This window comes from Streptomyces sp. SCSIO 75703, assembly GCF_036607905.1.
Classification (GTDB): Bacteria; Actinomycetota; Actinomycetes; order Streptomycetales; family Streptomycetaceae; genus Streptomyces.
In genome coordinates this window covers 5154457-5211541 of sequence record NZ_CP144555.1, presented here as the reverse complement: position 1 = coordinate 5211541, position 57085 = coordinate 5154457, and the positions used below count along the sequence as shown (strand labels likewise).

The following is a 57085-nucleotide window of genomic DNA, read 5'->3' as shown; positions in this document are numbered from 1 at the left end:
TCTACGGCTACCCGGGCGGGCTCCAGGTCCTGGTCCTGATCGGCGGCGCCCTCACCGCGCTGTTCGGCCTGGCGGCCCACGGCGTCAAGGGGCTCGGCTGGCTCGCCCCCGCGGGCGGTGACGCGGCGCTCAAGCTCACCTCCCTGGCCACCTTCGCCACCGCCTGGTACACCGTCCTCGCCATCAGCTTCCGGCTCGGCGGCGTGGTGAACCTGGAGCCGGGCGGCTACCTCGTCGCCGTCGTCACCCTGGCCGGGCTCCTCGGCGCCCTGGCGCTGCCCTTCGAGCGGCCCGAGCCCGACCCGATCGACCCCGAGGCGAGCGGCGGGGAACGCTTCCGGCACAACGCCGCGCACGGCTGGCACGTCGTCAAGGCGTCCTTCGCCGCCGGCGCCCCGCGCCCGCTGCGCCGGCTGCCCGCCTCGCTGGAGATCCTCGTCATCGTCGGCATCCTCGCCGTCTGCCTGCTGGTCTTCACGTACGGCATCGGCACCGAGTACGACGAGCTGTTCATCGGCTTCCTGATCACGGCCGGGTTCTGCTTCGCCGCGCTGCACAAGGCCGGTCTGATCGCCCACGCCACCCAGGTCACGGCGCGGCACCAGAACATCACCATCTGCGGCGCGTTCGTCGCCGCGGCCTGCTTCCCGTTCACCCAGACCGACGACCAGTACGCGACGATCGGCGTCTACATCCTGATCTTCGCCACCGTCGCCCTCGGCCTGAACATCGTCGTCGGCCTCGCCGGCCTGCTCGACCTCGGTTACGTCGCCTTCCTCGGCGTCGGCGCCTACGCCGCCGCCCTGGTCTCCGGCTCGCCCAGTTCCCCGTTCGACGTGCACTTCCCGTTCTGGGCCGCCGTGCTGGTCGGCGCCGCCGCCTCCCTGATCTTCGGCGTCCTCATCGGCGCCCCGACCCTGCGGCTGCGCGGCGACTACCTCGCCATCGTCACCCTGGGCTTCGGCGAGATCTTCCGGATCGCGGCCAACAACCTGGACGGCACCTCGGGTCCCGACCTCACCAACGGCTCCAACGGTGTCTCCTCCGTCCCCGACCTGGAGATCCTCGGCTTCGACCTGGGCGTCCACCACGTCGTCGGCGGGGTCACCATCGGCCGGTTCGCCAACTACTTCTTCCTGATGCTCCTCATCACGGCCGTCGTCGTCCTCGTCTTCCGGCGCAGTGGCGACTCCCGCATCGGCCGGGCGTGGGTGGCGATCCGGGAGGACGAGACGGCGGCGCTGGCCATGGGCATCCACGGCTTCCGGGTCAAGCTGATCGCGTTCGCGGTCGGCGCCACCCTGGCCGGTCTGGCGGGCACCGTGCAGGCGCACGTGACGTACACGGTCACGCCCGAGCAGTACCTCTTCGCCGGTGCGATCCCGCCGAACTCCGCGTTCCTGCTGGCCGCGGTCGTCCTCGGCGGCATGGGCACCATCGGCGGGCCCCTGATCGGCGCGGCGCTGCTCTTCCTGATCCCCAACAAGCTCCAGTTCCTCGGCAACTACCAGCTCTTCGCCTTCGGACTCGCGCTCGTCCTGCTGATGCGCTTCCGCCCGGAGGGCCTCGTCCCGAACCGGCGCCGCCAGCTCGAATTCCACGAAGAGGCGGCAGCGCCCGACGTCCTGAGCAAGACAGGGGCCTGACCACGATGACCACCGACACCACGACCACGGACACGGCGCCCGCGGCGCCCGGCTCCGGCACCCCGCTCCTCGACGCGCGCGGCGTCACCATGCGCTTCGGCGGCCTCACCGCCGTCAGCGGCGTCGACCTCACCGTGAACAGCGGGGAGATCGTCGGCCTGATCGGTCCCAACGGCGCCGGCAAGACCACGTTCTTCAACTGCCTGACGGGGCTGTACGTCCCGACCGAGGGCGAGGTCCGCTTCCGCGACAAGGTGCTGCCGCCCAAGTCGTTCAAGGTGACCGCGGCAGGCATCGCCCGCACCTTCCAGAACATCCGGCTGTTCGCCAACATGACGGTCCTGGAGAACGTCCTGGTGGGCCGGCACACCAGGACCAAGGAGGGCTTCTGGTCGGCCGTCCTGCGCGGGCCCGGTTTCCACCGGGCGGAGGCGACCTCCCGCGAACGCGCCATGGAACTCCTGGAGTTCGTGGGGCTCGCCCACAAGGCCGACCACCTCTCGCGGAACCTGCCCTACGGCGAGCAGCGCAAGCTGGAGATCGCCCGCGCGCTCGCCAGCGAGCCGGGGCTGCTGCTCCTGGACGAGCCGACGGCCGGGATGAACCCGCAGGAGACGCGGACCACCGAGGAACTGGTCTTCGCGATCCGCGACCGGGGCATCGCCGTCCTCGTCATCGAGCACGACATGCGCTTCATCTTCAACCTGTGCGACCGCGTCGCGGTCCTCGTGCAGGGACAGAAGCTGATCGAGGGCGACAGCGCCACCGTCCAGGGCGACGAGCGCGTCATCGCGGCCTACCTCGGCGAGCCGCTGGAGAACGACCCGGGCGCGGCGGAGGCCGCCGAGGTGGAGGCCGCGGAGGCGCAGGCCGCCGAGGCACAGGCCGAGAACCCGACCGACACCGCGGCCGGCAAGGAGAACGACCGATGACCGCACTGCTCGAGGTCGAGGACCTCCGCGTCGCCTACGGCAAGATCCAGGCCGTGAAGGGCATCTCCTTCACGGTCGACGCCGGCGAGGTGGTCACCCTGATCGGCACCAACGGCGCCGGCAAGACCACCACCCTGCGCACCCTGTCGGGGCTGCTCAAGCCGGTCGGCGGGCAGATCCGGTTCCGGGGCAGGTCGCTGAAGAAGATCCCGGCGCACGAGATCGTCTCGCTGGGGCTCGCCCACTCCCCCGAGGGGCGGCACATCTTCCCGCGCATGTCGATCGAGGACAACCTGCGGCTCGGCGCCTTCCTGCGCAACGACAAGGCGGGCATCGAGAAGGACATCCAGCGCGCCTACGGGCTCTTCCCGATCCTCGGGGAGCGCCGCAAGCAGGCGGCGGGCACCCTGTCGGGCGGTGAGCAGCAGATGCTCGCCATGGGCCGGGCCCTGATGTCCCAGCCGCAGCTCCTGATGCTGGACGAGCCCTCCATGGGCCTGTCGCCGATCATGATGCAGAAGATCATGGCGACGATCGCCGAGCTGAAGGAGCAGGGCACCACCATCCTGCTGGTCGAGCAGAACGCCCAGGCGGCGCTGTCGCTGGCGGACCAGGGGCACGTGATGGAGGTCGGCAACATCGTCCTGTCCGGGACGGGCCGGGACCTGCTGCACGACGAGTCCGTCCGCAAGGCGTACCTCGGCGAGGACTGAGCGCGCGGCGGGGACCGGGAGGGCCCGGCCCGGGAACCCTGCCCCGGTCCCGGCCCGGAACCCGGCCGCCAACTCCGCCTCGGGCCCGGCCCCGAGCGCGCCCGGCCCGGACGAGAGGCCCGCGCCCCCGTGACGGGGGCGCGGGCCTCGTGCGTACGCCGCCCCGCGCCCCGGCCGCGGGGACGTACGGGGGTGCGGGCGGCGGTCAGCCCTTGGCGGCCTTCTTCTCCTCGGCGTCCTGGATGACGGCCTCGGCCACCTGCTGCATGGACATCCGCCGGTCCATGGAGGTCTTCTGGATCCACCGGAAGGCGGCGGGCTCGGTCAGCCCGTACTCCGTCTGGAGCACCGACTTGGCGCGGTCGACCAGCTTGCGGGTCTCCAGCCGCTGGCTGAGGTCGGCGACCTCCTGCTCCAGCGCCTTCAGTTCGGTGAAGCGCGAGACGGCCATCTCGATGGCCGGGACGACGTCGCTCTTGCTGAACGGCTTGACGAGGTACGCCATCGCGCCGGCGTCGCGGGCCCGCTCGACCAGGTCGCGCTGGGAGAAGGCGGTCAGCATCAGCACCGGGGCGATGCTCTCCTCGGCGATCTTCTCGGCCGCGGAGATACCGTCCAGCTTGGGCATCTTCACGTCGAGGATCACGAGGTCCGGCCGGTGCTCCCGGGCGAGTTCCACCGCCTGCTCGCCGTCGCCCGCCTCGCCGACGACCGTGTACCCCTCTTCCTCCAGCATCTCTTTGAGGTCGAGCCGGATCAGGGCCTCGTCCTCGGCGATGACGACACGGGTCGTCAGGGGAGGCACGTGTGACGGGCCCTCTTCGGGCACGTCGGCGGGCTGGGGCGACTCGGGGGCGGTCACGTGGGCTCCTCATGGGGGGCAGGGGCACTGCTGACAAGAGCCTACCTAGCTCCTGTATGTTTGAGTCACCTAGGGGTTAGACTGCCCTTCGGTTCGAAGAGGCTCCGGTAGTCCAATCGGCAGAGACGATGCCCTCAAAAGGCATTCAGTGTGGGTTCGAGTCCCACCCGGGGCACTTGCCTTTGTTTCACGGGCGAGTCGGGGAATGCCGCAAGCGGATGTCCGCCTCCAGGACATCCGCTTTCCGTACTTCTGTCCTCCCCTCGCCACGCCCCGGGGACCCGCCGTCCGGCCCGCCCGGCTAGGGCCGCCCGTGCGCGGTGACGTCCTCGCCGATGCGGTGCACCCGGACCATGTTCGTGGTGCCCGAGACGCCGGGCGGGGAACCGGCGGTGATGACGACGACGTCGCCCTCGCCGCACCGGCCGTACCGCGTCAGCAACTCGTCCACCTGCTCGACCATCCCGTCGGTGGTGTCCGCGTGCGGACCGAGGAAGGTCTCCACGCCCCAGGTCAGGCTGAGCTGGGAACGGGTGGCCGGCTCCGGGGTGAAGGCGAGCAGCGGGATCGGCGAGCGGTAGCGCGACAGGCGCCGGGCCGTGTCGCCGGACTGGGTGAAGGCGACCAGGAACCGGGCGCCGAGGAAGTCGCCGGTCTCCGCCGCCGCGCGGGCCACCGCACCGCCCTGGGTGCGGGGCTTGTCGCGGCCGGTCAGCGGGGGCAGGCCCCGGCCGAGGAGGTCCTCCTCGGCCGCCTCGACGATGCGGGCCATGGTGCGCACGGCGTCGACGGCGTGCCGGCCGACGCTGGTCTCGCCGGAGAGCATCACCGCGTCCGTGCCGTCGATGACCGCGTTGGCGACGTCGGACGCCTCCGCGCGGGTGGGGCGGGGGTGGTCGATCATCGACTCCAGCATCTGGGTGGCGACGATGACCGGCTTGGCGTTGCGCCGGGCCAGGGCGACCGCGCGCTTCTGGACGATCGGCACCTGCTCCAGGGGCATCTCGACGCCGAGGTCGCCGCGGGCGACCATGACGCCGTCGAAGGCGGCGACGATCTCCTCGATGTTCTCGACGGCCTGCGGCTTCTCCACCTTGGCGATGACGGGGAGGCGGCGGCCCTCCTCGTCCATGATGCGGTGGACGTCCACGATGTCGCGTCCACTGCGCACGAAGGAGAGGGCCACGACGTCGAAGCCGTTGCGCAGGGCCCAGCGCAGGTCGTCCTCGTCCTTCTTGGACAGGGCGGGGACGGAGACGGCGACGCCCGGCAGGTTGAGGCCCTTGTGGTCGGAGACCACGCCGCCCTCGACGACCGTGGTGCGCACCCGGGGCCCGTCGACGGCGGTGACCTCCAGGCAGACCCGGCCGTCGTCGACGAGGATGCGTTCCCCGGGCGCCACGTCGGCGGCGAGCCCGGCGTAGGTGGTGCCGCACCGGTGGCGGTCGCCGGCCACGCCCTCCTCGACGGTGACCGTGAAGGTGTCGCCGCGCTCCAGCAGGACGGGGCCCTCGGCGAAATGACCGAGCCGGATCTTCGGTCCCTGGAGGTCGGCGAGGGTGCCGATGCTGCGCCCGCTCTCGTCGGCCGCCTTGCGGACCCGGCGGTAACGCTCCTCGTGCTCGGCGTGGGTGCCGTGGCTGAAATTGAACCGGGCGACATCCATTCCGGCCTCGACCAGATCCTTGATCTGATCGTACGAGTCGGTGGCGGGCCCCAGGGTGCAGACGATCTTTGCTCGGCGCATGGCCAGAGCCTATGCCGTACCGATCGGTAGCGAATTGGCCTCACATGACGACTCAACCACCGTCGGGTAAAAGCTTGTTGCCTGCTGTCAAGATGTGCGGCAGCGTGCTCCGATGAGCGATTTCCGGCCGTATTTCCTTTCGCACCGTCTTTCGCATCCCGCACGCATTCCCGACGTTTCCCCGTCCGCGTTCCCGTTCGCGTTCCCGTCGCTTTCCCGTCGCCTTCCCGGGCGGGTGCGCGGACCGCACCCGGGGCCGGCCCGCACCCCGCTTCACCCTCCGGCCGCCGGGGCGAAACCCGCCGGACTGTTGACATGCACCCTCCCCAAGGCGGAATCTACGCGCGTTGCCGGACGGGGGCCGTCCGGTGGTCCGTCCGTTCCGAGGGGAGCCAGCATGCCGTTGAACCGCCGGACGTTTCTGGAGAGGTCCGTCGTGACCGGGGCGGGGGTCGCACTGGCCGGCGCGGCGGCGCCGGTGGCCGCGGCGGGCGAGCGGGGCGGCGGGCCCCCGCACCCGAAGCGCTACGCGCTGACCGTGATGGGCACGACCGACCTGCACGGGCACGTCTTCAACTGGGACTACTTCAAGGACGCGGAGTACACCGACGCGGACGGCAACGCGCAGGGCCTGGCCCGGATCTCGACCCTGGTGAACCGGGTCCGCGAGGAACGCGGGCGGGCGAACACGCTGCTGCTGGACGCCGGCGACACCATCCAGGGCACACCGCTGACCTACTTCTACGCGAAGGTGGACCCGATCACCGCCGAGGGCGGCCCGGTGCACCCCATGGCGCGGGCGATGAACGCCATCGGATACGACGCGGTGGCGCTCGGCAACCACGAGTTCAACTACGGCATCGAGACGCTGCGCGCCTTCGAGCGGCAGTGCCGCTTCCCGCTGCTGGGCGCCAACGCGGTGGATGCCCGCACGCTGGAGCCCGCGTTCCCGCCGTACCTGATGAAGACGTTCCGCCCGCCGGCCGGGCCGCCGGTGAAGGTCGCGGTGCTGGGGCTGACCAACCCGGGCATCGCCATCTGGGACAAGGCGTACGTGCAGGGCCGGCTCGCCTTCCCCGGCCTGGAGGAGCAGGCCGCGCGGTGGGTGCCGAGGCTGCGTTCGATGGGCGCCGACGTGGTGGTCGTCTCCGCCCACTCCGGCTCCTCGGGCACCTCCTCCTACGGCGACCAGTTGCCGTACGTGGAGAACGCGGCGGCCGAGGTGGCCCGCCGGGTGCCGGGGATCGACGCGATCCTGGTCGGCCACGCCCACGAGGAGATCGCGGAACTGCGGGTCGTCAACGAGGAGACCGGCCGCTCCGTCGTCCTCTCGGAACCGCTGTGCTACGCCGAACGGCTCACCCTCTTCGACATCGCGCTGGTCCTCGACCGGGGCCGCTGGCACGTGGAGTCGGTGCGGGCCTCGCTGCGGGACTCCGCCGACGTCCCCGACGACCCGGCGATCACCCGGCTGCTGGCGGACGAGCACGCCCGCGTGGTGGCCTACGTCAACCAGGTCGTCGGCACCGCCACCGAGACGCTGACGACGGCCGAGGCCCGCTACAAGGACGCCCCGGTCATCGACCTGATCACCACGGTCCAGGAGGACGTGGTCCGGGAGGCGCTGGCGGGCACGGAGCACGCCTCGCTGCCGGTGCTGGCGCAGGCGTCGCCGTTCTCGCGCACCTCCGAGATCCCGGCCGGGGACGTGACGATCCGGGACCTGTCGGGCCTGTACGTGTACGACAACACGCTGGTCGCCAAGATCCTGACGGGCGCCCAACTCCGCGCCTACCTGGAGTTCTCGGCGGAGTACTACGTGCGGACGGCGCCCGGCGCCCCGGTGGACGTGGAGAAGCTGACCAACGCGAACGGACGCCCGGACTACAACTACGACTACGTCTCCGGGCTGACCTACGAGATCGACGTCGCCCGCCCGGCCGGCTCCCGGATCTCCGCGCTGCGCCACGCGGGCGCCCCGGTGGCAAACGACCAGCGGTTCGTGCTGGCGGTGAACAACTACCGGGCCAACGGCGGCGGCGCCTTCCCGCACGTGGCGTCGGCGCCCGAGGTGTGGTCGGAGTCGACGGAGATCCGCACCCGGATCGCGGAGTGGGTGACGGCGAAGGGGGTGCTCGACCCGCGGGACTTCGCCTCGGCGGACTGGATCCTGACCCGCGAGGGCACGCCGGTGTTCTGACCGGCCGGCGGCCCCGGCGCCGCCGGCCGGGGCCCCCGCCGGACCGGATCAGCGCCCGGCGGACTCCCGCACCCGCAGGGCGCGGGCCAGGTCGTCGAGCTGGTCGGCGAGCTTGCGCCGCAGGGCCGGGGTCGGGCCGCCCTCGTCGAGGCAGCGCCGGCCCAGTTCCAGGGTGCGGACGTCGACGGCGTGCACCGGGAACGCCCAGCGGCCGGCGGCCTCGGCGATGGCGGGTCCGCGCCGCTCGGCGACGGCGGGGGCCTCGGCGAAGTAGCGCTCCACGTAGCCGCGGACCAGGTCGGCCTGCTCGGGCTGCCAGAAACCCCGGGCAGTCGCGGTGAACAGGTAGTTGGACAGGCCGTCGGAGGCGAACATGGCCTCCCACGCCGCCGCCTTGGCCCCGGCGTCGGGCAGGGCGGCGCGGCAGCGGGCGGCGCCCTCCCGGCCGGTGGCGGACGGGTCGCGGTCCAGTTCCCGGGCGATGCCGGCCTCGTCGACGGCGCCCAGGACGGCGAGACGGCACAGGACGCGCCAGCGCAGCTCCGGGTCGAGTTCGGGTCCCCCGGGGACGGTGCCGTCGGCGAGCCAGGCGGCGAGGGCGTCCGGGTGGGCGGCGACGTCGATCGCGTGGCGCACGGCGATCAGGCGCAGCCCGGGGTGGTCGCCGTCCTCGGTACGGCGGACGAGGTCGCGGCACAGGTCGGCGAGGGTGGCGAGGGCGGCGGGCCGCCCGTCGGGGGTGACGTAGCGGTCGGCGACCTGGGACGCGGCGAAGGTGAGGACGCCGTCGACCAGGGCGAGGTCCGTCTCGTGCGGGAGGTGGGCGCGGGCGGTCTCCAGGTAGGCGCCGGCCGCCAGCTCGCCGTCGCGGACGGCGTCGCGCAGGGCGTTCCAGACGACGGCGCGGGTGAGCGGGTCGGGCAGGGCGGACAGGTGGGCGCCGATCGCGGCGGCGGACTCGGCGTCGAAGCGGACCTTGGCGTAGGCGAGGTCGCCGTCGTTGGGCACCAGCAGGGCGGGGCGCCTGCCCAGCGGCCGGGGCGCGTCCTGGGGGACGTCGAGGTGGACGCGTTCGCGCAGGGTCAGGCGGCCGTCGCCGGCCACGTCCCGGTCGTAGAGGCCGACGGCGACACGGTGGGGGCGGCTGCCGGCCCGGTCGAGGGTGAGGGAGCAGGTGCCGTTCTCGCCGGCGGCGAGGCGGGGCGTCAGCGTGTCCACGCCCGTGGTCCGCAGCCAGGCGTCGGCCCAGGCGTGGACGTCGCGGTCGGTGGCGGAGGCGAGGGAGTCGATGAAGTCGGCGAGGGTCGCGTTGGCGAACCGGTGCCGCTCGATGTGGGTGTTGATTCCGGCGAGGAAGTCCTTCTCGCCGAGCCAGGCGACGAGCTGGCGCAGTGCGGACGCGCCCTTGGCGTAGGAGATGCCGTCGAAGTTGAGGAGTGCGGAGGCGGTGTCCGGGACGTGCTCGGGGGCGACGGGGTGGGTGGAGGGACGCTGGTCGGCGTCGTATCCCCACGGCTTGCGGGAGACGCCGAAGTCGGTCCAGGTGCCGGTGAAACGGGTGGCCTCGGCGGTGGTCTGGTAGCCCATGTACTCGGCGAAGGACTCGTTGAGCCAGATGTCGTCCCACCAGCGCAGGGTGACGAGGTCGCCGAACCACATGTGGGCCATCTCGTGGGCGATGACCATGGCGCGGGTCTGGCGTTCGGTGTCGGTGACGGCGGAGCGGAAGACGAACTCGTCGCGGAAGGTGACCAGTCCGGGGTTCTCCATGGCGCCCGCGTTGAACTCGGGGACGAACGCCTGGTCGTAGGAGTCGAAGGGGTAGGGCTCGGCGAACTTCTCGTGGTAGCGGTCGAAGCAGGCGCGGGTGACGTCGAGGATCTCGTCGGCGTCGGCGTCCAGGTGGGGGGCGAGCGAACGGCGGCAGTGGATGCCGAAGGGCAGTCCGCGGTGCTCGGTGCGGACCGAGTGCCAGGGCCCGGCGGCGACGGCGACCAGGTAGGTGGAGATCGGCGGGGTGGTGGCGGCCGTCCAGCGGCCGTCGCCGGTGTGCTCGGTGACGCCGTTGGCGAGGACGGTCCAGCCCTCGGGGGCGGTGACGGCCAGGTCGAAGACGGCCTTGAGGTCGGGCTGGTCGAAGGCGGGGAAGACGCGCTGCACGTCGTCCAGGAAGAGCTGGGTGTAGACGTAGGTCTCGCCGTCGGTGGGGTCGGTGAAGCGGTGCATGCCCTCGCCGGTGCGCGAGTAGCGCATGGCCGCCTCGACGCGCAGTTCGTGGGTGCCGGGGGCGAGGCCGGTCAGCGGCAGCCGGCTGCCGTCGAGGGCGGCCGGGTCGAGGGGGTGTCCGTCGAGGGTGACGGAGCGCAGTTCGGCGGGCTTGACCTCGATGAAGGTGTCCGTACCGCTCCGGTCGCCGAGGACGGTGAACCGGACGGTGGTGCGGGAGTCGAAGGTCTCGTCCCCACCGGTGAGATCGAGGTCGATCGCGTAGTGGTGGACGTCGAGGAGCCGGGCACGGGTCTGCGCTTCGTCGCGCGTCAGTACGGACATGCCCGCCATGCTGCCCGATGCGGTGGGCGGGGCACAGGGGCGGCCCGGCAGGCGGGGCCGGCCCCGCCTGCTCCCGCCGGGCCGGCCGCCGCGCGGGGCGCCCGGCGCTCCCCGCCGCGCCCGGGGCGGGCGCGCGTGCCGGGCCGGGGGTCAGGGGGCGGCGGGGGTGGTCCCGGTGCCGCCGGTCTCCGCGATGCGCTCGTGGTGCCGGATCACCTCGGCGATGATGAAGGTGAGGAACTTCTCCGCGAAGGCCGGGTCGAGTTCGGCGTCCTCGGCGAGGGCGCGCAGCCGGGCGATCTGGCGGGCCTCGCGGGCCGGGTCGGCGGGCGGCAGCCGGTGGCGGGCCTTGAGGTGGCCGACCTGCTGGGTGCGGGAGAAGCGCTCGGCGAGCAGGTGGACGACGGCCGCGTCGATGTTGTCGATGCTCTTGCGCAGGCGGGCCAGTTCCTCGCGGACCGCGGGGTCGACGGTGTCGTCGCCGGTGGGGCTGGTGGTCATGGGCGATCACCCTACGGGCGCCGGCCGCGGCGCCGCACACCGTCTCAGGCGCTGGGCGGCGCCCGGTGCGCCGCTCGTACAGTGGAGTCAGGGTCGAGCTGCTTGGGGGGCGGGCATGGCGAACGGCGGACCGGTCGAGCACGGGTTCCCGCACCTGGAGGCGGTACGGGCCGCCCTGACCGCGCTGTACCGGCGGCTGTCCCCGGACACCGTGCGGACGTTCTCGGCCAGCGTGGCCCCGGCCGACGTGGCCTTCTGCGACACCGACGACCTGTACCTGGGGGCGCAGCGGGTCGCGGGCGAGCTGGTGCGGCACTACCGGCTGCCCGACGCGCGGCTGATCGTCTCCTTCCGGGAGATGACCCACGCGGCCAACGTGGAACTGGCGGCGGGCCCCGAGTACTTCGTCGAGCTGAACGACCGCTTCCGCACGCACCGCCGGGACATCGGCGCGGCGCTGGCGCACGAGGTGGCCCACGTGTACCTGCACCGGCTCGACCTGTCCTTCGCCGGCACGCGGGACAACGAGATCCTCACGGACACGGTGGCGGCGTACCTGGGCGCGGGGTGGCTGCTGCTGGACGCGTTCCGGCAGGACGCGACCTCGTCGCAGAAGCTGGGGTACCTGACGCCGGAGGAGTTCGGCTACGTCCTGGCCAAGCGGGCCGCGGTCTTCGGGGAGGACCCGGGGGTGTGGTTCACCAGCCCGCAGGCGTACTCGGCGTACGTCCGGGGGCGGGACCGGGCCGTTCGGGAGGAGCGGCAGCCGCCGCTGACGGCGGCCGGCTGGACGGGCCGGCACCGGTACGCGCGCGACCGCCGGCAGGCCCGGGACGGGTACGGGGCCGGGCTCGCCGGGGACGCGCCGTACTCCTTCACGGCGCCGGGCGAGGGGCCGCTGCGGGTGGCGTTCCCCTGCCCGACCTGCCACCAGCGGCTCCGGGTGCCGGTGCGCGGCCGGGTGCGGGCCCGGTGCGGCCTGTGCGGGACGGTCCTGGAGTGCGACACGTAGCGGGGCGCGCCGGGGCGGGCGCCGCGGGGCGCGCCGGGGCGGGCGTGTCCCCCGCCGTCGTGCGGGGCCGGGCAGTGCCGGGCGTGTCGCGGCGGCCCCGGCTCTCCGTCCCGGGCGTGTCACCTGCCATCGTCGTGCGGGCCTCCCCCATCCCGGGCGTGTCACCACCCCCGCCGTGCGGGGCCTCCCCCACCCCGGGCGTGTCGCCGCCCTCCGCGCTGCCGCCCCATGCGATCCCGCCGCGCCCCGGGCGTGTCCCCCGCCGTCGTGCGGGGCGTCGCCGCCCCGGGCGGGTCGCGTCGTCCGCGGACCCCGCCGCTCGGCACGACCACCGATGTTCGCTATTTTGTTCGCCGCCGCACCCACCGGCTCACCGTCCGTCCCGCACCCGAGGAGCCGGCTCGTGGATTCCGAGTCCACCGTCCCCACCTGCTACCGCCACTCCGCGGTGGAGTGCCGGGTGCGCTGCGTGCGCTGCGACCGCTCCGTCTGCCCGGACTGCATGCGCGAGGCGGCCGTGGGACACCAGTGCCCGGACTGTGCGCGGGAAGGCGCGCGGCCGGTGCGCCAGGCTCGCACCCTGGTCGGCGGGCGCGTGTCGACGACGCCCGTGGTGACGTACGCGCTGATCGGCCTCAACCTGCTCGCCTACCTGGGCGAACTGGTGCGCCCGGGGATCGTGGACCGGTTCGCGCTGGTCGGCGCGCGGCTGGCAGGGCCGGACGGCGGCTGGTACGTCTACCGGGACCCCTTCCCGGAGGGTTTCCGGGCCGAGGGCGTCGTCACGGGCGAGTGGGAGCGGATGCTCACCGGGCCCTTCCTCCACCTGCCGCCCGCCGAGGGCGTGTTCGGCCTGCTCCACATCGCCATGAACATGGCCGCGCTGTGGCAGCTCGGGCGGGCCGTGGAGCCGATGCTCGGCCGGATCCGGCACGCGGTGCTCTACCTGCTCTCGGCGCTCGGCGGCTCCGTCCTCGTCCTGCTCCTCGACAACCCGGGGCAGGCCACGGTCGGCGCCTCGGGCGCGGTCTTCGGCCTCGCGGCCGCGTACTACGTCCTGGCCCGCCGCATCGGCGCCGACATGCGTCCGGTCAACCGCTTCATGGGCCTGTTGCTGCTGTGGCTGGTGGTGTCCGCCGGGATGACCTCCTGGCAGGGCCACCTCGGCGGGCTGCTGGCGGGCGGCGCGGTGGCGGCGGCGTACGCCCACGCGCCGCGGGACGGCCGCCGCACGGCCGTGCAGGCGGGGGCGTGCGTGGGACTGCTGCTCCTGCTGGCGGCGGCGTCGGCGATCAAGGTGTCCGTACTGACGGGTGGAGGTATCCCCCAGTGAAACGTGCCGGTGTGCTGCTCCTCGCGGCCCTCCCCGTGGTCGCCACGGGCGTCTACTTCGTGCTGCCGTCCGACGGCGCGAACGCGCCCGTGATGCCGCCCCCGGTCGCCGCGCAGTCGGCGCGCGCGGAGGCCAAGGACCGGGCGGAGCGGGAGCGGGAGGCGGACGACGCGGTGATCGCCGCCCTGCCGCCGGGGCTGGCCGCGCCGGACAAGAAGGAACTGGCGCAGAAGCTGGTGGCGAGCGCCGAGAACTCGACCACCGACTGGCGCACCTCGTACGGGAACATCGAGGACCACGGCGACGGCCAGGGCTACACGGCGGGCATCATCGGCTTCTGCACGGGCACCCACGACCTGCTCAACCTGGTGGAGCGCTACACCCGTTCCCACCCGGACAACGGGCTGGCCGCCTACCTGCCCGCCCTGCGCGAGGTCGACGGCACCGACTCGCACGAGGGCCTGGACCCCGGCTTCACCGAGGCGTGGCGGGCCGAGTCGGAGCTGCCGGAGTTCCGCGAGGCGCAGGAGTACGAGCGCGACCACGTGTACTTCGATCCGTCGGTGCGGCTGGCCAAGCTGGACGGCCTCGGCACGCTCGGCCAGTTCGTCTACTTCGACGCGATGGTCTTCCACGGCCCGGACCCCGACCCGAACGGTTTCTACGACCTGCGCGAGCGGGCCAGGAGGAAGGCGAGGACGCCCGCCGAGGGCGGTTCGGAGAAGACCTACCTGGACGCCTTCCTGGACGTCCGCCGCCAGGCGATGCGGGACAAGCGTCCGGGCGGCGACACGACCCGCGTCGACACCGCCCAGCGCCGCTTCCTGGCGGCGGGCAACCTCGGCCTGGACACGCCGCTGGAGTGGCGGGTGTACGGGGACCCCTACCGGGTGCCGTGAGCGCCGTGACGGCGCCCGCCCCAGGTCCGGTCGGGGACGGGGGCGGACACCGTCTGTGTTCCGTACGCCGTTGTACGGGACGCATCGGCGGCGGTCGAGCCGACCGCCGGCGCGCGCGGGCTCAGACGGCCAGCGCGCGGTCCGTGGGGCGGATCGGGGCCGGCAGGTCGCTGGCCCCGGTCAGGAAGCGGTCCGCGGCACGGGCCGCGGAACGGCCCTCCGCGATCGCCCAGACGATGAGCGACTGGCCGCGGCCGGCGTCACCGGCGACGAACACACCCGGCACACCCGTCTGGAAGTCGGCGTCCCGGGCGATGTTACCCCGTGCGTCCAGCTCCAGTCCGAACTGTTCGACCAGACCGTTCTCCCGGTCGGTGCCGGTGAATCCGAGGGCGAGCGTGACGAGCTGGGCCGGGATCTTCCGCTCGGTGCCCGGCTTCGGCGCGAAGCCGCCGCCGTCCCGCTCGGCCTCGGTCAGGTGCAGCCACTGGACGTTGCCGTCCTCGTCGCCCTCGAAGCGGGTGGTGGCGACGGCGTAGACCCGCTCGCCGCCCTCCTCGTGGGCCGAGGTGACCTTGTAGAGCAACGGGAAGGTCGGCCACGGCTGGGTGAGCGGGTCCCGCTCCCGGCCGGGCCGGGGCATGATCTCCAGTTGGGTGACGGAGGCGGCGCCCTGGCGGTGGGCGGTGCCCACGCAGTCGGCGCCCGTGTCGCCGCCGCCGATGACGACGACGTGCTTGCCCTCGGCGGTGACCGGCGGGGTGACGTGGTCGCCCTCCTGCACCTTGTTGGCCGGCAGCAGGTACTCCATCGCCTGGTGGACGCCCCGCAGTTCGCGGCCGGGCAGCGGCAGCTCGCGCGGGGTGGTGGCGCCGACCGCGAGGACGACGGCGTCGTGGCGCTTGCGCAGGCCGGCGGCGCTCAGGTCGCGGCCGACCTCGATCCCGGTGCGGAAGCGGGTGCCCTCGGCCCGCATCTGCTCGATACGGCGGTTGATGTGCCGCTTCTCCATCTTGAACTCCGGGATGCCGTAGCGCAGCAGGCCGCCGACGCGGTCGGCGCGCTCGTAGACGGCGACCGTGTGGCCGGCCCGGGTGAGCTGCTGGGCGGCGGCGAGCCCGGCGGGGCCCGAGCCGACCACCGCGACGGTCTTGCCGGAGAGCCGTTCGGGGACGCGCGGGGCGATGGCGCCGCTCTCCCAGGCCCGGTCGGCGATGGAGACCTCGACGTTCTTGATGGTGACCGGCGCCCGGCCGATGCCGAGCACGCACGCCGACTCGCAGGGGGCCGGGCAGAGCCGGCCGGTGAACTCGGGGAAGTTGTTGGTGGCGTGCAGCCGCTCGGAGGCCGCCGCCCAGTCCCCGCGCCAGACGTAGTCGTTCCACTCGGGGATGAGGTTCCCGAGCGGGCAGCCCTGGTGGCAGAACGGGATGCCGCAGTCCATGCACCGGCCCGCCTGCCGGCCGACGACCGGCAGCAGGGCGCCGGGCACGGGGACCTCGTTCCAGTCGCCGAGGCGTTCCTCGACCGGACGGGACGCGGCCGTCTCGCGGCCGTGGTGGAGAAAGCCCTTCGGGTCAGCCATGGACCGCCGCCTCCATCATCTTCTCGGTGATCTCGGTCTCGGGGAGACCGGCCCGCTCGGCGGCGTCCTTGGCGGCGAGCACTGCCTTGTACGTGGTGGGGATGATCTTGCTGAAGCGTTCCGCGGCGGCCGGCCAGTCGGCGAGCAGCCGCGCCGCGACCGTGGAGCCGGTCTCCTCGGCGTGGCGGCGCACCACCTCGTGCAGCCACCGCCGGTCGGCGTCGTCGAGCGGTTCGACGGCGCCCCGGTTGCCGGGGTTGACGTCGGCGGGGTCGAGGTCGACGACGTAGGCGGTGCCGCCGGACATGCCGGCCGCGAAGTTGCGCCCGGTCTCGCCGAGGACGACCGCGTGGCCGCCCGTCATGTACTCGCAGCCGTGGTCGCCGACGCCCTCGGAGACGACCAGGGCGCCGGAGTTGCGGACGCAGAAGCGTTCGCCGGTCCGGCCGCGCAGGAACATCTCGCCGCCGGTGGCGCCGTAGCCGAGGGTGTTGCCGGCGATGACGCTGTACTCGGCGAGGTGGTCGGCGCCGCGGTCCGGGCGGACCACGATCCGGCCGCCGGACAGGCCCTTGCCGACGTAGTCGTTGGCGTCCCCCTCCAGGCGCAGCGTGATGCCGCGCGGCAGGAAGGCGCCGAAGGACTGGCCGGCCGAGCCGGTGAAGGTGAGGTCGACGGTGTCGTCGGGCAGTCCGGCGCCGCCGAAGCGGCGGGTGACCTCGTGGCCGAGCATGGTGCCGACGGTGCGGTGGACGTTGCGGATGGCGACCCGGGCGCGGACCGGGGCCGCCTCGGCGGCGGTGGGCGCGGAGAGGGCGTCGGCGGCGAGCCGGATCAGCTCGTTGTCGAGGGCCTTCTCCAGCCCGTGGTCCTGTCCGGTCACCTGGTGGCGGACGGCGCCCGCGGGCAGGTCGGGCACGTGCAGCAGCGGCGCGAGGTCCAGTCCGCGGGCCTTCCAGTGGTCGACGGCGCGGGTGACGTCGAGGACCTCGGCGTGGCCGACGGCCTCCCGGACGGAGCGGAACCCGAGCCCGGCGAGGAGTTCGCGGACCTCCTCGGCGACGAACCGGAAGAAGTTCTCCACGTACTCGGCCTGTCCGGAGAACCGCTCCCTGAGGACCGGGTTCTGGGTGGCGATGCCGACCGGGCAGGTGTCCAGGTGGCAGACGCGCATCATGACGCAGCCGGAGACGACCAGCGGCGCGGTGGCGAAGCCGAACTCCTCGGCGCCGAGCAGCGCGGCGACGACCACGTCCCGGCCGGTCTTGAGCTGGCCGTCGGTCTGCACGACGATGCGGTCGCGCAGGCCGTTGAGGAGGAGGGTCTGCTGCGTCTCGGCGAGGCCCAGCTCCCAGGGGCCGCCCGCGTGCTTGAGCGAGGTGAGCGGGGAGGCCCCGGTGCCGCCGTCGTGGCCGGAGACCAGCACCACGTCGGCGTGGGCCTTGGAGACGCCGGCGGCGACGGTGCCGACGCCGACCTCGGAGACCAGCTTCACGTGGACACGCGCGGCCGGGTTGGCGTTCTTCAGGTCGTGGATGAGCTGGGCCAGGTCCTCGATGGAGTAGATGTCGTGGTGCGGGGGCGGCGAGATGAGGCCGACGCCGGGCGTGCTGTGCCGGGTCCTCGCCACCCAGGGGTACACCTTGGGGCCGGGGAGCTGGCCGCCCTCGCCGGGCTTGGCGCCCTGGGCCATCTTGATCTGGATGTCGTCGGCGTTGACCAGGTACTCGGAGGTGACGCCGAAGCGGCCGGAGGCGACCTGCTTGATCGCGGAGCGGCGGGCCGGGTCGTACAGGCGCTCCGGGTCCTCGCCGCCCTCCCCGGTGTTGGACTTGCCGCCCAGCCGGTTCATGGCCACGGCGAGCGTCTCGTGCGCCTCGCGGGAGATGGAGCCGTAGGACATGGCGCCGGTGGAGAAGCGCTGGACGATCTCGGAGACCGGCTCGACCTCGTCCAGCGGGACCGGCTCGCGTCCGGAGGCGAAGCCGAAGAGGCCGCGCAGCGTCATCAGGCGCTCGGACTGCTCGTCGACGCGCGCGGTGTACTGCTTGAAGACCTCGTAGCGGCCGGTGCGCGTGGAGTGCTGGAGGCGGAAGACCGTCTCCGGGTCGAAGAGGTGCGGTTCGCCCTCGCGCCGCCACTGGTACTCGCCGCCGATCTCCAGCGTGCGGTGGGCGGGGGCGATGCCGGAGGCCGGGTACGCCTTGGCGTGGCGGGCGGCGACCTCCGCGGCGATCACGTCGATGCCCACGCCGCCGATCTTGGTGGCGGTGCCGTCGAAGTACGCGGCGACGAAGTCCCGGTCCAGGCCGACGGCCTCGAAGACCTGGGCGCCGCGGTAGGAGGCGACGGTGGAGATGCCCATCTTGGACATCACCTTCAGGACGCCCTTGCCGAGGGCGCGGATGAGGTTGCGGATGGCCGGCTCGGGGTCGGTGTCCCGCAGGAAGGTCCCGGCCCGGACCAGGTCCTCGACGGACTCCATGGCCAGGTACGGGTTGACGGCGGCGGCGCCGTAGCCGATGAGCAGCGCGACGTGGTGGACCTCGCGGACGTCGCCGGCCTCGACCAGCAGGCCCACCTGGGTGCGCCGGCGGGTGCGGATGAGGTGGTGGTGGACGGCGGCGGTGAGCAGCAGCGAGGGGATCGGGGCGTGCTCGGCGTCGGAGTGCCGGTCGGAGAGGACGATCAGGCGGGCGCCGTTGCCGATGGCGGCGTCGGCCTCGGCGCAGATCTCCTCGATCCGGGCGGCGAGCGCGTCGCCGCCGCCGTGCACCCGGTAGAGCCCGGAGAGGGTGGCGGCCTTGAAGCCGGCCATGTCGCCGTCGGCGTTGATGTGGATGAGCTTGGCCAGCTCGTCGTTGTCGATCACCGGGAAGGGCAGGACGACGCTGCGGCAGGAGGCGGCCGTGGGCTCCAGCAGGTTGCCCTGGGGGCCGAGGGAGCTGCGCAGCGAGGTGACCAGTTCCTCGCGGATGGCGTCCAGCGGCGGGTTGGTGACCTGTGCGAAGAGCTGGGTGAAGTAGTCGAAGAGCAGCCGCGGGCGCGCGGACAGCACCGCGATGGGCGTGTCGGTGCCCATGGAGCCGATGGGCTCGGCGCCGGTGGCGGCCATCGGGGCGAGGAGGACGCGCAGTTCCTCCTCCGTGTAGCCGAAGGTCTGCTGGCGGCGGGTGACCGAGGCGTGGGTGTGGACGACGTGCTCGCGCTCGGGCAGGTCGCCGAGGTCGATCTCGCCGGCCCGGAGCCACTCGGCGTAGGGCTGCTCGGCGGCGAGGCGCGCCTTGATCTCGTCGTCCTCGACGATGCGGTGCTCGGCGGTGTCGACGAGGAACATGCGGCCGGGCTGGAGGCGGCCCTTGCGGACGACGCGGGCGGGGTCGATGTCGAGGACGCCGACCTCGGAGCCGAGGACGACGAGGCCGTCGTCGGTGACCCAGTAGCGGCCGGGGCGCAGCCCGTTGCGGTCGAGGACGGCACCGGCCTGGACGCCGTCGGTGAAAGTGACGCAGGCGGGGCCGTCCCAGGGCTCCATCATCGTGGAGTGGTACTGGTAGAAGGCCCGCCGGGCCGGGTCCATGGCGTCGTGGTTCTCCCACGCCTCCGGGATCATCATCAGCACGGCGTGCGGCAGCGGCCGGCCGCCCAGGTGCAGCAGTTCGAGGACCTCGTCGAAGGAGGCGGAGTCGGAGGCGTCCGGGGTGCAGACCGGGAAGATCCGCTCCAGGCGGTCGGCGGGGCCGAAGAGGGCGGAGGCGAGCTGGGACTCACGGGCGCGCATCCAGTTGCGGTTGCCCCGGACCGTGTTGATCTCGCCGTTGTGGGCGACGAACCGGTACGGGTGGGCGAGCGGCCAGGACGGGAACGTGTTGGTGGAGAACCGGGAGTGGACCAGGGCGATCGCGCTGGCGAAGCGGCGGTCGGAGAGGTCCGGGAAGAACGGTTCGAGCTGGCCGGTGGTGAGCATGCCCTTGTAGACCACGGTCCGCGCGGACAGCGAGGGGAAGTAGACGCCGGCCTCGCGTTCGGCGCGCTTGCGCAGGACGAAGGCCCGGCGGTCCAGGACGATGCCCGCGCTGGTGCCGTCGGCGACGAAGAGCTGGCGGAGGACGGGCAGGGTGGAGCGGGCGGCGGCGCCGAGGAGCTGCGGGGCGACGGGCACGTCACGCCAGCCGAGGACGGTCAGGCCCTCCTCCGCCGCGATCGCCTCGATCCGCGCGACGGCGTCCGCGGTGTCCCCCTCGGGCAGGAAGGCGGTGCCGACGGCGTACTGCCCGGCGCCGGGCAGGGGGAAGCCGGTCACCTCGCGGAAGAAGGCGTCCGGGACCTGGCAGAGGATGCCCGCGCCGTCGCCCGAGTCGGGCTCGGAGCCGGTCGCGCCGCGGTGCTCCAGGTTGCGCAGGACGGTGAGGGCCTGCTCGACGAGGGTGTGGGAGGGCTCGCCGGTGAGGGTGGCGACGAACCCGACGCCGCAGGCGTCGTGCTCGTAGGAGGGGTCGTACAGGCCCCGGGGGGCGGGGCGGGGGTCCGTGGACGGCCGGCGGCGGCCCTCCTCGGGATGCTGGCACGGCTGACGCGGCATACGCATCGGCTCTCCCGTCGTCGTCATGTGGCAGGTGGGGTGCCGAGGGACGACGCTGGCCCTCTGCTGAGGTCGGAAAAGGGGGTGCAGATTACATGATGAAACGCTTCTCGGGCATCGGGGCACCCGGTTCCACCATGCGGATGACGGGGCCGCGGCACGGGGGCCGTGCCCGGGGGCGGAAGCCCTGGGAGGCCGGGAGTGCGCATCGATGCCCCTCGGCCCGGAGCGAAGCGGGCGCCGTCGCCCGCCTCGCGGTCACGCGGCAGGCATCGTCGTCCGCAGCGCGTACGGCTCATGCCCGGACCGCCCCCGCCCGAAACCGGCGGATGACGCCCATCTGAGCGGCGGAACGCTCCGGGGCGGGCACCGGACCTGCCGGCACCCGCCCCGGGAGGGACCGCGCGATCAGCCGACGGCGGTCCCGAACAGGCTGCCCAGCGCGTACGTCACCCCGGCCGCGGCGCCGCCCAGCAGGAGCTGGCGCAGTCCGCTGTACCACCAGGTGCGCGCGGTCACCCTGGCCACCACCGCGCCGCACAGGAAGAGCCCGGCCAGCGCGGTCAGCACCGCGGGCCACAGCGAGGCGGCGCCGAGCAGGTAGGGCAGGACGGGCAGCAGGGCGCCCAGCGCGAAGGAGCCGAACGAGGAGACGGCCGCCACCGTCGGCGAGGGCAGGTCGCCGGGGGCGACGCCCAGCTCCTCGCGGGCGTGGATCTCCAGGGCCTGCTCCGGGTCGCGGGACATCTGCCGGGCGACCTCGCTCGCCAGCTCGGGTTCGACGCCGCGGGAGACGTAGAGGGCGGCCAGCTCCGCCTCCTCGTCCTTCGGGTGCTTGCGCAGCTCGCGGCGCTCGACGGCCAGCTCGGCCTCGACCAGCTCACGCTGGGAGGCGACGGAGGTGTACTCGCCGGCGGCCATCGAGAAGGCGCCGGCGGCCAGGCCCGCCAGCCCGGTGAGGATGACGACCTGCCGGTCCAGGGCGCCGCCCGCGACACCGGTCATCAGGGCGAGGTTGGACACCAGGCCGTCCATCGCGCCGAAGACGGCGGGGCGCAGCCAGCCGCCGTTGACGTCGCGGTGGGTGTGGTTGTCGCGGTGGGCCTCGTGCAGCGCCGCCTCGTTGTCGATGATCGCCATCTCCGCTCCCCCAAGTTAGACACATTCCATATTTCGACATCTCCCAATCTACGTGTCTTCGCGTGGCCCTGCCAGCAAGGAAAGGCTGGGCTTACCTGCGGTTTCACCGTTCTCACACCGGCCTGTGCGCCGCGCCACACGCCGGACGGCGGCCCCCGGCGGGCCCCGGACCGCCGGCGCACCGGGGCGGCACGATGCACGAACACGACAACGCCCGAGGGCGCCCGGAGTCTTCCGGGCGCCCTCGGGCGTGGTGCGGTGCGGCCGTCGGGCCGGTCGGTCAGCCCTTCTTCGCCGGGCCGGCCCCGTTCTTCTCCGGGGCCCGCTCCGCGGCCTTCGCGGCCTTCGCGGTCTTCGTCGCCTTCGCGGCCTTCCCGCCGGACGCGGCGTCCTCGGCGTCCTCGGCGTCCTCGGCGGCCTCGGCGGCCTCGGCGGCCTTCCCGTCCGCGTCGTCGCCGGACCCCTCGCCGAGCGCCTCCGCGCCAGGCTCGACCACGGCCTCCCGGCCGGGGCGCGTCCGCGCGGAGACCACCATGTAGGCCACGGCGAGCAGGAAGACCAGGAGCGCCGTCCAGTTGTTCAGCCGCAGGCCCAGCAGGTGGTGGGCGTCGTCGACGCGCATGTACTCGATCCAGAAGCGGCCCGCGCAGTACGCGGCGACGTACAGCGCGAAGGCCCGGCCGTGGCCCAGCCGGAAGCGGCGGTCCGCCCAGACGACCAGCAGGGCGACGCCCACGCACCACAGCGACTCGTACAGGAACGTCGGGTGGTAGGTGCCCGGCGTCCGGCCGTCGGCGGAGGAGGTGATCTCCACCGCCCAGGGCAGGTCGGTGGCGCGGCCGTACAGCTCCTGGTTGAACCAGTTGCCCCAGCGTCCGACGGCCTGGGCGAGGGCGATGCCCGGGGCGACGGCGTCGGCGTAGGCGGGCATGGGGATGCCGCGGCGCCGGGCGCCGATCCAGGCACCCAGCGCCCCGAGCGCGATCGCGCCCCAGATGCCGAGGCCGCCCTCCCACACCTTGAAGGCGTCCACCCAGTCACGGCCCTCACCGAAGTAGAGCTGGTAGTCCGTGATCACGTGGTAGAGCCGTCCGCCGACCAGGCCGAAGGGAACGGCCCAGATCGCGATGTCGGCGACCGTGCCGGCCCGCCCGCCACGGGCGACCCAGCGCTTGTTGCCGAGCCAGACGGCGAGGAAGACGCCGATGATGATGCAGAAGGCGTAGCCGCGCAGCGGGACGGGACCGAGGTACAGCACCCCGCGCGACGGGCTGGGAATGAAGGCAAGTTCCATGGCAGGGTCGACGCTACCGTGTCGGACGGGGACCGTGCCGGGCAGCCCGGCTACGGGTCCGTAACGGGCCGGTGTCCCGCGTCCGGGCGGTGGCGGGCCCGCCCGCGTCCCCTACCGGTCGGCGTCCAGCACCATCTGCTTCAGCTTGGCCGGGGTCATGGAGCGGTCCTGGTAGATGTTCTCCCCATTCAGCAGGACGGTGGGGGTGCCGCTGAAGCCGCCGTTCTGGAAGGCCTTGTTGGACTTGCCCACCCAGCCGTTGTGCGTGCCGTCCTTGACGCAGCTCCGGAACCCGGGCGTGTCGAGCCCGTCCACCGTGCCCGCGAGCTTGATCAGCGTGCCGGTGTCGGCGAAGGCGTCGTCCGTCTCCGGAGGCTGGTTGTCGAAGAGCACGTCGTGGTACTGCGGGAACTTGCCCGCGTCCTGGGCGCAGGCCGCCGCGTTGGCCGACTCGCGGGAGCCGGTGCCGCCCATGTTGCCGTCGATGATCGTCGCCAGGTGGTACTCGACCTTGAGCTTCCCGGCCCCGGTCAGCTCCTGGATCGTGGAACGGTACGCCTGCTCGAAGCCCTGGCAGGCCGGACAGCGGAAGTCCTCCCAGACGGTGAGCGTCGACGGCGCGCTCTCGGGCCCGGCCGGGAGGGCGAGACTGTCCTTGCCCAGCGCCCCCGAGGGCGCCACCACCGGGCCGGCCGACGCGCTCCCGTCGCCCTTGCCCACGTTCGCGGCGACCACGCCGACCGCGGCGGCGAGGCCGAGGACGCCGACGACGGTCGCGCCGACGATCAGGCCGCGGCGGCGCTTGTCCCGGGACTTCTGCTTCTCGCGCTCGGCCGCCAGTCGCTGGCGGGCGGTGCGCTTTCCGTCTTGGTTCTTCTCGCTCACACCCCGCAGAACGAACCGGGGAGGCGCCCAGCGCCTCCCCGGCCCCAGGTCCACCCGTAAGAGGGACCCGTCCGACAGGTGAGCGTCAGCCCCGTGCGCGGACGCCCTTCGCCAGTTCGCCGGCGAGCGCGCGCACGTCCCGCACGCCGGTGGCGGCGTCCGGGGCGTCGAGCATCCGCTTGACGAACGCCGAGCCGACGATGACGCCGTCGGCGAAGCGGGCGACCTCGGCGGCCTGCTCGGCGTCGGAGACGCCGAGGCCGACGCAGACCGGCAGGTCGGTGGTGGCGCGGGTGCGCCGGACCAGGTCCTCGGCCTCGGAGCCGACGGACTCGCGGGTGCCGGTGACGCCCATGAGGGAGGCGGCGTAGACGAAGCCGCTGCCCACCGCGGTGATCTCGGCGAGCCGCGCGTCCCGGCTGCTGGGCGCGACCACGAAGACCGTGGCCAGCCCGTGCTTGCCGGCGTGCTCCCTCCAGTGCGCCGACTCCTGGACCGGCAGGTCGGGCAGGATGCACCCGGCACCGCCGGCCTCGGCCAGCTCGGCGGCGAAGCGCTCGACACCGTAGCGGTCGACCGGGTTCCAGTACGTCATGACGAGGATCGGCTTGCCCGTGGCCCGGTGGACCTCGCGGACCGTGCGCAGCACGTCCGCGATCCGCACCCCGCCGCGCAGGGCGATGTCGTCGGCGGTCTGGATGACCGGCCCGTCCAGCACCGGGTCGCTGTGCGGGAGGCCGACCTCGACGACGTCGGCGCCGCCCTCCAGCACGGCCTTCATCGCCTCGATACCGCCGTCCACGGTCGGGAACCCGGCCGGGAGGTAGGCGACGAGGGCGGAGCGGCCCTCCGCGCGGGCCCCGGCGAGGGTCTCCTCCAGCAGTCGCACGTTGCCGCTCACTTGGCGTCCCCCTCGATCTCGGCGGTGCCGCCGGCCTCGTCGGCGGCGACCTCGGCGTCGGTGTCGTACAGCCCGAAGTAGCGGGCGGCGGTGTCCATGTCCTTGTCGCCGCGGCCGGAGAGGTTGACCACGATCAGCCCGTCCGGGCCCAGTTCGCGGCCGACCTCCAGGGCGCCGGCCAGCGCGTGGGCGCTCTCGATGGCCGGGATGACGCCCTCGGTGCGCGAGAGCAGGCGCAGGGCCTGCATCGCCGCGTCGTCGGTGACCGCGCGGTACTCGCCGCGGCCGGTGTCCTTGAGGTAGGAGTGCTCGGGGCCGATGCCGGGGTAGTCCAGGCCGGCCGAGATCGAGTAGGGCTCGGTGATCTGGCCCTCCTCGTCCTGGAGCACGTAGGAGCGCGAGCCGTGCAGGATGCCGGGCTCGCCCGCGGTCAGGGTGGCCGCGTGCTCGCCGCTGTCCAGGCCGTGCCCGGCCGGCTCGCAGCCGATCAGGCGCACCGAGGCGTCGGGGAGGAAGGCGTGGAAGAGGCCGATGGCGTTGGAGCCGCCGCCCACGCAGGCGATCGCGGCGTCCGGGAGGCGGCCGGCCCGCTCCAGGATCTGGCGCCGGGCCTCGACGCCGATGACGCGGTGGAAGTCGCGGACCATGCCCGGGAAGGGGTGGGGTCCGGCGACGGTGCCGAAGAGGTAGTGGGTGCGGTCGACGTTGGCGACCCAGTCGCGGAACGCCTCGTTGATGGCGTCCTTGAGGGTGCGGCTGCCGGACTTCACGGCGACGACCTCGGCGCCGAGCATCCGCATCCGGGCCACGTTCAGCGCCTGCCGCCGGGTGTCGACCTCGCCCATGTAGATGGTGCAGTCGAGGCCGAAGAGGGCGCAGGCGGTGGCGGTGGCGACGCCGTGCTGGCCGGCGCCGGTCTCGGCGATGACCCGGGTCTTGCCCATGCGCTTGGTCAGCAGGGCCTGGCCGAGCACATTGTTGATCTTGTGGGAGCCGGTGTGGTTCAGGTCCTCGCGCTTGAGGAAGATCCGGGCGCCGCCCGCGTGCCCGGCGAACCGGGGCACCTCGGTCAGGGCGCTGGGCCGGCCGGTGTAGTGGGCCAGCAGGTCGTCGAGTTCGCGGGCGAACTCGGGGTCGGCCTTGGCCTTGTCGTAGGCGACGGCGACCTCGTCCACGGCGGCGACGAGCGCCTCCGGGATGAACTTGCCGCCGAACGCGCCGAAGTACCCCTCGGCGCTGGGCACCTGGCCCTCGGGGTCGGGAATGAAGAACTCGCTGGGCATGCGGAAACCTCACGGTGTGGGTGGTGTGCGCTGATCGCCGTGGGGCGTGGGGTGTGGACCGGCCGCGGGCCGCGGCCGGCCGTCGCGCGGTTCCCCGCGCCCCGGGGTCCGTCGGATCATGCCCCGGCCGCGCTCCGGCAGCCGGGTGCGCCGCGCGGCGCCCGGGTACCGGCGCGTCGGCGCCGGCCCCGCGCCGCACGGCGGGGGCCGCCGGACCGGATCAGCCGCGGCGGAATGCCGCGGCGGGCTCGGGCCCGATCGGGACGGAGGACCTCACTGGGGGCGCTGCCATCGCCGCCCGTTGACCTGGCCGGGCTCGGCTCCGATGGCGTAGCGCACCCGGCGGCCGTGGACGCGGCGCGCGGGGGCCCGGCAGCCGCGCGGGCGGCAGCCCCGGGCCAGGTGCGCGTACGCGTCCCCGGCCACCGGGGTGATCGGGAGCGCCGTCGGGGCCGGGCCCATCGCCGGTCAGCCCCGTCCGTGCCGCAGCGCGGGGTGCTCGCCGGCGGCCACCAGGTCGGAGACGGCGGTCTTCGGGTCGCGCCCGGTGACGAGGGACTCGCCGACCAGGACGGCGTCGGCGCCCTCGTTGGCGTAGGCGATGAGGTCGTGCGGGCCGCGGACGCCGGACTCGGCGACCTTGACGATGCCCGCCGGGATCTCGGGGGCGACGCGCTCGAAGGTGCCGCGGTCGACCGTGAGGGTCTTCAGGTTGCGCGCGTTGACGCCGATCACCTTGGCGCCGGCGGCGACCGCGCGCTCGACCTCCTCCTCGTCGTGGACCTCGACGAGGGGGGTGAGGCCGATGGACTCGGCCCGCTCCACCAGCGACTCCAGGGCCGGCTGGTCGAGGGCGGCGACGATCAGCAGCACCAGGTCGGCGCCGTGCGCGCGGGCCTCCCAGAGCTGGTACGAGGTGACGACGAAGTCCTTGCGCAGGACCGGGACGTCCACGCGGGCCCGGACGGCGTCCAGGTCGGCCAGCGAGCCGCCGAAGCGGCGCTCCTCGGTGAGGACGGAGATGACGGAGGCGCCGCCCGCCTCGTAGTCGGCGGCGAGGGCGGCCGGGTCGGCGATGGCGGCCAGCGCGCCCTTGGACGGGCTGGAGCGCTTGACCTCGCAGATGACCTTGACCGCGTCGCCGCGCAGGGCGCTCACCCCGTCCAGGGCGGGGCGTGCCGTGGCCGCGCGCTCCTTGAGCTCGTCGAGGCTGACGCGCGCCTGCCGCTCCGCGAGGTCGGCACGGACTCCGTCGATGATCTCGTCGAGCACACTCACGCGAGCGGCCCCCTTTCAGACGGCGGAAACCTTGGGTCCCTGTGATGGTATCCGCAGCCGGGCCGAGGACCGGCATCCGGTCCTCGCCGGTCCCACTACCTGGACATTCCTCCGGTGATCAAGGCAGGAGCCAGCCACCGAAGGACAGGTTCCGGACAACGCCGAAGACCAGCAGCAACGTGCCCAGGGCCCACAGGTGCGCCGTGCCGAGCGCGAGGCGGAAGGGGCGTCCGCGCACCGTGCGGACCACCCAGACGGTCCACAGCACGGCGAAGCCGGCGTAGGCGAGGACGGCGAGCGCGTTGGCGTGCAGGGCGGCCGGGAGGTCGCCGTGGACGACGGCGTGGGCGCTGCGCAGCCCGCCGCATCCGGGGCAGTAGACGCCGGTGACGCGGAGCAGGGGGCAGACGGGGTAGTGGCCGGGTTCGTTGGGGTCGACGGCGCCCACGTAGGCGAAGGCCCCGGCGACGGCGGCCAGCACCCCGGCCGGTACGGCCAGCCGGGCGAGCAGGCCGCGCGGGCCGGTGCCCGGGGCGTGGCCCGGCGGGTTCGGGTGGTCCGGGGGGCCGGGGGGAAGGGCGTGGCCCGGCGGGCCCGGCGGGTGGCCGGGACGCGGCGGCGCCGCGGCCCCGGGGTGCGGCGGGGCGACGGTCGGGTGCTGCGCCGGCGTGCGGCTCTCGGCGTCCACGCCCGCATTCTGCCCGGCGCCCTCCCCGGGCGCACCCGAGGGGCGTCCGTCCGCGCGGGGCGGGGGCGCGCACAGGCGAGGGGCGGTCCCGGCGCCGTGACGGCCGGTCCGCCCCTTCGGGTCGCGCGGCCCGCCCGCGCGGGGGGATCAGCCCTTGGCGCCGGCCGTCTCGGGGGTGCGGTTGGCCGGGTGGTCGTGCTTCGGCTGGCCGAGGCCCATCATCCGCATGATGCCGCCCACGACGGCGCCGAGGAGCACGATGCCGATGCTGATCCAGAAGCCCACCGGCTCGGCCATCACCATGAACATGCCCGCGACGCAGAAACCGATGAAGGCGATGATGACACCGGTCCAGGCGGCCGGGGTGTGACCGTGGCTGCTGCCCGCCATTGCTTGCTCCTCGTTGCTGTGTACGTGTCTGAGCAGGATGCTCGTACCCATTGTCCCGCACGGGCGCACGCGCCGTGAGCGGGGGTGCTCCTCCGCGCGCCCCGGTCCGCCCCGGGCCCGCCGGGCACGCCGGTGGCCCGCCGGTGCCCCGCCCCGGCGCGGGCGTTGGGGCGGGACCGGCGTGCGGGGCGTGTGCGCGGGCGCGGCGCGGCGTACGGGGTCTCAGGCGCCGGTCGGGTCCTCGCCCCGGTCGAGCGCCTTCCACAGGTCCTCGGGGCGGTCCGGGTCGACGCGCGGGACGGCGCGCCGGGGCCGGGCGGCGCCGCCGCGCTCGTAGCGGCCGGACATGGCGGGCCACAGCCGGCCGAAGCGCAGCGCGAGCAGTCCGGCGAGGAGCAGCAGGGTCCCGCCGACGGCGGCGGCGTAGGGCCAGGCCGTGTGGGTGAGCGCGTCGACGGTCGCGGAGGTGTCGCCGGCGGCCCGTGCGGCCTTCTCGTCGAGCGCGGAGGCGTCGAAGGCGCCGGACAGGGCCGCGGCGACGGTGCCGGCGCCGGAGAGCGCGAGCAGCGTGGCGACGGCGAGGCGGCCCGCGCGGCGCACGGCGAAGACGGCGACGAGGGCGGCGAGGCCCACGACGGCGAGGGCGGCGGGGACGCCCGTGACGTCGCTGCCCTTGGCGGTGAGGGGGAAGGCGCCGCCGGCCACGGTGGCGGTGCCCTCCGACCACGTCTGCCGGGTGGCGAGCAGGGCGACGGCCGCGCCGAGCGCGCCGCTCAGCAGGGCGGCGGCGAGGCTCCGGCGCCCGCTGCGGGCGGGGGCGGCGGCGGGGGCGGGGGAAGGGGGTACGGCAGTCACGTACTCCACTATCACCCGGACCCCGGGCGCGATGGCACCCGGGGTTCCGTGCGGCGGGCGTGAGAAAGCTCCCTACCGGCCGAGCCGGTTGGCCGTGTGCACCGCCCGGAGCACCGCGGCGGCCTTGTTGCGGCACTCGGTGTCCTCGGCGACCGGGTCGGAGTCGGCGACCACGCCGGCGCCCGCCTGGACGTAGGCGGTGCCGTCGCGCAGCAGGGCGGTGCGGATGGCGATGGCCGTGTCGGAGTCCCCGGCGAAGTCGAGGTAGCCGACGCAGCCGCCGTACAGGCCGCGCCGGGCGGGTTCGAGTTCGTCGATGATCTGCAGGGCGCGCGGCTTGGGGGCCCCGGAGAGGGTGCCGGCCGGGAAGCAGGCGGTGAGGACGTCGAAGGCGGTCCGGCCCTCGGCCACCCGGCCGGTGACGGTGGAGACGATGTGCATGACGTGCGAGTACCGCTCGACGGACATGAAGTCGACGACCTCGACCGAGCCGGGTTCGCAGACCCGCCCCAGGTCGTTGCGGCCCAGGTCGACGAGCATCAGGTGCTCGGCGCGCTCCTTGGGGTCGGCGAGGAGTTCGTCGGCCAGGGCCTGGTCCTCCCGCGGGGTGGCGCCGCGGTGCCGGGTGCCGGCGATGGGGTGGACCAGCGCCCGGCCGTCCTCGACCTTGACCAGGGCCTCGGGCGAGGAGCCGACGACGTCGAAGCCGTCGAAGCGGAACAGGTACATGTACGGGGACGGGTTGGTGGCGCGCAGCACCCGGTAGACGTCGAGGGCGCTCGCCGTGCACGGGGTCTCGAACCGCTGGGAGGGGACGACCTGGAACGCCTCTCCGGCGCGGATGCGCTCCTTGATGTCCTCGACGGCCGCCTGGAAGTCGGCGCCGCCCCAGCGGGCGGTGTACTCGGGCAGTTCGGAGGGCGGCAGCGCGGCCGGGGGCTGGGCGACGGCGCGGGTGAGGTCGGCCTCCATCGCGTCCAGGCGGGCCACGGCGTCGGCGTACGCCTCGTCGACGCCGGTGGACAGGTCGTTGTGGTTGATCGCGTTGGCGATCAGCAGGACCGAGCCCTCCCAGTGGTCCATGACGGCGAGGTCGCTGGTGAGCAGCATGGTCAGCTCGGGCAGCCGCAGGTCGTCCCGCTCCCCCGGGCCGACCTTCTCCAGCCGGCGCACGATGTCGTAGCCGAGGTAGCCGACCATGCCGCCGGTGAAGGGCGGCAGGCCGAGGTCGTGGGCGAGGTCGCGCGGGGTGTGCAGGGTCTCCACGGTGGCCCGCAGGGCGGCGAGCGGGTCGCCGCCGGTGGGGACGCCGACGGGCGGGGTGCCCTGCCAGTGGGCCTGTCCGCCGCGTTCGGTGAGGGTGGCGGCGCTGCGGACGCCCACGAAGGAGTACCGGGACCAGGACCGCCCGTTCTCGGCGGATTCGAGGAGGAAGGTGCCGGGGCGTTCGGCGGCGAGCTTGCGGTAGAGCGCGACCGGCGTGTCGCCGTCGGCGAGGAGCTTGCGGGTGACCGGGACGACCCGGCGGTCGCCGGCGAGCTTGCGGAAGGTGTCGAGGTCCATGGCGGCCGACCCTACTGATCCGCGGCGGCGGGACCGGCGTGCGTGCCGCCGTCCGGCCGGGCGTCGAGGAGGACGTCGGCGTCGAAGCAGGTGCGGGCGCCGGTGTGGCAGGCGGCGCCGACCTGGTCGACCCGGACCAGGACGGTGTCCGCGTCGCAGTCGAGGGCGACGGACTTGACCCACTGGACGTGCCCGGAGGTGTCGCCCTTGACCCAGTACTCCCCGCGGCTGCGCGACCAGTAGGTGCAGCGGCCCGTGGTCAGCGTGCGGTGCAGGGCCTCGTCGTCCATCCAGCCGAGCATGAGCACCTCGCCGGTGTCGTACTGCTGGGCGATGGCGGGCAGGAGGCCGTCGGGGCCGCGCTTGAGGCGCGCGGCGATCTCCGGGGCGAGCGGGCTGGGCCGCCGGGGGAAGCTGCTGGTCATGGGGCCATTGTGCCGCGCCCGTCCCGCGCGCCCCGGCGCCGTCCACTGGGCGGACCCGGGCGGCGGTCGTAGGCTGGGCGCATGTCGACTTTCGCCAAGCGTGAACGACTTCTGCTGGCCGACCTGTTGGAGACGGCGGGCCCGGACGCCCCGACGCTGTGCGAGGGCTGGCGGACGCGGGATCTCGCCGTGCACGTGGTGGTGCGCGAGCGGCGGCCCGACGCGGCGGGCGGTGCCCTGGTCAAGCCGCTGGCCGCCCGGCTGGACCGGGTGAGCGAGGAGTACCGGGCGCGGCCGTACGCGGAGCTGATCCGGCTGGTCCGCAGCGGTCCGCCGCGGTTCTCGCCGTTCTCGCTCAAGCAGGTCGACGAGGCGGCGAACACGGTGGAGTTCTACGTCCACGCCGAGGACGTGCGCCGGGCCCAGCCGCAGTGGTCGCCGCGCGAGCTGGACCCCGTCTTCCAGGACGCGCTGTGGTCGCGGCTGGAGAAGGTGGCGCGGCTGATGGGCCGCGGCATCCCGACCGGGCTGGTGCTGCGCCGCCCCAACGGCCAGACGGCCGTCGCCCACCGCGGCACGCCGGTGGTGACGGCGACCGGCGAGCCGTCGGAGCTGCTGCTCTTCTCCTCCGGACGGCAGAGCGCGGCGACGGTGGAGCTGGCGGGCGACGAGGACGCGATCGCCCGGCTGCGGGAGTCGAGGCGGCTCGGCATCTGACGGGCGCCGCCGCGGCGGTACGGCCGGGCGTACGGGTCCGTCACCCGGCCGGGCGGCCCGTACGGCGTGCCCGGGTCCCCGCGGGCGCCCGCCCCGGCGCTCGGGAGGGCGGCCCGCGCCCGGCGACGGGCCGCGCGCTCTCGGCCACCGGCCCCGGCCCGCCCTACCCCGGCAGTTCGGCCCGTCGCAGGGCCGGGGCGCACAGGACGACGACGCCGCCGAGCCCGCAGACCGCGGCGCTGACGGCGAAGACCGGGCCGGTGCCCCACAGGCCGATGGCGGCGGCGGACAGCGGCATGCCCAGCGGGGCGACGCCCAGGCTGACAAGGCCGCCGACCGCGGTGACGCGGCCCAGGTAGGCCGGGTCCGACTGGGTCTGGAGCAGGGCCCCGCACAGCGCGCCGCTGAGCCCGGCGAGCAGCCCGACCAGGAGCGCGACGCCGACGGCGACGGGCAGGCCGGGCGCGTGCGCCAGCGCCCCGATGGCGGCGGCGCCCGGGATGATCGCGCCCGCGACGGCGTACCCGGCGCGCGGCACGCGCCCCCGGACGGCCAGCAGCAGGGCGGCGGCGCCCGCTCCCGCCCCGAAGCCGCCCAGCACCCAGCCCATGCCGGAGGCGCCCCAGCCGCGTTCGTCGGCGAGGAGGGCGAGCCCCACGTTCAGCGGGCCGGCGAAGCCGAGGTCGCCGAGGGCGATGGCCAGCATGAGCGGTCCGAGGACGCGGTGCCGGCGGACGTAGACCAGTCCGGCCCGCAGGTCCCGCCAGGCGGTGCCGCCCGGCCCGGCACCGGCGTCGGCACCGGCGTCGGCGTCGGCGTCGGGCGGCGGCAGGGGGCGCATCCGTACGGAGACCAGCAGCGGGACGGAGAGCGCGATCAGCAGTCCGGCGCAGGCGAAGGCCGCCGCCGCGCCGCCGGCCGCCACGGCGAGGCCGCCGAGCGGGGCACCGACGACCGAGGCGATGCGGACGGCGAGACCGCGCATCCCCTGGACGCGGGCGAGCTGGTCCTTGCCGGTGATACGGGGCGGCAGGGCGCCGACGGCGGGCAGGAAGAGCGCGTCCACCGTGCCGAAGACGACCGCGAGCAGGGCGAGCGCCCACAGCCCGGGGTCGGCCGCCCACAGCAGCGCGGCGACGGTGAGGACGGCCACGCAGCGCACCGCGTCGCTGCCGATGACGACCCGGCGCGGTCCCAGCCGGTCGACGATCACCCCGCCGCCGAGCATGAGCAGCGCCCGGGGCGCCGCGCCCACCGCCATGACCAGTCCGGCCTGGGCCGGGCTGCCGTGGCGCACGGCGGCCCAGGCCAGGGCCAGGAAGAAGACGGTGTCGCCCAGCATGGAGGCGGTGTAGGCGGCGACCCAGCGCAGGACGTTGGCGTCGCGGTGGGCGGGCCGGGCGGCGGGGGCCGCCGGGGCGGTCAGCGTGTCCGGCACGGACGCGGTCCTCTCAGACACGGGACGGGTGCGCGTACGGGGCGCACCCGTACGGGCACGGAGCGGGCCCCGGCCGGTTCCGCGGCCGGGGCCCGTGGTGCGGGCGGGGGGAGGTCCTAGCGGACCGGGTGGCCCGCCTCGCGCAGGGCTTCCTTGACCTGGCCGATGCGCAGGTCGCCGAAGTGGAAGACGGAGGCGGCGAGGACCGCGTCCGCGCCCGCGGCGACGGCCGGCGGGAAGTCGGCGAGCCTGCCGGCGCCGCCGGAGGCGATGACCGGGACGGAGACGTGCTCGCGCACGGCCGCGATCATCTCCAGGTCGTAGCCGTCCTTGGTGCCGTCGGCGTCCATCGAGTTGAGCAGGATCTCGCCGGCGCCCAGTTCGGCGGCGCGGTGCGCCCACTCCACCGCGTCGATGCCGGTGCCGCGGCGGCCGCCGTGGGTGGTCACCTCGAAGGTGCCCGCCTCGGTGCGCCGGGCGTCGACCGACAGGACGAGGACCTGCCGGCCGAAACGTTCGGCGATCTCGCGGATCAGGTCGGGGCGGCCGATGGCGGCCGTGTTGACGCCCACCTTGTCCGCGCCGGAGCGCAGCAGCCGGTCGACGTCGTCGGCGGTGCGCACGCCGCCGCCGACGGTGAGCGGGATGAAGACCTGCTCGGCGGTGCGGCGCACCACGTCGTAGGTGGTCTCGCGGTCGCCGGAGGAGGCGGTGATGTCCAGGAAGGTCAGCTCGTCGGCGCCCTCGGCGTCGTAGACCTTCGCCATCTCGACCGGGTCGCCCGCGTCGCGCAGGTTCCGGAAGTTGACCCCCTTGACGACCCGGCCGTTGTCGACGTCCAGGCAGGGGATGACTCGGACCGCCAGGGTCATGGGTTCACGGCTCCTCTGAATGCTTCGACTTCCACCGACACCAGGATCCGCGAGTCGACGAAGCCCTCCACGACCAGCAGGGTCGTGGCCGGGCGCACGGAGTCGAACAGCTCCTTGTGGGCGCGGCCCACCTCGTCGACGTCGCGGGCGTGTGCCAGGTACAGGCGGGTGCGGATCACGGCGTCGATGCCGAGTCCGAACCCGCCGATCGCCTCGACCGCGGTGGTGAAGGCCACCTTGGTCTGCTCGTACGGGTCGCCCTCGCCGTAGAGCACGGCGCCCCGGAAGGCCGTGGTGCCGGCCACCAGGACGCGGTCGCCCGCCGCGACGGCACGCGCGAAACCGAAGGACTCCTCCCAGGGGCTTCCGCCCTGCACGCGCCGTACGGCCTCGGACGTCATCGGGACACAGCCTCCAGGGCCTCTTCCAGGGTGAACGCCTTCGCGTACAGGGCCTTCCCGACGATGGCGCCCTCGACACCCAGGGGGACGAGTGCGGCGATGGCACGCAGGTCGTCGAGGGAGGAGACGCCGCCGGAGGCGACGACGGGGCGGTCGGTGGCCGCGCAGACGTTCCTCAGCAGTTCCAGGTTGGGGCCCTGGAGGGTGCCGTCCTTGGCGATGTCGGTGACGACGTAGCGGGCGCAGCCCTCCTTGTCGAGGCGCTCCAGCGTCTCGTAGAGGTCGCCGCCGTCGCGGGTCCAGCCGCGTCCGCGCAGGGTGGTGCCTCGGACGTCGAGGCCGACGGCGATCCGGTCGCCGTGCTCGGCGATGATCCGGGCCACCCATTCGGGGGTCTCCAGGGCGGCGGTGCCGAGGTTGACGCGGGTGCAGCCGGTGGCGAGGGCGGCGGCGAGGGTGTCGTCGTCGCGGATGCCGCCGGACAGTTCGACCTTGATGTCCATCGCCCCGGCGACCTCGGCGATCAGCTCACGGTTGTCGCCGGTGCCGAAGGCGGCGTCCAGGTCGACGAGGTGCAGCCACTCGGCGCCGGAGCGCTGCCAGGCCAGGGCCGCGTCCAGCGGGGAGCCGTACGAGGTCTCGGTGCCGGACTCGCCGTGCACGAGGCGGACGGCCTGGCCGTCGCGGACGTCGACGGCGGGGAGGAGTTCGAGCGTGCTCATCTCTACAGGGTCTCGATCCAGTTGGTGAGGAGCTGGGCTCCGGCGTCGCCGGACTTCTCGGGGTGGAACTGGGTGGCCCACAGGGCGCCGTTCTCCACGGCGGCGACGAAGGGCTCGCCGTGGGTGGTCCAGGCGACCCGCGGGGCGGCGAAGGCGGGGTTGTGCGTCTCCAGCGTCCAGTCGTGGACGGCGTAGGAGTGCACGAAGTAGAAGCGGGCACCGGCGTCCACGCCGGCGAAGAGCCGGGAGCCGGCGGGCGCCTCGACCGTGTTCCAGCCCATGTGGGGCACCACGCCGGCGCGCAGCGGTCCGACCGTGCCGGGCCACTCGTCCAGGCCCTCGGTCTCCTCGCCGTGCTCGATGCCGCGGGCGAACAGCACCTGCATGCCGACGCAGATGCCGAGGACCGGGCGTCCCCCGGCCAGCCGGCGGTCGACGACCCAGTCGCCGCGCGCCTCCTTCAGCCCGCGCATGCAGGCGGCGAAGGCGCCGACGCCGGGGACGAGGAGCCCGTCGGCGTTCATGGCCGCGTCGAAGTCACGGGTGATCTCGACGTCGGCGCCCGCGCGGGCGAGGGCGCGCTCGGCGGAGCGGACGTTGCCGAAGCCGTAGTCGAAGACGACCACCCTCTTCGCCGTCCTCGCGGTGCCCGCGCGGGGCGCGGGCGTCGCGGCGGTGCTCAATTCCACACCTCCAGGCGCAGCGCGCCGGCGAACAGGCACATCCCGGCGCCGATGGACAGCAGCACGATGAGCCCCTTGGGCATCTTCTGCCGGGCGAAGGAGATGACCCCGCCGAGGAAGAAGAGGCCCACGACGATCAGGGCGGTGGACGAACCGTTCATGGCTTACAGGGCGCCCTTCGTGGACGGGATGATGCCCTCCGCGCGCGGGTCCCGCTCGCACGCGTAGCGCAGGGCCCGCGCCAGCGCCTTGAACTGGCATTCCACGATGTGGTGCGCGTTGCGCCCGTAGGGCACGTGCACGTGCAGCGCGATCTGCGCCTGGGCGACGAAGGACTCCAGGATGTGCCGGGTCATCGTGGTGTCGTACTCGCCGATCATCGGCGCCATCTTCTCGGGCTCGGTGTGCACGAGGTAGGGGCGGCCGGACAGGTCGACGGTGACCTGGGCGAGCGACTCGTCCAGGGGGACGGTGCAGTTGCCGAAGCGGTAGATGCCCGCCTTGTCGCCGAGGGCCTGCCGGAAGGCGCCGCCCAGCGCGAGGGCGGTGTCCTCGATGGTGTGGTGGGAGTCGATGTGCAGGTCGCCCTCGGTCTTGACGGTCAGGTCGAAGAGCCCGTGGCGGCCGATCTGGTCCAGCATGTGGTCGTAGAAGCCCACGCCGGTGGAGATCTCCGTGCGGCCGGTGCCGTCGAGGTCGATCTCGACGAGGACCGAGGTCTCCTTGGTGGTGCGTTCGATTCTTCCGGTGCGACCCTCGCGAGTCATGCGCTCTGCTCCTTCTTCAGTTCACGGACCGCGTCGAGGAACGCGTCGTTCTCCTGCGGGGTGCCGGCGGTCACCCGCAGCCACCCCGGTACGCCGTTGTCCCGGACCAGGACGCCCCGGTCGAGGATCTTCCGCCAGACGCCGTGCGCGTCGTCGAACCTGCCGAACTGGACGAAGTTCGCGTCGGACTCCGTCACCTCGTAGCCGAGGGCGCGCAGTTCGGTGACGAGCCGGTCCCGTTCGGTCTTGAGCCGCTCGACGTACCGCAGCAGGGTGCCGGTGTGCTCCAGGGCGGCCAGCGCGGTCGCCTGGGTCACGGCCGACAGGTGGTACGGCAACCGTACGAGCTGGACGGCGTCGACGACCGCGGGGTGCGCGGCGAGGTAGCCGAGCCGCAGGCCCGCGGCGCCGAACGCCTTCGACATGGTGCGGGAGACGACCAGGTGGGGCCGTCCCTCCAGCAGTGGCAGCAGCGAGCCGCCGTGGCTGAACTCCACGTACGCCTCGTCGACGACCACCATGGACGGCCCGGCGGCCTGCGCGGCCTCGTACAGGGCGAGGACGGTCTCGGCCGGGACCGAGTTGCCGGTCGGGTTGTTGGGCGTGGTGACGAAGACGACGTCCGGGCGGTGCTCGGCGATCGCGCGCTCGGCGGCGGGCACGTCGATGGTGAAGTCCTCGCGGCGCGGGCCGGAGATCCAGCCCGTGCCGGTGCCGCGGGCGATCAGCGCGTGCATGGAGTACGAGGGCTCGAAGCCGATCGCGGTGCGCCCCGGGCCGCCGAAGGTCTGGAGCAGTTGCTGGATGACCTCGTTGGAGCCGTTGGCCGCCCAGACCTCGGCGAGGCCGACCCGGTGGCCGGTGGTCTCGGTGAGGTAGGCGGCGAGCCGGGTGCGCAGCTCGACCGCGTCCCGGTCGGGGTAGCGGTTGAGGCCGCGGGCGGCCTCCCGGACCCGCTCGGTGATCCGCTCGACCAGTTCCTCGGGGAGCGGGTAGGGGTTCTCGTTGGTGTTCAGCCGTACGGGCACGTCCAGTTGGGGTGCGCCGTAGGGGGACTTGCCCCGCAGCTCCGCGCGGACGGGGAGGGTGTCCCAGGGGGTCGGGGGTGTGGTGCCGGTCACGTGCCGTCGGGTACCTTCCACTCGAACCGTGCCTTGACCGCCGCGCCGTGCGCGGGCAGGTCCTCCGCCTCCGCCAGGGTCACCACGTGGTGGGCGACCTCGGCGAGCGCGTCCTTCGTGTAGTCGACGACGTGGATGCCGCGCAGGAAGGACTGGACGGAGAGCCCGGAGGAGTGGCAGGCGCACCCTCCGGTGGGCAGGACGTGGTTGGAGCCGGCCGCGTAGTCGCCGAGGGAGACCGGGGACCAGGGGCCGACGAAGATCGCGCCGGCGTTGCGGACCCGGTCGGCGACCGCGGCGGCGTCGGCGGTCTGGACCTCCAGGTGTTCGGCGCCGTAGGCGTCGACCACGCGCAGGCCCTCCTCCACCCCGTCGACCAGGACGATCGCGGACTGGCGGCCGGCCAGCGCCGGGCGGATGCGGTCCTCGACGTGCTTGGTGGCCTCGACCTGCGGGACCAGTTCCCTCTCGACCGCGTCGGCGAGCCGGGGGGAGTCGGTGACCAGGACGGCCGCCGCGAGCGGGTCGTGCTCGGCCTGGCTGATCAGGTCGGAGGCCAGGTGCGCCGGGTCGGCGGTGTCGTCGGCGAGGATCGCGATCTCGGTGGGGCCGGCCTCGGCGTCGATGCCGATGCGGCCGGTGAAGTAGCGCTTGGCGGCGGCGACCCAGATGTTGCCGGGGCCGGTGACCATGTCGGCGGGCGGGCAGGACTCGGTGCCGTACGCGAACATGGCGACGGCGGTGGCGCCGCCGGCCGCGTACACCTCGTCGACGCCGAGCAGGGCGCAGGCGGCGAGGATGGTCGGGTGGGGCAGGCCGCCGAACTCCGCCTGGGGGGGCGAGGCGAGCGCGATCGACTCGACGCCGGCCTCCTGGGCGGGCACGGCGTTCATCACCACGGAGGACGGGTAGACCGACCGGCCGCCGGGGGCGTAGAGGCCGACCCGGCGCACCGGCACCCACTTCTCGGTGACCGTGCCGCCGGGCACGACCTGGGTGGTGCGGGTCTCGCGGCGCTGGGCGCGGTGGACGAGCCGGACGCGGCGGATCGACTCCTCCAGGGCCGCGCGGACGGCCGGGTCGAGGCCGTCGAGGGCGCGGGCGAGGGCCTCGGCGGGGACCCGGACCCGGTCCAGGGTGACACCGTCGAACCGCTCGGCGAAGTCGATCAGCGCCGCGTCGCCCCGATGATGCACGGCCTCGCAGATCGGGCGCACCTTCTCCAGGGCGGCCTCGACGTCGAAGTCGGCACGGGGCAGCAGGTCGCGCAGGGCGGGTCCCTCGGGCAGGGCGTCGCCGCGCAGATCGATTCGGGAGATCACGGAACCAATTCTCTCAGACCCGCGTCGCGGGCCGGTCCCGCGTATCAGTGGCTGATACGGAACGCCACCGCCGGTCGCGTTCCGTCGCCCGTGCGCGCGCGTCACGAAAGTCCGCCCTCACGTTGAGTGTTCGACCGGTCACGCAGCGGGCATGAACCGGGGAACGAGGGCACCGACTCGCCAGTAGCCGGGGAGGGAGTGACACGCCGTGACCCAGGGGACCGGCCTGCGCGCCGCGGACCTGCCGGACGACCTGACCGCCGCCGAGGCCGGCATGTGGGAGGCGTTCCGCAACGGCAGCGTGTACGACCTCAGCCACGGGGACGCGCTCGTCGACGATCCGCACGGGGGCCACCCGTGGGGGCCGGAGCGGACGGTGCGGGCCCGCGTGGTGTGCCGGCTGCTGCTCGACGGTCCGCCGGCGCTCGCGGGCCGCGTCTCCTCGCTGCAACTGGTGGGGGTGCGCATCGAGGACTCCTTCGACCTGGCCGGCGGCACGGTGGTGCCGTACGTGGAACTGCGCCGGTGCCGTTTCGAGCGGGAGGTGCTGCTGCCGGAGACCCGGTTCACGACGCTGCGGATGGTGGACTGCGCGGTGCCGCGGCTGGAGGCGGCCCGGCTGCACACCGAGGGCGACCTGCACCTGCCGCGCTGCCGCTTCCTGCGGGGCATCCGGCTGACCGACGCGCAGATAGGCACCGACCTGCTGCTCAGCCAGGCGGTGGTGTACCGGGACCGCGGCGGCCGGTCCATCGCCGCGGACGGGCTGACCGTCGGGCAGGACCTCCAGGCGGAGCTGCTGGAGTCGCACGGCGAGATGAGCCTGCGCAGCGCCCAGGTCGGCGTGTCGCTGAGCCTGCGCGGCGCGCGCCTGCTGAACCCGTACACGCGGCACGCGCTCAACGCGCCCCGGCTGACCGTGGAGCGCACGCTGTACCTCAGCCCGGCGGGCCTCGAGGGGCCGATGCTGCGGGGCACGACGCCCCCGCAGGGGACGCGGGTGCAGCGGTTCGAGTGCCGGGGCGGGGTGCGGCTGGACGACGGCCGGTTCGGCGACGCCGTCGACTTCGAGCAGGCACGTTTCTCCTTCGCCGACGACCAGGAGCTGTCGCTGCGCCGGGTGCAGACGCCGGAGCTGCGCTTCCTGGGCGAGCGTCCGGCGCGCGGGCGGGTGGTCCTGTCGGGGGCGCGGGTGGTCAACCTGATGGACCGCGCCGACAGCTGGCCCGGCCCCGGCCGGCTGCACATGGGCGGTTTCGCCTACGAGACGCTGGTGCCGCGCGGCCCGTTCCCGCTGGAGAAGCGGCTGCGCTGGGTGGGGGCGGCGACGGCCGAGTACCACCCGGAGCCGTACGAGCGGCTGGCCGCCGTGCTACGGGCGGGCGGGGAGGACGAGGACGCCCGGGAGGTGCTCCTCGCCAAGCACCGCCGGCGCCGCGAGACGCTGCCGCTCGCCGCCAAGCTGGTGGGGTACGCCCAGGACTGGACGGTCGCCTACGGATACCGGCCGGGCCGGGCGGCGGTGTGGATGGCGGTGCTGTGGGCGGCGGGCACGGTCGCCTTCTCCCGCGCCGAGCATCCGCCGATCAAGAGCGACGAGCACCCGGACTGGAACCCGGCCCTGTTCGCCCTGGACCTCCTGCTGCCGGTGATCGACCTGGGCCAGGTGGGCTTCTGGCAGTTGCGCGGCGGCTGGCAGTGGCTGGCGGCGGTCCTGATCCTCCTCGGCTGGGTCCTCGCCACCACCGTCACCGCCGGCGTCACCCGCCTCCTGCGCCGCAACTGACCGCGCTGCCGGTGCGGGGCGGCTGCCGCGACCGGCGCGGCGGCACGGCGCCCGCCTGGCCCGTGTGACCGTGGCCCCCGTGGCCCCCGTGGCCCCCGTGGCGGCCAGCGTGGCCGGTGGGCCAGTGGCCCGTGGCCCGTGCGGCCCACGCGGCCCGCACAGCCCGTGGGGTCATGTGGCTCGTGCGGGGCCCGTGCCACTCGCGTGGCCCACGTGGCCCATGCGACCCACGCGGCCCGTACAGCCCATGCCACCCGCGTGGCCCATATGCGACCCGCATGGCCCGTGCAGCCCATGCGACCCGCGCAGCCCGTGGGGCCACGCGGCTCGTGCGATCCACGTGGCTCGTGCGGCCCGTGCGGCCCGTGCCACTCGCGTGGCCCGCGCAGCCCGTGGGGTCGCGTGGCCGTGCGACCCGTGCGGCGGCATGCCCGGCCTTCGCGGCCCGCGCGGGGCAGCGGGACGGCCACCGGCCGGAGGCGCCGACGGGCCCGGCGCGGGGCTCGCGACCCCAGGCCCCCGGGACGGACCGGGGAGCGGACTGCCCGGCTCGCCCCGCGCGCCGTCCCGGACCCGCCCCGCGCCCCGCGCCGCCCGGACCCGCACGGCCCCGTAAGGGGACCGCGGCCGGCACGACCTTCCGGCGGGGCCGGCCGGCGTACCGGCCGTGTCGCGTGCGTTTCTCCGGCGCGGACCGGCCACGGGCCGGGCCCCCGCGGCCGGTGCCGACGACGTGTTCCTCGACGCCCCCGGCGACCGGCCGGGCCCCGCCCCGGTGGCCGCGGCGCGCGGCGCCCACGGGCCGGCGGCCGACCGGCCCGTACGCCACCTCGTTCCCCTGGGACCGGGAGACGGACGACCCCCTCGGCCGGTTCCCCAGGCACGGGCGAACCCGCGGGGAACGACGCCCGGCGGGCGGGTGACGACGGGTTCCGGACATCCCCGCGGGGGGCGCGGCGGTCGCGGCGGCCCCGGCGAGCATTAGGCTTCTGCGTCGTGACCACCGTCCGGCTCCCCCTCTTCCCCCTCAACTCGGTGCTCTTCCCGGGACTGGTGCTCCCGCTCAACATCTTCGAGGAGCGCTATCGCGCCATGATGCGCGAGCTGCTGAAGGCGCCCGAGGACGAGCGCCGGTTCGCCGTCGTGGCGATCCGCGACGGCCACGAGGTGGCCCCCAGCGCCCCCGGCATGCCCGATCCCACGGCCCGGCCCGAGCGCGGTCCGGCGGCCGGCTTCGGCGCCGACCCCGCCGACGCCTTCCACAAGGTCGGCTGCGTGGCGGACGCGGCGACCGTCCGCGAGCGGCCCGACGGCACCTTCGAGGTGCTGGCGACCGGGACCACCCGGGTGCGGCTGACCTCCGTGGACGCCTCCGGCGACTTCCTCACCGCCGCCCTGGAACCGCTGGCCGAGGACCCCGGGGACGAGTCGGGGGCGCTCGCCGAGGGCGTGCTGCGCTCCTTCCGGCAGTACCAGCGGCGGCTGGCGGGGGCGCGCGAGCGGACCCTGGCCACCAGCGGGGACCTCCCGGACGACCCGGGTGTGGTCTCGTACCTGGTGGCCGCCGCGATGATGCTCGACACGCCGACCAAGCAGCGGCTGCTCCAGGCGCCCGACACCGCGTCCCGGCTCCGCGACGAACTGCGGCTGCTGCGGTCCGAGACGGCGATCATCCGCCATCTGCCGTCGCTGCCCGCGGCGAACCTGACACACGGGCCGACCAGCCACAACTGAGGCGTCCCGGGCGACGGGCGTCCGGCGACGAGTACCACAAAGGGGGCCACACCGGATGGCGAGGAAGGCGAACAGGCGGCAGCAGGGCGGCACGCCCGCGACGGTCGCGCTCACGGCGGCCGGGGTGCCCGGCACCGTGCACTCCTACGACCACGACCCGGCCCACCCGTCCTTCGGGCAGGAGGCGGCCGAGGCGATGGGCGTCCCGCCGGAACAGGTTTTCAAGACGCTGATCGCCGACGTGGACGGGGCGCTGACGGTCGCCGTGGTACCGGTGGCGGGCCGGCTCGACCTGAAGGCGCTGGCCTCGGCGGTGGGCGGCAAGCGGGCGGCGATGGCCGACCCGGCGCTGGCCGAGCGCGCCACGGGGTACGTGCGGGGCGGCATCTCGCCGCTCGGGCAGCGCAAGCGGCTGCCGACGGTACTGGACTCCTCGGCGTCGGAGCACGAGACGATCCGCGTCTCGGCGGGCCGCCGGGGCCTGGAGATCGAACTGTCCCCGGCCGATCTGGCCCGGCTGACGGACGCGGTCCTCGCCCCGATCGGCCGGATGTGACCCGCGCGGCGGTGGCCGGGGCGGGGCCTACGCGGGCGGGCCGCCGTACGGGCCCTGCCCCGGGGCCTCGCCCAGGGTGGTCGGACCGGGCGGGAACGGTTCGGGGTCCCGGGGGCCGAAGAGACCGGTCAGCCCGAGGTGGACCAGGAGCGCGGCCAGCGGCCAGACCAGCAGGGCGCCCTTCGCGCGCAGCTTGAGCGGCGCCGCGAACGTCACTCCTTTGCCGGCCTGCCGGGCGTGCGCGATCAGGTCCTGGGTGGGCCCGAGCCAGACCCCGACCCGCCAGGCCAGCAGCGAGGCGAGCAGCCCGCCGACGCCCAGCGACACCACCAGCGGCACCCCGCCGCGCCGGCGCAGCAGGAAGACGACGGCCCCGCAGAGGGCCCCGAAGGCGAGCGCGAGCAGGATGAAGGTGGCGTCGATGCCGATGGCCTGCTCGCCCTCGGAGTCCTTGACGTAGACCACCCAGTTGCCGCCGGACTCGTCGCCGACCAGCGGCAGGGTCGGGGCCAGCCGCCACCACAGGACGCCGAGCAGCGCGCCGGAGAGCACCACGGCCACCCCGGCCACCACGGCCTGCCGTACTTCGGTCAGCATCCCTGGGCCGTCCTGTTCGCCGTCGGGGTCGTAGGCCGTGCCGGGCGCGGGGTCACCGGCCGGCGGCGGCACCGGTCCGTCCGGGTACGACGGGTGTCCGTTCGGAGGCTGCGGCGGCGGAGTCAGAGGCGCGGTCACCCGGACATGGTGCCAAACTCGCGGGTGCCGCGCGTCACCGGACGGCCGCCCGGCGGTACGCCCAGGTGGCGACCGCCAGCGAGAGCACGCCGACCATCCCGCACACGGCGAGGTCGCCGAGGACGTACGCCCAGTCGGGCCGCCCGGCGAAGGTGCGCGCGAACGCCTCCACGCCGTAGGTGGAGGGCAGCAGGTCGCGGGCGAACCGGACCGCCTCCGGCATCCGCTCGGCCGGCAGCACGCCCAGCAGCAGCGCCGCCGACATGCCGAGCTGGCCCAGCAGGGTGGCCAGTTCCGGCCGCGGCGCCAGCAGGCCGAGGGCCGCGCCCAGACCGGCGAGCGCGGCGCCCGCCAGCGGGATCACGGCGGCCAGCACCCACAGGTGGGTCAGCGGCAGCCCGAAGAGGAGGCAGCCGAAGACCGCGGTCACCACGGTCCCCGGCGCGGTGAAGGACGCGTACGCGCCCGCCGCGCCCAGCACCACGGCGGCCGGCGGCACCGGCAGGGTGGCGTAGTGGTCGAGCCCGCCGCTGGCCCGGAGCTGGCCGAAGTACTGGGCGAGCAGGTTGAGCGCGACGAAGGCGACGACCAGCACCGAGGAGCCGGCGACCACGGCCCGTGCCTCCTCGCCGCCGTCCACCACGCCGCGCATGAGGATCATGATGCCGACGGACTGGAAGGTGGCCACGAAGAGCAGCGGGATGCGGGCGACCCGGGCGCGCGAGAGCTGCGCCCGGTAGACGGCGGCCAGGGACGGCCACAGCCGGGCGCGGGGGCCCAGTTCGGCGGCGTCGTCGGCGCCCGGCTCGTCGGCGGCCAGGGCTCCGCCCGGCAGGACATCGGCGGGTACGACACTCACGTCGCGCTGCTCCCCTTCACCAGTCGTCTCACCCGTCGTCGCCGAGCCGGTCTCCGCGCCGGGCGCCGCCGGGCCGCTCTCCCCCGGCCCCCACCGGGCGGGGGCGCTTCCCCCGTCCGGTACGGACGCGGCGGGCCGGGGTCTCACCGCTCCCGTGTTCACGCCTTCACCAGCCCCTGGCGCGCGGCGCCGCCCAGCGCCAGGTAGACGTCCTCCAGGCTGGGCGTGGCGAGGGTGAAGTCGTCCAGGGCGGCGAAGGCGGCCCCGCCGGTGACGGTGGCGACGACCGCGCGGGCCTCCTCCGGGGCGAGCCGCAGCGTCCAGCGGCGGCCCGAGGCGGCGGCCCGGTCGCGCAGGGCGGCGACCTCGGGGACGTGCAGGGGGGCGCTCTCGCGCCACACCAGGTCGACGCGGACCTCGCCGGCGACCTTCTCCTTGAGCCCGGACGGCGTGTCGCAGGCGATCACGCGGCCCCGGTCGAGGACGGCGACGCGGTCGAGGACGGTCTCGGCCTCGATGACGTTGTGGGTGACGAGCAGGACGGTGGTGCCGTGCTCGGCGCGGCGGCGGTCGACGGCGGACCAGACGGCGCGGCGGGCGACGGGGTCCATGCCGGTGGTGGGTTCGTCCAGGACGAGGAGGGGCCGCTCGCCCACCAGGGCGGCGGCGAAGCAGGCGAGCCGGCGCTGTCCGCCGGAGAGTTTCTTCAGCGGGCGGCCGGCGAGCGGGGCGAGGCCCAGTTCGTCGAGGACGGCGTCGCGCTCGGCGCGGGCGGCGCGGGCGTCCAGTCCGCGCAGCCGTCCGGTGGTCTCGGCGGCGAGGGAGACGGTCAGCTCGTCCAGGGCGGTGGACTCCTGGCCGAGGTAGGCGAGGAGGCGGGAGGCGCGCTCGGGGTGGCGCACGATGTCGTGTCCGAGGATGCCCACCCGGCCGCGGTCGGGCCGCATCAGTCCGGTGAGCTGGCGGACGAGGGTGGACTTGCCGGCGCCGTTGGGCCCGAGCAGTCCGAAGATCTCACCGCGGTGGATGTCCAGGGAGACGTCGTCGGTGGCGCGGACCTCGGGGGCGGCGGGGACGCCGCGCCGGCCGCGTACCGCCGGATAGGTCTTGGCCAGTCCGCGCACCCGGCACACGGCAGCGCCGCCGGACCGGGGTGCCTGGGGGATGCGCGTACTCACAAGGGACGAGACTACGGGGTCGGCCGCCCCGGCCCGTCCTCGGGGCCGCCCGGACGGGTCGCGGGTCCCCGGGGGTCATTCGCCGGCGGGGGCGCGTTCGGTCGCCGTGCGCTGGTCGATCTCGCGCCAGAATCCGGCCCGGATGGCGTACCGGTCGTGCTCGTCGATCTGGTCGTCCTTGTGGGCGAGCAGGCCGAAGCGGGCCGCGTACCGCAGCAGTTCCCCGTCGACGCGGTGCGGGATGCGGGGGTACATGCCGGAGAGCCGCTGGAGGTGACTCTGGTCGCCGAGGCGTTCCACCCAGCGGCGGGCGAAGACCTGGCCGACCTCGTAGGGGTCGCCGCCGACGGTGGTGATGTCCTCCTCGCGGTCGGCCCAGCGCTGCTCGGCGGTGGTGAGCTGGGCGAGGGTCGGCATGGAGAGCGCCTCGGGCGGCTCGGCCGCGGGCCGGTCCACCCAGCCCTTGTCGGAGGACCAGCGCAGGGTGGCGGTCGGGGGGTGCGGGGCGGGGTGGCCGCCGGGGGCGCGCAGCGCGGCGAGGTCCTTGGGGGTGGGGACGCCCTTGGCGGGCGGTACGCGCTCCTCGGTGCCATTGCGCGCGGCGGCGGGGGCGGCCGGGTGGCGGCGTTCCCCGGCGGGGCGTTCGGTGGTGCCGGGGAGGGCGGACTCGGGCAGCGGCGCGGAGAGGATCGCGGCGATCTCGGGGCGGGGCGCCGGGGGCGGGGCGCAGACGCCGCCGAGTTCCTTGGGGCGGACGGCGCCGGTGATCCAGGCCCGGTCCAGGACGCGGCGTTCGTCGGCCTCGGCGACCAGGTCCTCGGACTGGTTGTAGTCGCCGTCGGCGGCCTGCACGGCCCACAGGTGGACGGCGACGCCGTGCTCTTTGGCGGCCATCATGCCCGGCAGCAGGTCGCCGTCGCCGGTGACCAGGACGATGTCGGAGCAGGCGCGGTTGCGGGCCAGCTCGGTCAGCTCGGCGTGCATGGCGGCGTCCACGCCCTTCTGCGCCCACCGTCCGTCACTGCGGGTGAGGGCGCCCAGCCGGACGGTGACCCGGGGCATGACGCGCAGCCGGCGGTGTTCGGGCTGCGGGACGCGGTCGGGGGCGCCGTCGAACCAGTAGATGCGCAGCAGCGGCTGCCGGGTGTCCGACTCGGCGCGCTCGCGCAGTCCCTGGACGAGGGCGGTGTGGTCGACGGTGATGCGGGAACGCGACGGCTCACCGGCGAGGAGACTGGCGGCGGCCCCCAGCAGATACCCGGCGTCCACCAGGACGATGCAGCGGTCCACGTGGTCCACCCTCTTTCCGGGAGGTTTGCTTCGGGCTTCCTTCGAGTCTGCCCGACCGTGCGGGGGTTAACGTGTCCGAACTCGATCTTCGGCGTGGCGTGTGCGCACCGCACGGCCCGACCAGCCCTGTCACGCACGGTAATTGTCCAACATGCGCTTCTTGTCAGGTTATGTGAATCTGGTCGCGGCCCTGGCCCCTAGATCCCCCTCAGGAGGCAGATCACCATGGCCAAGAACAAGAATCGTGATCGTAAGCAGCCCCGGACCGAACGCGGCGCGCCGCAGGACCGGCCGGCCGGCCGAGAGGCGGACGAGCACACGCCGCAGGTGACCCCCGGCGACATGGACTCCCGCAAGCGGCAGAAGCGCTTCGGGCACAACTGATCACCGCGTCACGGACGGTGACCGTCCGAAGACGCCCGAAGGGGCGCGCCCGGATGCCGGGCGCGCCCCTTCGCGTCGGCGCGGCTCAGCCGGCCAGGCAGGACGGGCCGAGCAGCACCTTGAGGTCGCCGAAGAGGGCTGGGTCCGGCTTCACCCGGTGCCGGTCCAGGCGCAGCACGGTGGTCTTGGTCGGGCCCTGGAGCCTGATCCGGACCTCGCTGTCGCCCTTGTGGTGGGTGAGGATCTCGCCGAGCCGGCTGACCATGGGCGGGGTGACCCGGGTGGCGGGGATGGTGAGGACCACGGGGGCGTTGGTGCCGGCGTTCGACAGGTCGGGGACCTGGAGTTCCATGGCGACCAGCCGGGGCACGTCCTCGCGCTTGTCGAGGCGGCCCTTGACGAAGACCACGGCGTCCTCGACGAGTTGGGTGGAGACCAACTGGTAGGTGGCCGGGAAGAACATGCACTCGATGGCGCCGGCGAGGTCCTCGACGGTGGCGATGGCCCAGGCGTTGCCCTGCTTGGTCATCTTGCGCTGGAGCCCGGAGATGATGCCGCCGATGGTGACGACCGCGCCGTCGCCGAAGTCGCCGCCGGTGAGCTGGGAGATGCCCGCGTCGGCCTTGTCGGCGAGCACGTGCTCCAGCCCGAAGAGCGGGTGGTTGGAGACGTAGAGGCCGAGCATCTCGCGCTCCTGGGCGAGGAGGTAGGTCTTCTCCCACTCGTCGTCGGCGAAGACGACGTCCAGCCCGAAGCCCGGTTCGTCGCCCTGCTCGTCGCCCATGCCGCCGAAGAGGTCGAACTGCCCCTCGGCCTCCTTGCGCTTGACCGCGACCACGTTGTCGATCATCGGCTCGTACTGCGCGGTGAGGCCCTTGCGGGTGTGCCCCAGGGTGTCGAAGGCGCCGGCCTTGATCAGCGACTCGGTGGTCCGCTTGTTGCAGACCACGGCGTCGACCTTGTCCAGGTAGTCCGGGAAGGAGGAGTACTTCCCCTTGGCCTTGCGGCAGCGGATGATCGACTCGACCACGTTGGTGCCGACGTTGCGCACGGCGGAGAGGCCGAAGAGGATCACGTCGTCGCCCTGGGCGGCGAAGTTGGACTCGGACTCGTTGACGTTGGGCGGCAGCACCCGGATGCCCATGTGCCGGCACTCGTTGAGGTAGACCGCCGACTTGTCCTTGTCGTCCTTGACCGAGGTGAGCAGCGCGGCCATGTACTCGGCCGGGTGGTTGGCCTTCAGGTAGGCGGTCCAGTAGGAGACCAGTCCGTACGCGGCCGAGTGCGCCTTGTTGAACGCGTATCCGGCGAACGGGACCAGCACGTCCCAGAGCCCCTGGATGGCTCCGTCGCTGTACCCGTTCTTGCGGGCGCCGGCCTGGAAGATGACGAAGTTCTTCTCCAGTTCCTCCGGCTTCTTCTTGCCCATCACGCGGCGGAGGATGTCGGCCTCGCCGAGCGAGTAGCCGGCGATGATCTGGGCGGCCTTCTGCACCTGCTCCTGGTAGACGATCAGGCCGTAGGTGACGTCCAGGACCTCCTTGAGCGGCTCCTCCAGCTCCGGGTGGATGGGCGTGATCTCCTGCTGGCCGTTCTTGCGCAGGGCGTAGTTGATGTGCGAGTTCATGCCCATCGGGCCCGGCCGGTACAGGGCGGAGACGGCGGAGATGTCCTCGAAGTTGTCGGGCTTCATCATGCGCAGCAGGGAGCGCATGGGGCCGCCGTCGAACTGGAAGACGCCGAGGGTGTCGCCGCGCTGGAGCAGTTCGAAGGTGGTCGGGTCGTCGAGCGGGAGGCTGAGGAGATCGATGTCGATCCCCTTGTTGGACTTCACCATCTTGACGGCGTCGTCCATGATCGTGAGGTTGCGCAGGCCGAGGAAGTCCATCTTCAGCAGGCCGAGCGACTCGCAGCTCGGGTAGTCCCACTGCGTGATGGTGACCTGGTCCGAGTGCCTGACCCAGACGGGGACGTGGTCGGTGATGGTCTCGCTGGACATGATGACGCCGGCGGCGTGCACGCCCATCTGCCGCACCAGGCCCTCGACACCCTTCGCGGTGTCGATGACCTTCTTCACGTCCGGTTCGTTCTCGTACATCGCCCGGACCTCGCCCGCCTCGGAGTAGCGGGGGTGCTCGGGGTTGGTGATGCCGTCGAGGTTGATGCCCTTGCCGAGGACGTCGGCGGGCATGGCCTTGGTGATGCGGTCGCCCATCGCGTACGGGTAGCCCAGCACGCGCGCGGAGTCCTTGATGGCGTTCTTGGCCTTGATGGTGCCGTAGGTGCCGATCATGGCGACCTTGTCGGCGCCGTACTTCTCGGTCACGTACCGGATCACCTCGACGCGCCTGCGCTCGTCGAAGTCGATGTCGACGTCGGGCATGGAGACGCGCTCGGGGTTGAGGAACCGCTCGAAGATCAGTCCGTGCGGGATGGGGTCGAGGTCGGTGATGCCCATCGCGTACGCCACGATCGAGCCGGCCGCGGAGCCGCGGCCGGGGCCGACGGCGATGCCCTGGTTCTTCGCCCACATGATGAAGTCGGCGACCACGAGGAAGTACCCCGGGAAGCCCATCTGGATGATGACGTCCATCTCGTACTCGGCCTGCTTCTGCCGGTCCTCGGGGACGCCGCCGGGGAAGCGGCGGGCCATCCCGCGGCGGACCTCCTCCTGGAACCAGGTGACCTCGGTGTGGCCGTCCGGGATGTCGAACTTCGGCATCAGGTCGCGCTTGTCGAACATGCCGGTGGTGTCGACCATCTCGGCGACCAGGCGCGTGTTGGCGCACCCCTCCTGCCAGGCGTCGGAGGAGTCGATGGCGTACATCTCGTCCGTGGACTTCAGGTAGTAGCCGGTGCCGTCGAACTTGAAGCGGTCCGGGTCGGAGAGGTTCTTGCCGGTCTGGATGCACAGCAGGGCGTCGTGGGCGGTCGCCTCGTGCGCGTAGGTGTAGTGCGAGTCGTTGGTGACCAGCGGCGGGATGCCGAGCTTCCTGCCGATCTCCAGGAGGCCGTCGCGGACCCGGTGCTCGATGTCGATGCCGTGGTCCATCAGCTCCAGGAAGTACCGGTCCTTGCCGAAGATGTCCTGGTAGTCGGAGGCCGCCTTCAGCGCCTCGTCGAAGTGGCCGAGGCGCAGCCGGGTCTGGATCTCGCCGGAGGGGCAGCCGGTGGAGGCGACGATCCCCTCGGACCACTGGGAGATGGTCTCCTTGTCCATCCGCGGCCACTTCTGCAGCCAGCCCTCGGCGTACGCGTCGGAGGAGAGGCGGAAGAGGTTGTGCAGTCCGGTGCGGTCCACCGCCCACATGGTCTTGTGGGTGTAACCGCCAGAGCCGGAGACGTCGTCGCGCTTCTGGTGCGGCTGGCCCCACTGGATCTTCCGCTTGTTGCGGCGCGACTCGGGCGCCACGTACGCCTCGATGCCGATGATCGGGGTGACCCCGGCCTTCTGCGCGGAGTGGAAGAAGTCGTACGCGCCGTGCAGGTTGCCGTGGTCGGACATGGCGATGTGCGTCATGCCCATCTCGTTGCACGCGTCGAACATGTCCTTCAGCCGCGCGGCACCGTCCAGCAGCGAGTACTGGGTGTGGACGTGCAGGTGCGTGAACGGCGCCTTGGACACGGGCGGCCTCCTGGGAGAACTGCGGGCGACGGGCTGCGGACAGTCCGGGGGGTCAGCGTCGAAGTCTATGCCGCGGGACCGACACCGCGGGGGCTGCCCCGCGCTCCTTCCCGCGGGGGATCACGGGCACTCCCGTTCCCCCTCGCACGTTGGTCCGCGTGAAGGCTCCGCTCCACCCGTCACGCACCACCCGCGTCAGGAGGCACCCGGCGATGTCGGCCCCGCAGCTCGACGACGAGCACCGCGGCGAGGAGATCCTCGCCGTCTTCGACACCGCCTTCGGCGAGCAGCTCGCCGCCGACCCCGCCGCGTTCCGGGTCACCTTCCGGAGGATGGCGGCCTCGGCCTTCGCGTTCCACCGGGGCGCGGCGTGCCTCTTCCACCACGACCTGGACCGGGAGGCCCCGCGCGGCACCGGCAGCGCCCACCACGCCCCCTACCTGGACGAGCGGACCTCCCGGGTGTGGATCCACGGCGATCTGCACGCGGGGAGCTTCGGCACCCGCATGGACGCCACCGGCCGCCTCGTCCTCGGCGTCAACGACTTCGACGAGGCGTACGTCGGCCCCTTCACCTGGGACCTCAAGCGCCTCGCGGCCTCCGTCGCGCTGATCGGGTACGCGAAGGCGCTCTCCGACGAGCAGATCTCCGGGCTGGTGCGGGGCTGCGCCGCCGCGTACCGGGCACGGATCCACGCGCTGGCCACCGGCGCCGCAAGCGACGAGGTCCCGCCCCTCACCCTGGACACCGCCGAGGGCCCGCTGCTGGACGTGCTGCGCGACGCCCGCTCGCTGACCCGGTCCGGGCTGCTGGACTCGATGACCGAGATCCGCGACTTCGAGCGCCGCTTCGCGCCCGGCGCCGGCTCGGTCGAGCTGGACGCGGCCACGCGGTACAAGGTGCTGGACGCCTTCGACGGGTACCTGGAGACGCTGCCGGAGTCCTCGCCGACCCGTCCGGACTCCTACCGGGTCAAGGACATCATGGGGCGCCGGGGCATCGGCATCGGCTCGGCCGGCCCGCCGTCGTACGACATCCTGCTGGAGGGCGCCAGCGACGCCCTGGAGAACGACGTCGTGATCCGCGTCAGGCAGGGCCGGACCCCGGCGGTCTCCCGGCACGTCACCGACCCGGCGATCCGCGACCGCTTCCGGCACGAGGGGCACCGCACGGTGATCTCCCAGCGGGCCCTCCAGGCGCACGCCGACCCGTGGCTGGGCTGGACCGAGCTGGACGGCGCGGGCCGGTTCGTCGCCGAGGTCTCGCCGTACGCCGTGGACCTGGACTGGGACGACATCGACGACCCGGAGGAGATCGCCGGGGTGGTCGCCGACCTGGGCCGGGCCACCGCCACCCTGCACGCGGCGGCCGACGACCGGTCCGGAAAGTCCCCAGTGCCCTTCTCCACCGAGCGGGCCATCGACGCGGCGATCGCGGCCGACGAGGAGGGCTTCGCCCCGCTCCTGGTCGACTTCGCCCACTCCTACGGGGCCCGCGCGCGGGCCGACCACCAGATCTTCGCCGGCCTCATCCGCAACGGCCGCATCCCCGGACTGTGACCGTGGCCCGCCTCACAGAAGTCACAGGAAGCCTTTAGGGGCCTCTTACCGGCCCGCATGACACACTCGGACCTCGATATGGACATTTCCGGGACCCCCCTCAGACTCGCGCGCGCGGCGCTGTTCACGGCACTCGTCGTGACGCTCGGCACCGCGTCGCACGTGCTGCTGTCCGGGGTCCCGCTGCCGGTGCGCACGGTGGCGGCGGTCACCGCCGCCGTGTTCGTCACGGCCTACGCGCTCGCCGGCCGCGAGCGCGGCTTCGGGCGGATCGCCGCCCTGCTGGTCCCGCTGGAGCTGGCCGCCGACACGGTCTTCACCACCGGTCAGCACCTGTGCTACGGACCGGTGGGCGGCCCCGTCGCCGGCCCGCTGCGCTCCGTCGGCCTCGACGTGCTGTGCGGCGACGGCACCGGTCTGGGGGCGCTCGGCGCCTCCCCGCTGACCCGGGTGACCGGGGCCGAGAGCGAGCGGCTCGCGGCCCTGCTCGCCCACGCCGACCCCGCCACCGCCTGGCTGCTGCTCGGCGCGCACGTCGGGGTCGGGCTGCTCGCGGCGGCCTGGCTGCGCCGGGGCGAGCGGGCGCTCGCCCAGTTGCTGCGCGCCGTGGCCGCCACCACCTTCCGGCCGCTGCTGGTCGCCGTGGCCGCCGTCGCCGTGCGGCAGACCCCGGCGCCCGGCCGCCCGGCCCCCGCGCCGGGGCTGCCGGCCCTCGCCCGCGAGCTGATCCGCACCCACTGCCTGGGACGGCGGGGTCCGCCGTGCTCGGTCGCCTTCGCGTGACCTTCCGAGCACCGCAGACCCCCTTTCGACCACCCCGCACACGCCCGTGTGCGCGTCCCCGGAGAGAACACCACCATGAGCAAGCGGAACAGTCAGTCGGCGAAGACGGCGGCGCGTGAGCGGCTGCGCCTGGAGCGCGAGCGCCAGGCCAAGCGCGACAAGGTCAAGCGCCAGATCGTCGTGGCCTGCTCCATCGTCGGCGTGCTGGCGATAGCCGGCGGCATCGGCTACGCGGTCGTGCAGGGCAACAAGCCCTCGGCGTGGGAGGCGGCGGCCGAGGCCAAGGTCGTGGCGCCCGCCAACACCTCGGGCAAGGACGGCACCACCGTCCTGCTCGGCGACTCCACCACGGACAACGTGGTCCACCTCTACGAGGACCCGCGCTGCCCGGCCTGCGCCTCCTTCGAGCAGGGCCTCGGCGAGACCGTCAACAAGGGCATGAAGGACGGCGACTACAAGCTCTCCTTCACCATCGGCACCTTCCTGGACAACAACCTCACCGGTGACGGGTCCAAGAACGCGCTCAGCGCGCTCGGCGCCGCCCTGAACGTGGGCCCCGACGCCTTCCTGGAGTACAAGGCCGCCCTGTTCTCCGAGAAGTACCACCCCTCGGAGTCGACCGACGAGTTCGCCAAGGACTCCTACCTGATCGAGGTGGCCGACACGGTCGATGCCCTCAAGGACAACAAGAAGTTCCAGGAGGACCTGGAGAAGGGCACCTACGACGCCTGGGCGATGCGGATGAGCAAGTCCTTCGACAACGCCGAGGGCGTCGAGTCGACCCCGACCGTCAAGATCAACGACAAGGTGATCGAGAACCCGGGCAGCGTCGAGGGATGGCAGGCCGCGCTCAAGGAGGCCGGCGTCACCAAGTGACCCCGGGCTGAGCCGGCCGGGCGGTGACGCCCCGGCCACTTCGCACCGGCGGGCGGGCGAACTTCCCCCTTTCGCCCGCCCGTTGGCGTACCCGTCAGTAATCTGATGGCCCGTGACCAGTCGACGCAGATCATCAGACCACATCGACCCCACGAACCCCACCGGTCCCAGCGACCCCACCGGTCGCGGGATCCCGAGCCGCCGCACCGTCGTCAAGGCCGCCGCGGCCGGCGCCGTCCTGGCGGCCCCCCTCGCCGCCGCCCTCCCGGCCGGCGCCGCCGGCCGGGCCCCCGCCTTCCTGCACGGCGTGGCCTCCGGCGACCCGCTGCCCGACGGCGTGCTGCTGTGGACCCGGGTGACCCCGGTCCCGGAGGCGCTGCCCGGATCGGGCGCCGGACCCGATACCGAGGTCGCCTGGACCGTCGCCGCGGACCGGGCGTTCACCCGGATCGTCGCCCGGGGGACGGTCACCGCGACCGCCTCCGGCGACCACACCGTCAAGGCCGACGTGCGCGGCCTGGCCCCCGCCACCGACTACTGGTACCGCTTCTCCGCCGGCGGCACCGACTCCCCCGCCGGCCGCACCCGCACCGCGCCCGCCGCCGACGCGAACGTCGCGGGGCTCCGCTTCGGCGTGGTCTCCTGCGCCAACTGGGAGGCCGGCTACTTCTCCGCCTACCGCCACCTCGCGGCCCGCGGCGACCTGGACGCCTGGCTCCACCTGGGCGACTACCTCTACGAGTACGGCACCGGCGACTACGGCACCCGCGGCACCGTCGTCCGCCCCCACACCCCCGCCCACGAGATCCTCACCCTCGCCGACTACCGCGCCCGGCACGCTCGCCACAAGACCGACCCCGACCTCCAGGCGCTGCACGCCGCGGCGCCGGTGGTGGCGATCTGGGACGACCACGAGTTCGCCAACGACACCTGGGCGGGCGGCGCGGAGAACCACACGGAGGGCGCAGAGGGCGCCTGGCCGGACCGGCAGGCCGCCGCCAAGCGGGCCTACTTCGAGTGGATGCCGGTCCGCCCGGCCCTCGCCGGCACCACCTACCGCCGGCTGCGCTTCGGCCGCCTCGCCGACCTCTCGCTGCTGGACCTGCGTTCCTTCCGCTCCCGGCAGGCCGCCTTCGGCGCCGGGGAGGTGGACGACCCGGACCGCACGCTGACCGGCCGGGCCCAACTGGACTGGCTCAAGGCGGGGCTGGCCTCCTCCGACACCGGCTGGCGGCTGGTCGGCAACTCGGTGATGATCTCGCCGTTCGCCATCGGCTCGCTGTCGGCGACCCTGCTGCGCCCGCTGGCCGAGCTGCTGGGCCTGCCCCGCGAGGGCCTCGCCGTCAACCCGGACCAGTGGGACGGCTACACCGCCGACCGGCGCGAACTGCTCGGCCACCTGCGTGCCCACGGCGTCCGCAACACCGTCTTCCTGACCGGCGACATCCACATGGCCTGGGCCAACGACGTGCCGTACGAGGCGGGCACCTACCCGCTCTCCGGCTCGGCCGCCACCGAGTTCGTCGTCACGTCGGTGACCTCGGACAACCTCGACGACATCCTCCGGGTCCGCGAGGGCACCGTGTCGGCCGTCGCGGCGCCGGCGATCCGGGCCGCGAACCGGCACGTCCACTGGGTCGACACCGACCGGCACGGCTACGGCGTGCTGGACCTCACCGCCGAGCGGGCCCAGATGGACTACTACGCGCTCTCCGACCGGACCGACCCGGCGGCGACGTCGTCCTGGGTGCGCTCCTACCGCACGCGCAGCGGCACGCAGAGGGTGGAGCGGGTGCACTCCCCCGTCTGACCGGCCCTACGCCCCTTCCGGCCCGCGGGTCACACGCGTCTGCTCAGGCTCGTCCGTCGCGTCCGTCCCGTCGCCGGGCTCCGCCAGCGAGTCGAGGAAGCCGAGCGCCACCCGCCAGGTGGCCTCGGCCGCCTCCTCGTCGTAGTCCGGCAGGCCGGGGTCGGTGTAGAGGTGGCCGGCGCCCGCGTAGCGGTACACCTCCACGTCGGCGCCGGCCCGGCCCATCCGCAGGTACCAGGCGCTGAGCCAGTCGTCCGTCTCGAAGGGGTCCGGCTCGGCCACGTGCAACTGCACCGGCAGGTCGTCCACCGAGGCGTTGGGCGCGATGTCCGAGGTGCCGTGCAGGAGCAGCAGGCCGCGCGCCTGGTGGTCGCCGAGGGCGAGGGTCTGGGCGATGGAGGCGCCGAGCGAGAACCCGGCGTACACCAGGCCCCGGTCCCCGTACGGGGCCGCCGCCAGCACGGCCCGCCGCAGCAGTTCCTCGCGGCCGATGCCCTCCTGGTGGGCCATGCCCTCCTCGACCGACTCGAAGGTGCGCCCCTCGAAGAGGTCCGGCGTCCAGACCCGGTGTCCGGCCGCGCGCAGCCGGCCGGCGGCCTCCCG

At 73.9% G+C, this 57085-nt stretch carries 49 protein-coding genes and 1 tRNA gene (2 of these 50 running past the window's edge); 17 read left to right on the top strand and 33 right to left on the bottom strand.

The genetic code is table 11. The features are described from left to right. The 3 genes in view from VM636_RS22880 to VM636_RS22870 are tightly spaced (at most 5 nt apart) and all read left to right on the top strand, a layout consistent with a single transcriptional unit that may run on beyond the window. Window positions 1-1646, top strand: the 3' portion of a protein-coding gene (locus tag VM636_RS22880; RefSeq protein ID WP_030417918.1) for a branched-chain amino acid ABC transporter permease. It extends 181 nt beyond the left edge of the window; only the last 1646 of its 1827 coding nucleotides appear in the window; its start codon lies off the left edge, out of view; its stop codon occupies window positions 1644-1646. Between the two features lie 5 nt (window positions 1647-1651). Next, on the top strand, window positions 1652-2578 hold the full coding sequence (locus VM636_RS22875) for an ABC transporter ATP-binding protein (RefSeq protein ID WP_030417917.1): 927 nt from the start codon (window positions 1652-1654) through the stop codon (window positions 2576-2578). After that, window positions 2575-3291 carry an ABC transporter ATP-binding protein gene (locus tag VM636_RS22870; RefSeq protein ID WP_030417916.1) on the top strand — a complete coding sequence of 239 codons (717 nt, stop codon included), beginning with the start codon at window positions 2575-2577 and terminating at the stop codon, window positions 3289-3291. The genes VM636_RS22875 and VM636_RS22870 overlap by 4 nt, the downstream gene beginning before the upstream one ends. Before the next feature lie 205 nt (window positions 3292-3496). On the opposite strand, the gene VM636_RS22865 is transcribed toward VM636_RS22870, so the two are convergent. After that, entirely contained in the window at window positions 3497-4153 is a 657-nt protein-coding gene (locus VM636_RS22865) for a response regulator (protein WP_030417915.1), read from the bottom strand. A 101-nt stretch (window positions 4154-4254) separates the two neighbouring features. Here VM636_RS22865 and VM636_RS22860 point away from each other — a divergent pair. Continuing rightward, a tRNA-Leu gene (locus VM636_RS22860) sits at window positions 4255-4328 on the top strand. A gap of 126 nt (window positions 4329-4454) precedes the next feature. Here the strand turns inward: VM636_RS22860 and pyk are convergent. After that, window positions 4455-5900, bottom strand: coding sequence for a pyruvate kinase (gene pyk / locus VM636_RS22855; RefSeq protein WP_338485511.1), 1446 nt, complete (start codon window positions 5898-5900; stop codon window positions 4455-4457). Window positions 5901-6297: 397 nt separating this feature from the next. Here pyk and VM636_RS22850 point away from each other — a divergent pair, with 397 nt between their 5' ends. After that, complete coding sequence (locus VM636_RS22850; protein ID WP_030417913.1) at window positions 6298-8100, top strand: 5'-nucleotidase C-terminal domain-containing protein; 1803 nt, start codon at window positions 6298-6300, stop codon at window positions 8098-8100. 48 nt (window positions 8101-8148) lie between these two features. Here VM636_RS22850 and pepN read toward each other — a convergent pair whose 3' ends face one another. Together pepN and VM636_RS22840 are read right to left on the bottom strand one after the other, a co-directional pair. Next, a complete protein-coding gene (gene pepN, locus VM636_RS22845; RefSeq protein ID WP_030417912.1) occupies window positions 8149-10659 on the bottom strand; it encodes an aminopeptidase N in 2511 nt (836 codons plus the stop codon). A gap of 141 nt (window positions 10660-10800) precedes the next feature. Continuing rightward, a complete protein-coding gene (locus tag VM636_RS22840) occupies window positions 10801-11151 on the bottom strand; it encodes a chorismate mutase (protein ID WP_030417911.1) in 351 nt (116 codons plus the stop codon). A gap of 115 nt (window positions 11152-11266) precedes the next feature. Here VM636_RS22840 and VM636_RS22835 point away from each other — a divergent pair, with 115 nt between their 5' ends. From VM636_RS22835 to VM636_RS22825, 3 genes are all read left to right on the top strand, one after another. Continuing rightward, window positions 11267-12163, top strand: coding sequence for a hypothetical protein (locus tag VM636_RS22835; protein WP_338485507.1), 897 nt, complete (start codon window positions 11267-11269; stop codon window positions 12161-12163). 403 nt (window positions 12164-12566) lie between these two features. Beyond that, window positions 12567-13496: a rhomboid family intramembrane serine protease gene (locus VM636_RS22830; protein ID WP_338485505.1), complete on the top strand. Its 930-nt coding sequence runs from the start codon at window positions 12567-12569 to the stop codon at window positions 13494-13496. Further along, on the top strand, window positions 13493-14395 hold the full coding sequence (locus tag VM636_RS22825; protein ID WP_030417908.1) for a chitosanase: 903 nt from the start codon (window positions 13493-13495) through the stop codon (window positions 14393-14395). Before VM636_RS22830 ends, VM636_RS22825 begins: the two co-directional genes overlap by 4 nt. Before the next feature lie 121 nt (window positions 14396-14516). Here the strand turns inward: VM636_RS22825 and VM636_RS22820 are convergent, their stop codons facing one another. From VM636_RS22820 to hisI, 14 genes are all read right to left on the bottom strand, one after another. Continuing rightward, on the bottom strand, window positions 14517-15980 hold the full coding sequence (locus tag VM636_RS22820) for a glutamate synthase subunit beta (protein WP_030417907.1): 1464 nt from the start codon (window positions 15978-15980) through the stop codon (window positions 14517-14519). Further along, a complete protein-coding gene (gltB, locus tag VM636_RS22815) occupies window positions 15973-20568 on the bottom strand; it encodes a glutamate synthase large subunit (protein ID WP_338485503.1) in 4596 nt (1531 codons plus the stop codon). Before gltB ends, VM636_RS22820 begins: the two co-directional genes overlap by 8 nt. A 402-nt stretch (window positions 20569-20970) precedes the next feature. Beyond that, window positions 20971-21702 carry a VIT1/CCC1 transporter family protein gene (locus VM636_RS22810; protein ID WP_030417905.1) on the bottom strand — a complete coding sequence of 244 codons (732 nt, stop codon included), beginning with the start codon at window positions 21700-21702 and terminating at the stop codon, window positions 20971-20973. Window positions 21703-21982: 280 nt separating this feature from the next. After that, window positions 21983-22996 carry a prolipoprotein diacylglyceryl transferase gene (gene lgt, locus VM636_RS22805; RefSeq protein WP_338485501.1) on the bottom strand — a complete coding sequence of 338 codons (1014 nt, stop codon included), beginning with the start codon at window positions 22994-22996 and terminating at the stop codon, window positions 21983-21985. 111 nt (window positions 22997-23107) lie between these two features. Further along, window positions 23108-23881 (bottom strand): thioredoxin domain-containing protein, encoded by a 774-nt coding sequence (locus tag VM636_RS22800; RefSeq protein WP_338485499.1) that lies wholly within the window; start codon window positions 23879-23881, stop codon window positions 23108-23110. Between the two features lie 85 nt (window positions 23882-23966). Continuing rightward, window positions 23967-24782, bottom strand: coding sequence for a tryptophan synthase subunit alpha (gene trpA, locus VM636_RS22795; RefSeq protein WP_030417902.1), 816 nt, complete (start codon window positions 24780-24782; stop codon window positions 23967-23969). After that, entirely contained in the window at window positions 24779-26065 is a 1287-nt protein-coding gene (gene trpB / locus VM636_RS22790; protein ID WP_030417901.1) for a tryptophan synthase subunit beta, read from the bottom strand. The genes trpA and trpB overlap by 4 nt, the downstream gene beginning before the upstream one ends. A gap of 273 nt (window positions 26066-26338) precedes the next feature. Next, window positions 26339-26527, bottom strand: coding sequence for a hypothetical protein (locus tag VM636_RS22785; protein ID WP_030417900.1), 189 nt, complete (start codon window positions 26525-26527; stop codon window positions 26339-26341). A 6-nt stretch (window positions 26528-26533) separates the two neighbouring features. Beyond that, window positions 26534-27343: an indole-3-glycerol phosphate synthase TrpC gene (gene trpC / locus VM636_RS22780; RefSeq protein ID WP_030417899.1), complete on the bottom strand. Its 810-nt coding sequence runs from the start codon at window positions 27341-27343 to the stop codon at window positions 26534-26536. Between the two features lie 118 nt (window positions 27344-27461). Continuing rightward, window positions 27462-27854 carry a DUF2752 domain-containing protein gene (locus VM636_RS22775; protein ID WP_338486429.1) on the bottom strand — a complete coding sequence of 131 codons (393 nt, stop codon included), beginning with the start codon at window positions 27852-27854 and terminating at the stop codon, window positions 27462-27464. A gap of 324 nt (window positions 27855-28178) precedes the next feature. Further along, the gene (locus VM636_RS22770) at window positions 28179-28421 is read right to left on the bottom strand and encodes an HGxxPAAW family protein (protein ID WP_030417897.1); all 243 of its coding nucleotides are present in this window, start codon (window positions 28419-28421) and stop codon (window positions 28179-28181) included. A gap of 222 nt (window positions 28422-28643) precedes the next feature. Continuing rightward, complete coding sequence (locus tag VM636_RS22765) at window positions 28644-29285, bottom strand: TIGR02234 family membrane protein (protein ID WP_030417896.1); 642 nt, start codon at window positions 29283-29285, stop codon at window positions 28644-28646. 63 nt (window positions 29286-29348) lie between these two features. Continuing rightward, on the bottom strand, window positions 29349-30839 hold the full coding sequence (locus VM636_RS22760) for an anthranilate synthase component I (RefSeq protein ID WP_030417895.1): 1491 nt from the start codon (window positions 30837-30839) through the stop codon (window positions 29349-29351). Window positions 30840-30850: 11 nt separating this feature from the next. Then, window positions 30851-31264 carry a phosphoribosyl-AMP cyclohydrolase gene (gene hisI, locus VM636_RS22755; protein ID WP_338485495.1) on the bottom strand — a complete coding sequence of 138 codons (414 nt, stop codon included), beginning with the start codon at window positions 31262-31264 and terminating at the stop codon, window positions 30851-30853. 81 nt (window positions 31265-31345) lie between these two features. On the opposite strand from hisI, the gene VM636_RS22750 reads away from it, so the two are divergent. Continuing rightward, on the top strand, window positions 31346-31981 hold the full coding sequence (locus VM636_RS22750; RefSeq protein WP_030417893.1) for a TIGR03085 family metal-binding protein: 636 nt from the start codon (window positions 31346-31348) through the stop codon (window positions 31979-31981). A 163-nt stretch (window positions 31982-32144) separates the two neighbouring features. On the opposite strand, the gene VM636_RS22745 is transcribed toward VM636_RS22750, so the two are convergent. The 9 genes from VM636_RS22745 to hisD all read right to left on the bottom strand — a co-directional run bounded on the left by VM636_RS22745 (window position 32145) and on the right by hisD (window position 39307). Next, window positions 32145-33419 (bottom strand): MFS transporter, encoded by a 1275-nt coding sequence (locus VM636_RS22745; protein ID WP_107439801.1) that lies wholly within the window; start codon window positions 33417-33419, stop codon window positions 32145-32147. A 116-nt stretch (window positions 33420-33535) separates the two neighbouring features. Then, complete coding sequence (hisF, locus tag VM636_RS22740) at window positions 33536-34291, bottom strand: imidazole glycerol phosphate synthase subunit HisF (RefSeq protein WP_053912613.1); 756 nt, start codon at window positions 34289-34291, stop codon at window positions 33536-33538. After that, window positions 34288-34692 (bottom strand): RidA family protein, encoded by a 405-nt coding sequence (locus VM636_RS22735; RefSeq protein WP_030417890.1) that lies wholly within the window; start codon window positions 34690-34692, stop codon window positions 34288-34290. Before VM636_RS22735 ends, hisF begins: the two co-directional genes overlap by 4 nt. Beyond that, window positions 34689-35414: a bifunctional 1-(5-phosphoribosyl)-5-((5-phosphoribosylamino)methylideneamino)imidazole-4-carboxamide isomerase/phosphoribosylanthranilate isomerase PriA gene (gene priA / locus VM636_RS22730; protein ID WP_030417889.1), complete on the bottom strand. Its 726-nt coding sequence runs from the start codon at window positions 35412-35414 to the stop codon at window positions 34689-34691. The genes VM636_RS22735 and priA overlap by 4 nt, the downstream gene beginning before the upstream one ends. Before the next feature lie 2 nt (window positions 35415-35416). Beyond that, on the bottom strand, window positions 35417-36097 hold the full coding sequence (hisH, locus tag VM636_RS22725; protein WP_051821136.1) for an imidazole glycerol phosphate synthase subunit HisH: 681 nt from the start codon (window positions 36095-36097) through the stop codon (window positions 35417-35419). After that, window positions 36094-36258, bottom strand: coding sequence for a hypothetical protein (locus VM636_RS22720; protein ID WP_030417887.1), 165 nt, complete (start codon window positions 36256-36258; stop codon window positions 36094-36096). The genes hisH and VM636_RS22720 overlap by 4 nt, the downstream gene beginning before the upstream one ends. A 3-nt stretch (window positions 36259-36261) precedes the next feature. Beyond that, window positions 36262-36864, bottom strand: a complete 603-nt coding sequence (gene hisB / locus VM636_RS22715) for an imidazoleglycerol-phosphate dehydratase HisB (RefSeq protein WP_030417886.1) — start codon at window positions 36862-36864, stop codon at window positions 36262-36264. Next, window positions 36861-37985: a histidinol-phosphate transaminase gene (locus VM636_RS22710; protein ID WP_053912612.1), complete on the bottom strand. Its 1125-nt coding sequence runs from the start codon at window positions 37983-37985 to the stop codon at window positions 36861-36863. Before VM636_RS22710 ends, hisB begins: the two co-directional genes overlap by 4 nt. Continuing rightward, a complete protein-coding gene (gene hisD, locus VM636_RS22705; RefSeq protein ID WP_053912611.1) occupies window positions 37982-39307 on the bottom strand; it encodes a histidinol dehydrogenase in 1326 nt (441 codons plus the stop codon). Before hisD ends, VM636_RS22710 begins: the two co-directional genes overlap by 4 nt. Before the next feature lie 208 nt (window positions 39308-39515). On the opposite strand from hisD, the gene VM636_RS22700 reads away from it, so the two are divergent. The 3 genes from VM636_RS22700 to ybaK all read left to right on the top strand — a co-directional run bounded on the left by VM636_RS22700 (window position 39516) and on the right by ybaK (window position 43383). After that, window positions 39516-41093: a hypothetical protein gene (locus VM636_RS22700; protein WP_030417883.1), complete on the top strand. Its 1578-nt coding sequence runs from the start codon at window positions 39516-39518 to the stop codon at window positions 41091-41093. 996 nt (window positions 41094-42089) lie between these two features. After that, on the top strand, window positions 42090-42827 hold the full coding sequence (locus tag VM636_RS22695; RefSeq protein ID WP_030417882.1) for an LON peptidase substrate-binding domain-containing protein: 738 nt from the start codon (window positions 42090-42092) through the stop codon (window positions 42825-42827). A gap of 55 nt (window positions 42828-42882) precedes the next feature. Further along, complete coding sequence (gene ybaK / locus VM636_RS22690) at window positions 42883-43383, top strand: Cys-tRNA(Pro) deacylase (protein WP_030417881.1); 501 nt, start codon at window positions 42883-42885, stop codon at window positions 43381-43383. Between the two features lie 27 nt (window positions 43384-43410). Here ybaK and VM636_RS22685 read toward each other — a convergent pair whose 3' ends face one another. The 4 genes from VM636_RS22685 to VM636_RS22670 all read right to left on the bottom strand — a co-directional run bounded on the left by VM636_RS22685 (window position 43411) and on the right by VM636_RS22670 (window position 47445). After that, complete coding sequence (locus VM636_RS22685) at window positions 43411-44118, bottom strand: hypothetical protein (protein WP_053912609.1); 708 nt, start codon at window positions 44116-44118, stop codon at window positions 43411-43413. 34 nt (window positions 44119-44152) lie between these two features. Next, window positions 44153-44977, bottom strand: a complete 825-nt coding sequence (locus VM636_RS22680; protein WP_030417879.1) for an ABC transporter permease — start codon at window positions 44975-44977, stop codon at window positions 44153-44155. Between the two features lie 158 nt (window positions 44978-45135). Beyond that, window positions 45136-46110: an ABC transporter ATP-binding protein gene (locus VM636_RS22675; protein ID WP_030417878.1), complete on the bottom strand. Its 975-nt coding sequence runs from the start codon at window positions 46108-46110 to the stop codon at window positions 45136-45138. Window positions 46111-46230: 120 nt separating this feature from the next. Next, entirely contained in the window at window positions 46231-47445 is a 1215-nt protein-coding gene (locus VM636_RS22670) for an NYN domain-containing protein (RefSeq protein ID WP_053912695.1), read from the bottom strand. Between the two features lie 225 nt (window positions 47446-47670). Between VM636_RS22670 and VM636_RS22665 the strand changes: the two genes are divergently transcribed. Further along, entirely contained in the window at window positions 47671-47829 is a 159-nt protein-coding gene (locus tag VM636_RS22665; protein ID WP_078855637.1) for a hypothetical protein, read from the top strand. Between the two features lie 85 nt (window positions 47830-47914). Here VM636_RS22665 and dnaE read toward each other — a convergent pair whose 3' ends face one another. Further along, window positions 47915-51454: a DNA polymerase III subunit alpha gene (dnaE, locus tag VM636_RS22660; RefSeq protein WP_030417876.1), complete on the bottom strand. Its 3540-nt coding sequence runs from the start codon at window positions 51452-51454 to the stop codon at window positions 47915-47917. Window positions 51455-51666: 212 nt separating this feature from the next. Between dnaE and VM636_RS22655 the strand changes: the two genes are divergently transcribed. The 4 genes from VM636_RS22655 (at window position 51667) to VM636_RS22640 (ending at window position 56482) form a co-directional block, all read left to right on the top strand. Beyond that, window positions 51667-53013 (top strand): DUF2252 domain-containing protein, encoded by a 1347-nt coding sequence (locus tag VM636_RS22655; RefSeq protein ID WP_338485486.1) that lies wholly within the window; start codon window positions 51667-51669, stop codon window positions 53011-53013. Window positions 53014-53091: 78 nt separating this feature from the next. Beyond that, on the top strand, window positions 53092-53796 hold the full coding sequence (locus tag VM636_RS22650; protein WP_030417874.1) for a hypothetical protein: 705 nt from the start codon (window positions 53092-53094) through the stop codon (window positions 53794-53796). 75 nt (window positions 53797-53871) lie between these two features. Next, a complete protein-coding gene (locus VM636_RS22645) occupies window positions 53872-54672 on the top strand; it encodes a DsbA family protein (protein WP_030417873.1) in 801 nt (266 codons plus the stop codon). A gap of 142 nt (window positions 54673-54814) precedes the next feature. Then, window positions 54815-56482 (top strand): alkaline phosphatase D family protein, encoded by a 1668-nt coding sequence (locus tag VM636_RS22640; RefSeq protein ID WP_338486427.1) that lies wholly within the window; start codon window positions 54815-54817, stop codon window positions 56480-56482. 6 nt (window positions 56483-56488) lie between these two features. Here VM636_RS22640 and VM636_RS22635 read toward each other — a convergent pair whose 3' ends face one another. After that, on the bottom strand, window positions 56489-57085 hold the 3' portion of the coding sequence (locus tag VM636_RS22635) for a dienelactone hydrolase family protein (RefSeq protein ID WP_338485484.1). 48 nt of this gene lie beyond the right edge of the window; 597 of the gene's 645 nt are visible here — the last part of the coding sequence; its start codon lies beyond the right edge, outside the window — the gene reads right to left on this strand; the stop codon is at window positions 56489-56491.

What these genes read in the sequence shown, in the direction of transcription:
- VM636_RS22750 (WP_030417893.1), top strand. Translation starts at nt 31,346, where the DNA reads ATGTCGACTTTCGCCAAGCGTGAACGACTTCTGCTGGCCGACCTGTTG.
- hisF (WP_053912613.1), bottom strand. Translation starts at nt 34,291, where the DNA reads ATGACCCTGGCGGTCCGAGTCATCCCCTGCCTGGACGTCGACAACGGC.
- VM636_RS22665 (WP_078855637.1), top strand. Translation starts at nt 47,671, where the DNA reads ATGGCCAAGAACAAGAATCGTGATCGTAAGCAGCCCCGGACCGAACGC.
- pepN (WP_030417912.1), bottom strand. Translation starts at nt 10,659, where the DNA reads ATGGCGGGCATGTCCGTACTGACGCGCGACGAAGCGCAGACCCGTGCC.
- VM636_RS22835 (WP_338485507.1), top strand. Translation starts at nt 11,267, where the DNA reads ATGGCGAACGGCGGACCGGTCGAGCACGGGTTCCCGCACCTGGAGGCG.
- VM636_RS22720 (WP_030417887.1), bottom strand. Translation starts at nt 36,258, where the DNA reads ATGAACGGTTCGTCCACCGCCCTGATCGTCGTGGGCCTCTTCTTCCTC.
- priA (WP_030417889.1), bottom strand. Translation starts at nt 35,414, where the DNA reads ATGAGCACGCTCGAACTCCTCCCCGCCGTCGACGTCCGCGACGGCCAG.
- VM636_RS22875 (WP_030417917.1), top strand. Translation starts at nt 1,652, where the DNA reads ATGACCACCGACACCACGACCACGGACACGGCGCCCGCGGCGCCCGGC.
- VM636_RS22655 (WP_338485486.1), top strand. Translation starts at nt 51,667, where the DNA reads ATGTCGGCCCCGCAGCTCGACGACGAGCACCGCGGCGAGGAGATCCTC.
- trpB (WP_030417901.1), bottom strand. Translation starts at nt 26,065, where the DNA reads ATGCCCAGCGAGTTCTTCATTCCCGACCCCGAGGGCCAGGTGCCCAGC.
- VM636_RS22870 (WP_030417916.1), top strand. Translation starts at nt 2,575, where the DNA reads ATGACCGCACTGCTCGAGGTCGAGGACCTCCGCGTCGCCTACGGCAAG.
- VM636_RS22850 (WP_030417913.1), top strand. Translation starts at nt 6,298, where the DNA reads ATGCCGTTGAACCGCCGGACGTTTCTGGAGAGGTCCGTCGTGACCGGG.
- VM636_RS22840 (WP_030417911.1), bottom strand. Translation starts at nt 11,151, where the DNA reads ATGACCACCAGCCCCACCGGCGACGACACCGTCGACCCCGCGGTCCGC.
- VM636_RS22770 (WP_030417897.1), bottom strand. Translation starts at nt 28,421, where the DNA reads ATGGCGGGCAGCAGCCACGGTCACACCCCGGCCGCCTGGACCGGTGTC.
- VM636_RS22820 (WP_030417907.1), bottom strand. Translation starts at nt 15,980, where the DNA reads ATGGCTGACCCGAAGGGCTTTCTCCACCACGGCCGCGAGACGGCCGCG.
- VM636_RS22645 (WP_030417873.1), top strand. Translation starts at nt 53,872, where the DNA reads ATGAGCAAGCGGAACAGTCAGTCGGCGAAGACGGCGGCGCGTGAGCGG.
- VM636_RS22760 (WP_030417895.1), bottom strand. Translation starts at nt 30,839, where the DNA reads ATGGACCTCGACACCTTCCGCAAGCTCGCCGGCGACCGCCGGGTCGTC.
- ybaK (WP_030417881.1), top strand. Translation starts at nt 42,883, where the DNA reads ATGGCGAGGAAGGCGAACAGGCGGCAGCAGGGCGGCACGCCCGCGACG.
- VM636_RS22785 (WP_030417900.1), bottom strand. Translation starts at nt 26,527, where the DNA reads ATGGGCCCGGCCCCGACGGCGCTCCCGATCACCCCGGTGGCCGGGGAC.
- VM636_RS22650 (WP_030417874.1), top strand. Translation starts at nt 53,092, where the DNA reads ATGGACATTTCCGGGACCCCCCTCAGACTCGCGCGCGCGGCGCTGTTC.
- pyk (WP_338485511.1), bottom strand. Translation starts at nt 5,900, where the DNA reads ATGCGCCGAGCAAAGATCGTCTGCACCCTGGGGCCCGCCACCGACTCG.
- VM636_RS22810 (WP_030417905.1), bottom strand. Translation starts at nt 21,702, where the DNA reads ATGGCGATCATCGACAACGAGGCGGCGCTGCACGAGGCCCACCGCGAC.
- hisB (WP_030417886.1), bottom strand. Translation starts at nt 36,864, where the DNA reads ATGACTCGCGAGGGTCGCACCGGAAGAATCGAACGCACCACCAAGGAG.
- gltB (WP_338485503.1), bottom strand. Translation starts at nt 20,568, where the DNA reads ATGCGTATGCCGCGTCAGCCGTGCCAGCATCCCGAGGAGGGCCGCCGC.
- hisI (WP_338485495.1), bottom strand. Translation starts at nt 31,264, where the DNA reads ATGACCAGCAGCTTCCCCCGGCGGCCCAGCCCGCTCGCCCCGGAGATC.
- VM636_RS22735 (WP_030417890.1), bottom strand. Translation starts at nt 34,692, where the DNA reads ATGACGTCCGAGGCCGTACGGCGCGTGCAGGGCGGAAGCCCCTGGGAG.
- lgt (WP_338485501.1), bottom strand. Translation starts at nt 22,996, where the DNA reads ATGGAACTTGCCTTCATTCCCAGCCCGTCGCGCGGGGTGCTGTACCTC.